Annotated in this window: 50 protein-coding genes and 4 pseudogenes (1 of these 54 cut by a window edge); 31 read left to right on the top strand and 23 right to left on the bottom strand. The window is 73.3% G+C overall.

Annotated elements, in window-relative coordinates; translation table 11 throughout:
- The 3 genes from ACFXGI_RS31275 to fxsT all read left to right on the top strand — a co-directional run.
- Positions 1–634: the final stretch of an FxsB family cyclophane-forming radical SAM/SPASM peptide maturase gene (locus ACFXGI_RS31275; RefSeq protein WP_384713928.1), read on the top strand. It extends 791 nt beyond the left edge of the window; the window shows 634 of its 1,425 coding nt (coding positions 792–1,425); the start codon falls outside the window, past its left edge; the stop codon is at positions 632–634.
- Complete coding sequence (locus ACFXGI_RS31270) at positions 631–1,887, top strand: HEXXH motif domain-containing protein (RefSeq protein ID WP_384713925.1); 1,257 nt, start codon at positions 631–633, stop codon at positions 1,885–1,887. The genes ACFXGI_RS31275 and ACFXGI_RS31270 overlap by 4 nt, the downstream gene beginning before the upstream one ends.
- A 63-nt stretch (positions 1,888–1,950) precedes the next feature.
- The gene (gene fxsT, locus ACFXGI_RS31265) at positions 1,951–4,959 is read left to right on the top strand and encodes an FxSxx-COOH system tetratricopeptide repeat protein (protein ID WP_384713922.1); all 3,009 of its coding nucleotides are present in this window, start codon (positions 1,951–1,953) and stop codon (positions 4,957–4,959) included.
- A 155-nt stretch (positions 4,960–5,114) separates the two neighbouring features.
- Here the strand turns inward: fxsT and ACFXGI_RS31260 are convergent, their stop codons facing one another.
- Both ACFXGI_RS31260 and ACFXGI_RS31255 read right to left on the bottom strand, forming a co-directional pair.
- On the bottom strand, positions 5,115–5,441 hold the full coding sequence (locus ACFXGI_RS31260) for a hypothetical protein (RefSeq protein ID WP_384713918.1): 327 nt from the start codon (positions 5,439–5,441) through the stop codon (positions 5,115–5,117).
- A gap of 373 nt (positions 5,442–5,814) precedes the next feature.
- Positions 5,815–5,895 (bottom strand): annotated as a pseudogene (locus ACFXGI_RS31255) (HAD family hydrolase); the annotation flags it as partial.
- 294 nt (positions 5,896–6,189) lie between these two features.
- Here ACFXGI_RS31255 and ACFXGI_RS31250 point away from each other — a divergent pair.
- Positions 6,190–7,374, top strand: a complete 1,185-nt coding sequence (locus ACFXGI_RS31250) for a helix-turn-helix domain-containing protein (protein WP_384713915.1) — start codon at positions 6,190–6,192, stop codon at positions 7,372–7,374.
- Positions 7,375–7,486: 112 nt separating this feature from the next.
- Positions 7,487–7,708, top strand: a complete 222-nt coding sequence (locus ACFXGI_RS31245) for a hypothetical protein (RefSeq protein ID WP_384713912.1) — start codon at positions 7,487–7,489, stop codon at positions 7,706–7,708.
- 186 nt (positions 7,709–7,894) lie between these two features.
- On the opposite strand, the gene ACFXGI_RS31240 is transcribed toward ACFXGI_RS31245, so the two are convergent.
- The 5 genes from ACFXGI_RS31240 to ACFXGI_RS31220 form a co-directional block, all read right to left on the bottom strand.
- Entirely contained in the window at positions 7,895–8,281 is a 387-nt protein-coding gene (locus ACFXGI_RS31240) for a hypothetical protein (RefSeq protein WP_384713909.1), read from the bottom strand.
- Between the two features lie 130 nt (positions 8,282–8,411).
- Entirely contained in the window at positions 8,412–12,296 is a 3,885-nt protein-coding gene (locus ACFXGI_RS31235) for a multifunctional oxoglutarate decarboxylase/oxoglutarate dehydrogenase thiamine pyrophosphate-binding subunit/dihydrolipoyllysine-residue succinyltransferase subunit (protein ID WP_384713906.1), read from the bottom strand.
- A 259-nt stretch (positions 12,297–12,555) separates the two neighbouring features.
- Positions 12,556–13,608 carry an ATP-binding protein gene (locus ACFXGI_RS31230; RefSeq protein WP_384713967.1) on the bottom strand — a complete coding sequence of 351 codons (1,053 nt, stop codon included), beginning with the start codon at positions 13,606–13,608 and terminating at the stop codon, positions 12,556–12,558.
- A 65-nt stretch (positions 13,609–13,673) separates the two neighbouring features.
- A complete protein-coding gene (locus ACFXGI_RS31225; RefSeq protein ID WP_352211794.1) occupies positions 13,674–14,414 on the bottom strand; it encodes a response regulator transcription factor in 741 nt (246 codons plus the stop codon).
- Positions 14,415–14,640: 226 nt separating this feature from the next.
- Positions 14,641–16,413, bottom strand: a complete 1,773-nt coding sequence (locus ACFXGI_RS31220; RefSeq protein ID WP_384713903.1) for a glycoside hydrolase family 3 N-terminal domain-containing protein — start codon at positions 16,411–16,413, stop codon at positions 14,641–14,643.
- Positions 16,414–16,561: 148 nt separating this feature from the next.
- Between ACFXGI_RS31220 and ACFXGI_RS31215 the strand changes: the two genes are divergently transcribed.
- The gene (locus ACFXGI_RS31215) at positions 16,562–17,221 is read left to right on the top strand and encodes a TetR/AcrR family transcriptional regulator (protein ID WP_384713900.1); all 660 of its coding nucleotides are present in this window, start codon (positions 16,562–16,564) and stop codon (positions 17,219–17,221) included.
- A 38-nt stretch (positions 17,222–17,259) separates the two neighbouring features.
- Here ACFXGI_RS31215 and ACFXGI_RS31210 read toward each other — a convergent pair whose 3' ends face one another.
- Positions 17,260–17,859, bottom strand: coding sequence for a hypothetical protein (locus ACFXGI_RS31210; RefSeq protein ID WP_384713897.1), 600 nt, complete (start codon positions 17,857–17,859; stop codon positions 17,260–17,262).
- 179 nt (positions 17,860–18,038) lie between these two features.
- Between ACFXGI_RS31210 and ACFXGI_RS31205 the strand changes: the two genes are divergently transcribed.
- Entirely contained in the window at positions 18,039–19,337 is a 1,299-nt protein-coding gene (locus ACFXGI_RS31205) for a heparan-alpha-glucosaminide N-acetyltransferase domain-containing protein (RefSeq protein ID WP_384713894.1), read from the top strand.
- Here the strand turns inward: ACFXGI_RS31205 and ACFXGI_RS31200 are convergent.
- Positions 19,310–19,730: pseudogene (locus tag ACFXGI_RS31200) on the bottom strand (hypothetical protein). The gene ACFXGI_RS31205 and the pseudogene ACFXGI_RS31200 overlap by 28 nt on opposite strands.
- Before the next feature lie 86 nt (positions 19,731–19,816).
- Between ACFXGI_RS31200 and ACFXGI_RS31195 the strand changes: the two are divergent.
- Together ACFXGI_RS31195 and ACFXGI_RS31190 are read left to right on the top strand one after the other, a co-directional pair.
- Positions 19,817–20,251 carry a MarR family winged helix-turn-helix transcriptional regulator gene (locus ACFXGI_RS31195; RefSeq protein ID WP_384713891.1) on the top strand — a complete coding sequence of 145 codons (435 nt, stop codon included), beginning with the start codon at positions 19,817–19,819 and terminating at the stop codon, positions 20,249–20,251.
- Positions 20,248–20,673, top strand: coding sequence for a hypothetical protein (locus ACFXGI_RS31190; protein ID WP_384713888.1), 426 nt, complete (start codon positions 20,248–20,250; stop codon positions 20,671–20,673). The genes ACFXGI_RS31195 and ACFXGI_RS31190 overlap by 4 nt, the downstream gene beginning before the upstream one ends.
- 28 nt (positions 20,674–20,701) lie before the next feature.
- On the opposite strand, the gene ACFXGI_RS31185 is transcribed toward ACFXGI_RS31190, so the two are convergent.
- Both ACFXGI_RS31185 and ACFXGI_RS31180 read right to left on the bottom strand, forming a co-directional pair.
- Positions 20,702–21,046, bottom strand: coding sequence for a hypothetical protein (locus ACFXGI_RS31185; RefSeq protein ID WP_384713885.1), 345 nt, complete (start codon positions 21,044–21,046; stop codon positions 20,702–20,704).
- On the bottom strand, positions 21,043–21,543 hold the full coding sequence (locus tag ACFXGI_RS31180; RefSeq protein WP_384713882.1) for a DUF6232 family protein: 501 nt from the start codon (positions 21,541–21,543) through the stop codon (positions 21,043–21,045). The genes ACFXGI_RS31185 and ACFXGI_RS31180 overlap by 4 nt, the downstream gene beginning before the upstream one ends.
- A gap of 150 nt (positions 21,544–21,693) precedes the next feature.
- Here ACFXGI_RS31180 and ACFXGI_RS31175 point away from each other — a divergent pair.
- The 5 genes and pseudogenes from ACFXGI_RS31175 to ACFXGI_RS31155 form a co-directional block, all read left to right on the top strand.
- Positions 21,694–22,566 (top strand): annotated as a pseudogene (locus ACFXGI_RS31175) (sulfurtransferase); the annotation flags it as partial.
- A complete protein-coding gene (locus tag ACFXGI_RS31170; protein WP_384713964.1) occupies positions 22,549–23,103 on the top strand; it encodes a DinB family protein in 555 nt (184 codons plus the stop codon). The pseudogene ACFXGI_RS31175 and the gene ACFXGI_RS31170, both read left to right, overlap by 18 nt.
- A gap of 54 nt (positions 23,104–23,157) precedes the next feature.
- On the top strand, positions 23,158–23,913 hold the full coding sequence (locus ACFXGI_RS31165) for a DUF4097 domain-containing protein (RefSeq protein ID WP_384713879.1): 756 nt from the start codon (positions 23,158–23,160) through the stop codon (positions 23,911–23,913).
- Positions 23,914–24,021: 108 nt separating this feature from the next.
- Positions 24,022–26,421: an endopeptidase La gene (lon, locus tag ACFXGI_RS31160; RefSeq protein WP_384713876.1), complete on the top strand. Its 2,400-nt coding sequence runs from the start codon at positions 24,022–24,024 to the stop codon at positions 26,419–26,421.
- Positions 26,422–26,579: 158 nt separating this feature from the next.
- On the top strand, positions 26,580–27,032 hold the full coding sequence (locus ACFXGI_RS31155) for a MarR family transcriptional regulator (protein ID WP_030859229.1): 453 nt from the start codon (positions 26,580–26,582) through the stop codon (positions 27,030–27,032).
- Between the two features lie 12 nt (positions 27,033–27,044).
- On the opposite strand, the gene ACFXGI_RS31150 is transcribed toward ACFXGI_RS31155, so the two are convergent.
- Positions 27,045–27,818, bottom strand: coding sequence for a protein phosphatase 2C domain-containing protein (locus tag ACFXGI_RS31150; protein ID WP_384713872.1), 774 nt, complete (start codon positions 27,816–27,818; stop codon positions 27,045–27,047).
- A gap of 471 nt (positions 27,819–28,289) precedes the next feature.
- On the opposite strand from ACFXGI_RS31150, the gene ACFXGI_RS31145 reads away from it, so the two are divergent.
- From ACFXGI_RS31145 to ACFXGI_RS31125, 5 genes are read left to right on the top strand one after another with little or no spacing between them, the layout of a single operon-like run.
- A complete protein-coding gene (locus tag ACFXGI_RS31145) occupies positions 28,290–31,448 on the top strand; it encodes a nitrate- and nitrite sensing domain-containing protein (RefSeq protein WP_384713869.1) in 3,159 nt (1,052 codons plus the stop codon).
- On the top strand, positions 31,445–31,945 hold the full coding sequence (locus tag ACFXGI_RS31140) for a roadblock/LC7 domain-containing protein (RefSeq protein ID WP_384713867.1): 501 nt from the start codon (positions 31,445–31,447) through the stop codon (positions 31,943–31,945). The genes ACFXGI_RS31145 and ACFXGI_RS31140 overlap by 4 nt, the downstream gene beginning before the upstream one ends.
- Positions 31,942–32,346 carry a DUF742 domain-containing protein gene (locus tag ACFXGI_RS31135; protein WP_384713864.1) on the top strand — a complete coding sequence of 135 codons (405 nt, stop codon included), beginning with the start codon at positions 31,942–31,944 and terminating at the stop codon, positions 32,344–32,346. Before ACFXGI_RS31140 ends, ACFXGI_RS31135 begins: the two co-directional genes overlap by 4 nt.
- Before the next feature lie 13 nt (positions 32,347–32,359).
- Positions 32,360–32,977: an ATP/GTP-binding protein gene (locus tag ACFXGI_RS31130; RefSeq protein ID WP_384713961.1), complete on the top strand. Its 618-nt coding sequence runs from the start codon at positions 32,360–32,362 to the stop codon at positions 32,975–32,977.
- Positions 32,978–33,034: 57 nt separating this feature from the next.
- Positions 33,035–34,312, top strand: coding sequence for a styrene monooxygenase/indole monooxygenase family protein (locus ACFXGI_RS31125; protein WP_384713861.1), 1,278 nt, complete (start codon positions 33,035–33,037; stop codon positions 34,310–34,312).
- On the opposite strand, the gene ACFXGI_RS31120 is transcribed toward ACFXGI_RS31125, so the two are convergent.
- The 3 genes from ACFXGI_RS31120 to ACFXGI_RS31110 form a co-directional block, all read right to left on the bottom strand.
- Positions 34,246–35,814, bottom strand: a complete 1,569-nt coding sequence (locus tag ACFXGI_RS31120) for an NlpC/P60 family protein (protein WP_384713858.1) — start codon at positions 35,812–35,814, stop codon at positions 34,246–34,248. The genes ACFXGI_RS31125 and ACFXGI_RS31120 overlap by 67 nt on opposite strands.
- Positions 35,815–35,968: 154 nt before the next feature.
- Positions 35,969–36,274 (bottom strand): hypothetical protein, encoded by a 306-nt coding sequence (locus ACFXGI_RS31115; protein ID WP_384713855.1) that lies wholly within the window; start codon positions 36,272–36,274, stop codon positions 35,969–35,971.
- The gene (locus ACFXGI_RS31110; RefSeq protein ID WP_384713853.1) at positions 36,274–36,663 is read right to left on the bottom strand and encodes a DUF6325 family protein; all 390 of its coding nucleotides are present in this window, start codon (positions 36,661–36,663) and stop codon (positions 36,274–36,276) included. Before ACFXGI_RS31110 ends, ACFXGI_RS31115 begins: the two co-directional genes overlap by 1 nt.
- A 95-nt stretch (positions 36,664–36,758) precedes the next feature.
- Here ACFXGI_RS31110 and ACFXGI_RS31105 point away from each other — a divergent pair, with 95 nt between their 5' ends.
- Together ACFXGI_RS31105 and ACFXGI_RS31100 are read left to right on the top strand one after the other, a co-directional pair.
- On the top strand, positions 36,759–38,141 hold the full coding sequence (locus tag ACFXGI_RS31105; protein ID WP_384713850.1) for an FtsW/RodA/SpoVE family cell cycle protein: 1,383 nt from the start codon (positions 36,759–36,761) through the stop codon (positions 38,139–38,141).
- Positions 38,138–39,598, top strand: a complete 1,461-nt coding sequence (locus ACFXGI_RS31100; protein WP_384713848.1) for a penicillin-binding transpeptidase domain-containing protein — start codon at positions 38,138–38,140, stop codon at positions 39,596–39,598. The genes ACFXGI_RS31105 and ACFXGI_RS31100 overlap by 4 nt, the downstream gene beginning before the upstream one ends.
- Before the next feature lie 34 nt (positions 39,599–39,632).
- Here ACFXGI_RS31100 and ACFXGI_RS31095 read toward each other — a convergent pair whose 3' ends face one another.
- Entirely contained in the window at positions 39,633–40,742 is a 1,110-nt protein-coding gene (locus ACFXGI_RS31095) for a ferritin-like domain-containing protein (protein ID WP_384713845.1), read from the bottom strand.
- 169 nt (positions 40,743–40,911) lie between these two features.
- Between ACFXGI_RS31095 and ACFXGI_RS31090 the strand changes: the two genes are divergently transcribed.
- From ACFXGI_RS31090 to ACFXGI_RS31080, 3 genes are read left to right on the top strand one after another with little or no spacing between them, the layout of a single operon-like run.
- Positions 40,912–41,841 carry a diiron oxygenase gene (locus ACFXGI_RS31090; RefSeq protein WP_384713842.1) on the top strand — a complete coding sequence of 310 codons (930 nt, stop codon included), beginning with the start codon at positions 40,912–40,914 and terminating at the stop codon, positions 41,839–41,841.
- 29 nt (positions 41,842–41,870) lie between these two features.
- A complete protein-coding gene (locus ACFXGI_RS31085; RefSeq protein ID WP_384713839.1) occupies positions 41,871–42,587 on the top strand; it encodes a TetR/AcrR family transcriptional regulator in 717 nt (238 codons plus the stop codon).
- 10 nt (positions 42,588–42,597) lie between these two features.
- A complete protein-coding gene (locus ACFXGI_RS31080; RefSeq protein ID WP_384713836.1) occupies positions 42,598–42,873 on the top strand; it encodes a hypothetical protein in 276 nt (91 codons plus the stop codon).
- 36 nt (positions 42,874–42,909) lie between these two features.
- Here ACFXGI_RS31080 and ACFXGI_RS31075 read toward each other — a convergent pair whose 3' ends face one another.
- From ACFXGI_RS31075 to ACFXGI_RS31065, 3 genes are all read right to left on the bottom strand, one after another.
- Complete coding sequence (locus ACFXGI_RS31075; protein ID WP_384713833.1) at positions 42,910–44,187, bottom strand: ATP-binding protein; 1,278 nt, start codon at positions 44,185–44,187, stop codon at positions 42,910–42,912.
- A complete protein-coding gene (locus ACFXGI_RS31070) occupies positions 44,184–44,924 on the bottom strand; it encodes a hypothetical protein (RefSeq protein ID WP_384713830.1) in 741 nt (246 codons plus the stop codon). Before ACFXGI_RS31070 ends, ACFXGI_RS31075 begins: the two co-directional genes overlap by 4 nt.
- A gap of 74 nt (positions 44,925–44,998) precedes the next feature.
- Positions 44,999–45,601: a hypothetical protein gene (locus ACFXGI_RS31065; protein WP_384713827.1), complete on the bottom strand. Its 603-nt coding sequence runs from the start codon at positions 45,599–45,601 to the stop codon at positions 44,999–45,001.
- Between the two features lie 182 nt (positions 45,602–45,783).
- On the opposite strand from ACFXGI_RS31065, the gene ACFXGI_RS31060 reads away from it, so the two are divergent.
- Positions 45,784–46,641 carry a nuclease-related domain-containing protein gene (locus ACFXGI_RS31060; RefSeq protein WP_384713824.1) on the top strand — a complete coding sequence of 286 codons (858 nt, stop codon included), beginning with the start codon at positions 45,784–45,786 and terminating at the stop codon, positions 46,639–46,641.
- A 24-nt stretch (positions 46,642–46,665) separates the two neighbouring features.
- On the opposite strand, the gene ACFXGI_RS31055 is transcribed toward ACFXGI_RS31060, so the two are convergent.
- A complete protein-coding gene (locus ACFXGI_RS31055) occupies positions 46,666–47,637 on the bottom strand; it encodes a GlxA family transcriptional regulator (RefSeq protein ID WP_384713821.1) in 972 nt (323 codons plus the stop codon).
- A 108-nt stretch (positions 47,638–47,745) separates the two neighbouring features.
- On the opposite strand from ACFXGI_RS31055, the gene ACFXGI_RS31050 reads away from it, so the two are divergent.
- Positions 47,746–48,276, top strand: coding sequence for a PaaI family thioesterase (locus ACFXGI_RS31050; protein WP_384713817.1), 531 nt, complete (start codon positions 47,746–47,748; stop codon positions 48,274–48,276).
- A gap of 15 nt (positions 48,277–48,291) precedes the next feature.
- On the opposite strand, the gene ACFXGI_RS31045 is transcribed toward ACFXGI_RS31050, so the two are convergent.
- Positions 48,292–49,365 carry a Ku protein gene (locus ACFXGI_RS31045; protein ID WP_384713814.1) on the bottom strand — a complete coding sequence of 358 codons (1,074 nt, stop codon included), beginning with the start codon at positions 49,363–49,365 and terminating at the stop codon, positions 48,292–48,294.
- A gap of 31 nt (positions 49,366–49,396) precedes the next feature.
- On the opposite strand from ACFXGI_RS31045, the gene ligD reads away from it, so the two are divergent.
- Both ligD and ACFXGI_RS31035 read left to right on the top strand, forming a co-directional pair.
- Positions 49,397–50,302, top strand: coding sequence for a non-homologous end-joining DNA ligase (gene ligD, locus ACFXGI_RS31040; RefSeq protein WP_384713810.1), 906 nt, complete (start codon positions 49,397–49,399; stop codon positions 50,300–50,302).
- Positions 50,302–51,195, top strand: a complete 894-nt coding sequence (locus ACFXGI_RS31035; protein ID WP_384713958.1) for an ATP-dependent DNA ligase — start codon at positions 50,302–50,304, stop codon at positions 51,193–51,195. Before ligD ends, ACFXGI_RS31035 begins: the two co-directional genes overlap by 1 nt.
- A 64-nt stretch (positions 51,196–51,259) precedes the next feature.
- Here ACFXGI_RS31035 and ACFXGI_RS31030 read toward each other — a convergent pair whose 3' ends face one another.
- A complete protein-coding gene (locus ACFXGI_RS31030) occupies positions 51,260–51,661 on the bottom strand; it encodes a DUF6479 family protein (protein ID WP_384713807.1) in 402 nt (133 codons plus the stop codon).
- A gap of 131 nt (positions 51,662–51,792) precedes the next feature.
- On the opposite strand from ACFXGI_RS31030, the pseudogene ACFXGI_RS31025 reads away from it, so the two are divergent.
- Positions 51,793–52,115, top strand: a pseudogene (locus ACFXGI_RS31025) (plasmid stabilization protein).
- 21 nt (positions 52,116–52,136) lie between these two features.
- Here ACFXGI_RS31025 and ACFXGI_RS31020 read toward each other — a convergent pair.
- On the bottom strand, positions 52,137–53,117 hold the full coding sequence (locus ACFXGI_RS31020; protein WP_384713804.1) for an XdhC family protein: 981 nt from the start codon (positions 53,115–53,117) through the stop codon (positions 52,137–52,139).
- 248 nt (positions 53,118–53,365) lie between these two features.
- On the opposite strand from ACFXGI_RS31020, the gene ACFXGI_RS31015 reads away from it, so the two are divergent.
- Entirely contained in the window at positions 53,366–54,661 is a 1,296-nt protein-coding gene (locus ACFXGI_RS31015; RefSeq protein WP_384713801.1) for a phosphoribosyltransferase family protein, read from the top strand.
- Positions 54,662–54,811: 150 nt separating this feature from the next.
- A complete protein-coding gene (locus ACFXGI_RS31010; RefSeq protein WP_384713798.1) occupies positions 54,812–55,510 on the top strand; it encodes a hypothetical protein in 699 nt (232 codons plus the stop codon).
- Positions 55,511–55,660 lie beyond the last annotated feature (150 nt).

Here is a 55,660-nt window from a genome sequence, read left to right as displayed (position 1 = left end):
CTTCGAGCGCTGGTGGCACGACGCGGAGCTGCGGACCCGGATCCGGATCTTCGAGGAGATCATCGCCCTGCTGCTCGGACTGCCCGCCGCCACCGAGACCCTCGGCCTCGCCCCCGCCGCCACCGCCGTGATCGAGACCGACGGCGGCATCGAGCAGGCCGACTCGCTGAAATCCGCCTACGAGGGCGCCGCCGTCACCGGGATGACCGTGGAGAGCCACGCGTTCGACGCGTTCCTCGACCATCCGGGGCTCGCCGCCCGCCAGCTCGGGCGGGAGGCCCTCGCCGACGACTGCCGGGCCTGCGAGCTCGTCGAGGTCTGCGGCGGCGGCCACTACCCGCACCGCTACCGCGCCGGCGAGGGCTTCCGCCGGCCCTCCGTCTACTGCGCCGACCTCCAGGTCCTCATCCGACACATCGCGTCGGCGCTCCACCGGGCCGCCGCCCGGCCCGCGGCCCCGGGGCGGCCCGACCCCCGGCCGGCTCTCCGGCAGGCCGACGCCCCGCCGGCCCCCCGCCGGCCCGAGCCCCCGCCGGGAGGACCGCGGGCCACCGGCCAGGCCACCGGCCAGGGCGCCGGCCCGCACGGCCCGCTGTCCGCCGGCCAGGCGCCCCGGCGGGCGGCCGCCTCGTGAGCGCCCCCCTGACCGGCTTCACCGTCACCTCGGCCACCCTGAGCGCCCTCGCCTCCACCGAGCCCTCCGCCGACGGCACCCGCCTGGTGCGCGACATCCGCCGCTCCAAGCGGCTCGTCCTGCTGCGCGGGGTCCTCGACGCCGCCCCCGGCGGCCGGGCCGGGGAGGCCGCCGACCACTGGGCCCTGCTGGAGGAGGCCGAACGGCACGATCCCGACGCCGTCCGCGACGTACTGCACTACCCGGCCACCGGGGTGTGGGCCGAGGAGACCCTGCGCCGGCTGTACGCCCCGTACGGGCCGCCGGCCGACCTCGGCCACCTCGGGGCCCTCGCCGTCGCCGCGGCCCTGCGCTCCGGAATCGCCTTCAAGGCCACGCTCCGGCCCGTCCACGGCCGGCTCGTGCTGCCCACCCTCGGACTGCTGCGCCCGGCCCGGCCCGGCCCGCTCGCCCTCACCGAGCGCTGCTGGGACCCCGACGACCCGGCCGCCCTCGTCCTGCACTCCCTGCCCGGCGGCCGCACCGCCCTCGACGACCTCGACCCGTACCGGGCCCCGGGGCCCGCCCAGCCGGGCCCCGTCCGCCCCGCCCGCCGGCTCACCCCCAAGGGCCACAAGCGCTGGGACACCCAGTGGTCCGGGGCGCTCACCCTGCTCGACCGGTACGACACCGCCCGCGCCGACGAGATCGGCCTGCTGCTGCGCTCCGTCGTCCCGCTCGGCGGCGGCTCCCGCTCCAGCGGCGCCACCCTGCCCGCGGCCGCCGGGTCCGTCCTCGCCCGTACGCAAGCCCCGCCCGCGCTGGCCGCCACCCTCGTCCACGAGGTCCAGCACGGCAAGCTCACCGCCCTCGCCGACGTCCTGACCCTGCACACCGCCGACCGCACCCCCCGGCACTGGGCCCCCTGGCGCAGCGACCCCCGCCCGCTGGAGGGGCTCCTGCACGGCGCGTACGCCCACCTGGCCCTGGCCGGCTACTGGCAGCGCGCCGCCCTCTACGGCGCCCGCGGCGCCTGGGCCCAGCACGCCCGGATCCGCGCCCAGGTCGCCGCCGTCCTTCCCGTACTCCACCGGCATCCGCAACTGACCACCGCAGGACGGGAGTTCACTGCCGCCATGGCCGTCGCGGAACGGGCCATGGACGACCTGCCGCCCCCCGGCGACCAACACGCCGTGGCCCGCCGCGCCGTCGACCGGGAGCGCCGCGCCTGGTGCGCGCTCCACCCCGAACTCGCCCCGTTCGCAGAGGCCTGACGGACCGTCCGCTGCGGTACCTTTCAAGCCCGTCCACCGCCCGGATGCCAGGGAGACGGCCGCATGACCACGGGACTTCGCCAGGACCGAGACCGCGACGGAGCCGCGCAGCCGCAGCGCTTCGTCATCAGCTTCGCCGGATTCAACCGGCCCTGGGCCGTGTGGATCGCCCACCGCCTGGAGGAGCACGGCCACCGCGTCGCCCTCGCACGCTGGGACCCGAAATCCACCCCCGGCCTCGCCCCGGCCCTCGACGACCTGGCCCGCAGCGGCAGCCGCGTCCTGCTCATCCTCAGCGAGCGCTACTTCTCGGCCGCCGCCCACACCGACGAGGAGTGGAACACCGCCCTGCGCACCGTCACCGACAGCCACCCCGACCGGTTCGCGGCCGTCTGCCTCACCGACGCGCCGCTGCCCAGCGCCGTGGCCGTGCTGGAGAAGACCGACCTGTGGGGCCTGGACGCGTACGAGGCGGAGTACCGGGTGCTGCGCCGGCTGGAGCTGCCCACCGACCGGATCGGCGCCGAGACCGGCCGCCGCGGACCCCGCTTCCCCAACGACCCGCCCGAGATCTGGGGCCGGGTCCCGCGCCGCAACCCGCGCTTCACCGGCCGCAACGACGTCATCGGCCGACTGCGCGCCGCCCTCGCCGACGCCCCGCCCGGCGCCTCGACCGTCACCCTGCTCGGGCTGTCGGGGGTGGGCAAGACGCAGGTCGCCACGGAGTACGCGTACCGCTTCGCCTCCGAGTACGACGTGGTGTGGTGGGTCCCGGCCGAGGACCGGCCCACACTGCGCGAGCGGCTCGCCGACCTTGCCCCGGCGATGGGCCTGCCGCGCGGCGCCGGCAGCTACGGCGAGCAGATCCGGGCCGTCCTGGAGGCGCTGCGGCGCGGATCCCCGTACAGCCGCTGGCTGGTGGTCTTCGACGGCTGCGACAACCCCGACGACCTCACCGACCTGCTGCCCTCGGGCGCGGGCGACGTGATCATCACCTCCCGCAACCGCGAATGGGCCTCCCGCCACACCAGCCTTCTCGAAGTCCCGCTGTACGCGCGGCCCGAGTCGATCACCTTCATCCGCCGCCGGGCCCGCCGGCTCACCGGCGAGGAGGCCGACCAGCTCGCCGACGCCCTGGAGGACTACCCCCTCGCCCTCGACCAGACCGCCGGCTGGCTCGCCGACTCCCCGCTGACCGTGGGCGACTACCTGGCGCTGCTCCAGCGCAGACTGGACTCCCGGGAGGCCGTCACCGTCTCCGACGACTATCCGGTGCCCTTCCCGACGGCGCTGGCGATACTGCTGAACAACGTCCGGGAGAATTTCCCCGACGCGCTCTCCCTGCTGCGGCTGTTCGTGTTCTTCGCGCCCGGGCCGGTGCCGCTGCGGCTGCTGCGCGAGTTCCCGGCCGACGACGTGCCCGAGCAGCTCGCCGGGCTGATCAACGACCAGATCCGGTGGAACGCGGCCCTCAACAAGCTCGTCCAGTTCTCCGTCGTCCGCCTCGAATACTCCGACCTGGCGGTGGAGGAGGGCGGCGGCGGTCTGGAGACCGTACAGCTGCACCGCATGGTGCACGGGATCGTCCGCGAGAACCTCTCCGAGGAGGAGGCCGAACCGCTCTCGCGCGCCGTCCGGCAGGTCCTCGCGGCCGCCGACCCGGGCCGCCCCTCCGACTCCCGGCTGTGGCCGCGGTACGCCGAGCTGATTCCGCACCTGGAGAGCGCCGGCGTCCTGACCAGCAGCAACCCGCGGATCCAGACCTTCCTGCTGCACTGCCTGCGCTACCTGATCCTCGCCGGGGAGTACCGCACCTGCCTGCGGCTCGCCGAGCAGACCGACGCGGTGTGGCGCGCGGCGCTCGGCGACGACCACGACCAGGTCCGCGAGCTGAGCTACCACTACGGCGGCGCCCTGCGGATGCTCGGGCACTTCAAGCGCGCAGAGACCCTCGCCAAATCGGTCGCCGACCGGCTGCTGGCCGAGCGGGGCGACCGGGACCTGGAGACCCTGCGCGCCACGAGCACGTACGCCGGGGTGCTGCTCAGCACGGCCAAGTTCGACCAGGCGCGCGAGCTGCTGGAGCACGCCTTCGCGCGCTACCGCGAGCTGCTCGGCGAGGACGACTCCACGACCCTGAACGCCGAGAACAACGTCGCCGTCGCGCTGCGGCTGCTGGGCCGCTACCAGGAGGCCTACGACGCCGACCTCGACACCCTGCGCCGCCGCGAACGGGTGCTGCGCGTACGGCACATCGCGACCCTGTCCTCCGGCATCGGCTGCGCGATGGGACTGCGCCTGATGGGCCGCTACCGCGAAGCCCTCGCCCGCCAGGAACAGGGACTCAAACTCAACACCCAGGTCCTCGGCCTCAACCACCCCCAGACCCTGCGCGCCGAGCACAACCTCGGCATGTGCCTGCGCCGCTCCGGGGACATCCCGGGCGCCGGGGCCCGTCTGCGCAGCGTCCTGGAGCGCTCGACCCGGGTGTTCGGGGCGGAGTTCCCCTGGACCCTGATGGTGGCCTCGGACTACGCGACGTACCTGCGGGAGTACGGGGACATCGGCGAGGCCCGCCGGATCTCGGAGGAGGTCGTACGGGGCTACCAGACGCAGCTGGGCCTGGCCCACCCGTACAGCATCGGCACGGTGGGCAACCTCGGACTGGTCCTGCGCGCCCAGGGCGAACGGGTCGAGGCCCTCAACCTGGCGGAACAGGCCCTGGTCGGCATGCGCGGCGCGGTCGGGGACCGCCACCCGTGGACCCTGGGCTGCGCCCTGAACGCCACGGGCCACCGCAACATCACGGGGCACCTTGAGGACGCGGTGTCCCTGAGCCGGGAAACCCTGCGGGGCTGCGAGCGGGTCCTGGGCCCGGACCATCCGATGACCCTGAGCGCCGAGATCGCCCTGGCCGCCGACCTCCGCTCGGCCCGCGAGGACGCGGAGGCCCAGAAACACGAGGACGCGGGCCTCAAGGCCCTGACCCGCACCCTGGGCCCGCAACACGTCCACACGGTCTCGGCCCGCCAGCAGAACCGCCCGTACTGGGACTTCGAGCCGCAGCCGTAGGCGGCGGACGCGGTGCGCCCGCGTGGCGCCCGGCGCCCGGTCGCGTGGTGGCGGTGTCCACGAGACCGGGCGGGGGCGGGACCCTCAGCCGTCGTGCGAGGTGACGACGGCGCTGGAGTCCTCCGGATCGCCCAGCCGTAATATGAGGCGGATGGTCACTTGAGCTGAATGCTGGCTCCGAAGATGTTGCCGACCTCCGCGCATTCCTTCACGTTGGCCCTGCTGAAATAGGGAGTGCTGGCGGTGCCGGTCAGCCCCTTCGCGGTCGAAGTGCAGTACCAGTTGTTGGCCCCCTTGTACTCCACCTTGTAAACCTCGCTCTTTCCTGCCGCTATGTTTCCCGAGCACTTCGTCGCGACGTCCGTGTGGACGCAGATGTTCGCGATGGTCGCGGAGAAGTTGCTGAGGCGGAAGGCCGCGACCGGTGCCGCCTGGCTCGCGGGTGCGGTCACGAACATGCCCGCGCTGACCGCTGCCACCATCCCGGTGACCGTTGCCAGCCTGGTGCTCCGCTTGACGGTTCGAGACACGTTTCCTCCAGCTGTAGTAATTCCGTACTTCCCCGGATCCGAACCGGCATCGGGCGCGGCTCGCGCCGACCGGTCGTACCCGGGATGTACGAACACGCTAGAGGCGGCAGGGGACTTGTGGGCGTTTCAGGAGGGTGCGTCAGAAATCGGTAAGATCATCGGCTGCCCGATCGCGGCTCTAACCGCATGAAACGGCGACCACCAGTGCATCAGGAGCCGTTGATCGCCCCAAGGGTGCGTGAGCGGATGGCCATCCACGGTGTCAAGCCTTCTCACCGAGGGCGTTCCGGAGCCAGTCCAGCGGTCCCTGGGCGAGCAGCTCGTCGGTCTCCTGGGTGTCGTGCCACACGGCGAGGAACGCGGCACGCGCGGGGTCGCCACCCTCCAGCTTAGGTGTGGCCGTCGAACGCTGACACCAGGGCGCGAGCCGCCGCCCTTACCGACGGATCGTCGCCAGTGGCCAGTGCACTCGCAGTGTCCCTGCCGCTGAGTACGGCTCGGTGAGCTGCACGTTGCACCTCGTTCTGTGGAGGATTGCCGTGTTCGAGGATCGCCGAACGCGGTTCATGCCCTTGAGGATCGTCCCCATCAAGCCCTCCTGTCCTGTCGGTTGATACCGCAGCCCCCCAGCCTTCGGCCGAGAAGGGGATTTCACCCTGTGCCGGTACCGTTCAGGTGTCGAGTCTGAACGGGAGCCAGCATGCACTCTCTACCGAACGACCACACCGGCGCGCGCATGAAGCGCCTGCGCCTGGAACGCCACCTCACACAGCAGGCCGTATCGGATCTGTCCCAGGTCCCCTACAGCACCTACACCAAGACCGAACAGGGCGTCGTTCCGGCCAGCCCGCACCTGATCGCCGCGGTGGCCCGCGCCCTTCGGGTGTCCGTCGACATGATCACCGGACAGCCGTACGCCACCGAACTCCGTGCCGACGAGCTGGACATCCTGATCCGGCCGATCCGCGAGGCCCTCGATGTGTACGACCTCGGCGCCGACCCGGACATCGCCCCGCGAGCGCACCAACTCCTCACCGACGACGCCGAGGCCCTCCTCGTCGCGGTCAGGGCCGGGGAGATCAAGCAGACCGCCGGCCGGCTCCCCGCGCTCATCCAGGAGGTCACCACGGCCGCCCATGCGGCGCCGGGCCGGGACCGATGGCTGCTGCTGGCCAGCCTGTACCGCACCGCCTACGACGTCGCCACCAAGCTCGGCTACTACGACCTCGCCGCGCTTGCTCTGGCCCGTATGGACTGGGCGGCCGAGCGTGGCTCCGACGCGGTGTTCGGCGGCATGTACCGGTACATGCGCGCGCTCACCTACCTCAGGGACGGCGAGTACCGCACCGGGGAGCGCCTGGTGGACCTCGGACTGCGCACCTTGGCGCAGGCGGACCCGTCCCGGGAACGGGAGGTCGTCACCGGGCAGCTGCACCTCGGCGCAGCGGTGATGGCCGGCCGGTCGAAGGACGGAAGCCGCGCTGAGGGACACCTCGCCGAAGCGGAGCGGATCGCCGCCGGTACGGGCGAGGCGGTCAGCACGCACTGGCTGGCATTCGGGCCGACGAACGTTGCCGTGCACCGGGTCAGCGTGCTTGCCGAGCTCGACGAGTACGGGCGGGCCGCGCAGGCGGGCCGGAGTGTGACGGTGCCGGCCGACTGGCCGCGGTCCCGTCGGTCGCACCACTACGCGGAGGTGGCCCGAGCACAGATGTGGACCGGGGACCTCGACGGGTCGTTCCAGAACTTGCTGAAGGCGAGAAAGTCCGCGCCGCAACAGGCCCGCTATCACCAGACGGTCCGCGAGACCTATGCCGGCCTGGAGGCGGCCCGCCGCCAACTCCCCGACTCCTTCCTGTCGTACGGGTCCTGGCTGGGCGCATAGCGCTCTGTGAATCCTTGGCCCCGACTATCAATATGTCGTGATAGCCGGGGCCTTGTCGTGCTCCCACACTCGTCTCACCCACCCGCAGACGAGGCAGGAGTGAGACCCCGTGATGCATGAAGCAGTACCCCGACCCTTCGAGGACGTTCCTCATGCGCTGCTCCACAAGCGGGTGCGGGACATCGCGTCCGGTGTCGAAGGGGAGCTCATGGCCGTGGTCCGTGAGGACGTCTCCGACGACCCGGTCCGCGAGCGTTGGGTGAGGCTGGCGTACGTCCGGGGCCCGTCCGGGCGGGAGATCTCCACCGCCGTGGCCAACATCGAGGCCGTCTGATGGAGCCAGCCGACCTGTTCCCGCGGCTGCCGGTCCCCCCGGACTCCTGCGCAGAGTGTGCCGCTCACGTCTTGGCCCGATTCCAGGCCCACGTGGACCGTGACCGCTCGCGCGTCAGCGACATGAACGTGCTGATCGTGAGACACCACCCCGAACTGCGGGCCCGCTGAGCCGACGTGCTGTGCGTCAGCGCGACTCGACCGGCTTAGGCGATTGCGGGAGTGGTTGTTGCCTCGGCTCGGAAAGTGCTCCGGTGAGGATGAGCCCGAAGCCGACGAGGTGGAAGGGCAGCGTCATCGCCGTGAGCACATACCCGGCCATGTAGGTCCCGACGGCGCGCATGAGGGGTTCCAAACCCACCGCCATGCCGACGGTGGACACGATCGGCCCGGGCAGCATGACCAGGCAGCCCACCATGGCGAGTCGGGCATTGCGGCCTCGTCGGCGGATCGCCAGGGCTGCCGCCACGGCTCCTGCCAGGGGTGCGAGGATCTCGACGGCAACGAGGAGCAGACCGACGAGGCCGGCGGCCATCTGATCGTCTTGCAAGAGACTCCATTCGGGATCGCGCACGTCAACGATGTGCGGCGCGAAGATACCCGCCCGGGGTGGCATGTACAAAGATCGGCCCCGGACAGCCGGAAGGCCCGGCCCCCGTGTGTGGGGGGGGCCGGGCCTTCCGTCGTTCGGGTCAGCGCAGCGACTACGCCTCGAAGACCTCGTTCAGGAGGAGCTGCTGCTCCGCCTGGTGGCGCTTCGCCGAGCCCACCGCGGGGGAGGAGCCGTGCGGGCGCGAGATGCGCCGCAGGCGCTCGCCCGCCGGGACGTCCGCGCCGACCGCCAGGTCGAGGTGGTCGATCAGGTTCAGCGCGATGAACGGCCACGCACCCTGGTTCGCCGGCTCTTCCTGCGCCCAGATGTACTTCGCCGCGTTCGGGAACTTGGCGATCTCCGCCTGGATCTCGGCACCTGCCAGCGGGTACAGCCGCTCGATGCGGATGATCGCGGTGTCCGTGATGCCGCGCTTCTCCCGCTCGGCCTCCAGGTCGTAGTAGACCTTGCCCGCGCAGAAGACGACCTTGCGGACCGCGTTCGGGTCCACCGTGGTGTCGCCGATGACCGGACGGAAGGAACCGTTCGTGAACTCCTCCGCCTTCGACGCCGCCGCCTTCAGGCGCAGCATCGACTTCGGGGTGAAGACGATGAGCGGCTTGTGGTGCGGGTTGTGGACCTGCCAGCGCAGCAGGTGGAAGTAGTTCGACGGCAGGGTCGGCATGGCGACCGTCATGTTGTCCTGCGCGCACATCTGGAGGAAGCGCTCCGGGCGGGCGGACGAGTGGTCCGGGCCCTGGCCCTCGTAGCCGTGCGGGAGGAGGAGGGTGACGCCGCTGGTCTGGCCCCACTTCTGCTCCGCCGAGGAGATGAACTCGTCGACGACGGTCTGCGCGCCGTTGACGAAGTCACCGAACTGGGCCTCCCAGAGGACCAGCGCGTCCGGGCGGGCCAGCGAGTAGCCGTACTCGAAGCCCATGGCCGCGTACTCGGAGAGCAGCGAGTCGTAGACGTTGTAGCGGGCCTGCTCGTCCGACAGGTACTGCAGCGGGGTGTAGTCCTCGCCGGTCTCCCGGTCGATGAGGACCGCGTGGCGCTGGCCGAACGTACCGCGGCGGGAGTCCTGGCCGGACAGCCGGACCGGGGTGCCCTCCATCAGCAGCGAGCCGAAGGCGAGGGTCTCGCCCATGCCCCAGTCGATGGTGCCGTCGTCGATCATCGCGGCACGGCGCTGCAGCTGCGGCAGCAGACGCGGGTGCACGGTGACGTGGTCCGGGATGTTGACCTGGGACTCGGCGATCCGCTTGACGGCGTCCTGCGAGATGGCGGTGTTCACCGTGACCGGGAACTCCTGCGCGGTCTGCGCGGGCGGCACCGGGGCGCCGACGGGCTGCGTGGCGGCCTCGCGGACCTCCGCGAAGACCTTCTCCAGCTGGCCCTGGAAGTCCTGGAGCGCCTGCTCCGCCTCTTCCAGCGTGATGTCGCCGCGACCGATGAGGGACTCGGTGTACAGCTTGCGCACCGAGCGCTTCTTGTCGATCAGGTCGTACATCAGCGGCTGCGTGAACGCCGGGTTGTCCGACTCGTTGTGACCGCGGCGGCGGTAGCAGATGAGGTCGATCACGACGTCCTTGTTGAACGCCTGACGGAACTCGAAGGCGAGCCGCGCGATGCGGACCACGGCCTCCGGGTCGTCGCCGTTCACGTGGAAGATCGGCGCCTCGATCATGCGGGCCACGTCGGTCGCGTACATCGAGGAACGCGAGGACTCCGGGGCGGCGGTGAAGCCGACCTGGTTGTTGATCACGACGTGGACGGTGCCGCCGGTGCGGTAGCCGCGCAGCTGCGACATGTTCAGGGTCTCGGCGACGACACCCTGGCCGGCGAAGGCCGCGTCACCGTGCAGGGCGACGGGCAGGACGGTGAAGTCCGTGCCGCCCTTGTTGATGACGTCCTGCTTGGCGCGGACGACGCCCTCCAGGACCGGGTCCACCGCCTCCAGGTGCGAGGGGTTGGCGACGAGCGAGACCTTGATCTGCTCCCCGTCCAGGCCCGTGAAGGTGCCCTCGGCGCCCAGGTGGTACTTGACGTCACCGGAGCCGTGCATGGACTTCGGGTCGAGGTTGCCCTCGAACTCGCGGAAGATCTGCGCGTACGACTTGCCGACGATGTTCGCGAGCACGTTCAGGCGGCCGCGGTGGGCCATGCCGATCGCGACCTCGTCGAGGCGGGCCTCGGCGGCCGAGTCGATGACGGCGTCGAGCAGCGGGATGACGGACTCGCCGCCCTCCAGCGAGAAGCGCTTCTGGCCGACGTACTTCGTCTGCAGGAAGGTCTCGAAGGCCTCCGCCGCGTTCAGGCGGCGCAGGATGCGCAGCTGCTCCTCGCGCTCCGGCTTGGAGTGCGGGCGCTCGATGCGGTCCTGGATCCAGCGGCGCTGCTTCGGGTCCTGGATGTGCATGAACTCGACGCCGGTGGTGCGGCAGTACGAGTCGCGCAGGACGCCGAGGATGTCGCGGAGCTTCATCATCGACTTGCCGGAGAAGCCGCCGACCGCGAACTCGCGCTCCAGGTCCCACAGGGTGAGGCCGTGCTCGGTGATGTCGAGGTCGGGGTGCTTGCGCTGCTTGTACTCCAGCGGGTCGGTGTCGGCCATGACGTGGCCGCGGACCCGGTAGGAGTGGATCAGCTCGAAGACGCGGGCGGCCTTCGTGACGTCGTCGTCGTGCGAGGCGTCGATGTCCCGGAGCCAGCGGACGGGCTCGTACGGGATGCGCAGGGCCTCGAACACGTCGTCGTAGAAGCCGCTCTCGCCGAGCAGCATGTTCGCGACGATGCGCAGGAACTCGCCGGAGGCCGCGCCCTGGATGACCCGGTGGTCGTACGTCGAGGTCAGGGTCATGACCTTGGAGATGCCCAGCTTGTTCAGGGTGTCCTGCGAGGTGCCCTGGAACTCGGCGGGGTAGTCCATGGAGCCGACGCCCATGATGACCGACTGTCCGGGCATCAGGCGGGGCACGGAGTGGACGGTGCCCAGGCCGCCGGGGTTGGTCAGCGAGACGGTGACGCCGGTGAAGTCGTCCATCGTCAGCTTGCCGACGCGGGCGCGGCGGACGATGTCCTCGTACGCCTGCCAGAACTCGAAGAAGTTGAGGGTCTCGGCCTTCTTGATGCCGGCGACGACGAGCTGGCGGTCGCCGTTCGGCTTCACCAGGTCGATCGCGAGGCCGAAGTTCACGTGCTCCGGCTTGACCAGGGTGGGCTTGCCGTCCTTCTCCGCGAAGGAGTAGTTCATCGACGGCATGGCCTTGATGGCCTGCACCATCGCGTAGCCGATCAGGTGCGTGAAGGAGATCTTCCCGCCCCGGGCGCGCTTCAGGTGGTTGTTGATGACGATGCGGTTGTCGAACAGCAGCTTCACCGGGACGGCGCGGACGGACGTGGCCGTCGGGACGTCGAGGGAGGCGTTCATGTTCTTGGCCACGGCGGCCGCCGGGCCGCGGAGCGTCACCAGCTCGGGGCCCGCGGGGGCCTCGGCGGCGGGCGCGGCCTTCTGGGCGGCGACGGGGGCGGCGGCGGCCGGAGCCGGGGCCTGAGGGGCTGCGGCGGCCGGTGCGGCGGCCTGGGCCTGGGAGGTGACAGTCACAGCAGGGGCACCAGAGGGGGTGGCAGGAGCAGGGGCAGGAGCTGACACAGGCGTGGGCGCGGCGGCAGGAGTCGGCGCGGCGCTCGCCGCCCCCGTGGCGGCGGCGACGGAGACCTGCGGGGCGACAGCGGCGGCGGCCTGTGCGGAGGCGCCGTCCGTCGTCGGGGACTTCCTGGGCTCGTCCGGCTTCACCGGAGACGCAGCGCCCCCCGGCTTGTAGTCGGCGAAGAAGTCCCACCAGGCCCGGTCGACCGAATTCGGGTCCTGGAGGTACTGCTGATAGATCTCGTCGACGAGCCACTCGTTGGCACCGAAGCCTGAGGCAGGGGTCTTCCCGCCCTCTGCTGCTTCGGTCGTGGTGCTCGGGTTACTGGGGGACTGTGGCGACACGGCGGCAACCGCCCTCTTCCGCTTCACAAGGTATGGACAGCGGGAATAAAGGCTACGCCTCCCTGGCCGGTGGATGCAGACCGGGCGGGAGATACGTCATGTAGGTCACACCGAACGGCGGGTTTCGCCGCTCTGAATGGCGGGAAACCAGCCTGGTTCGGGTAGGGGGCAGCGTGGTTGCGGCCCCCATGGCTTCGCACCCCTGACGGACCCCGGGCACGTGTGGCCGAGATCATGTCCTACGCATTCGAACCCTACGTCAATGTGGCGCCGGGGAGCTGCCCGGAAGCGTGACGAGGATGCGGCAGCCGCGTGACGATTCGGCCACCCCGATATGCCCTCCGTGCAGGCCGACGGCCCAGCGGGCGATCGCCAGCCCCAGTCCGGTGCCCCCGTCGCCGCCGTTCGCGCCGCCCCGGTTGAACCGCTCGAAGACCCGGTGCCGCTCGGCCTCCGGGATGCCCGGGCCCTCGTCCCGTACCTCCAGCGCCAGGCTCCCGGGCGCTTCGCCCTCCCGGGCCCGGACCGTGACCCGGCCGTGCGGCGGGCTGTGCTTGACCGCGTTGTCGATCAGGTTCGCCACCACCTGGTGCAGGCGCTCGGCGTCCGCGTACGCCGTGAGGCCGGGCGGGAACACGTCCAGGTGCAGGTGTACGTCGTTGCGGGTGTGCCCGCCCGAGCCGGAGGACAGGCCCGGCCGGCCGGCCGCCGCGAGGCCCGATTCCTTCAGGACCCCCGACAGGTACGGCCACACCTCGAAGCGGCGCGCCTTCAGCGGCACTACCCCGTTGTCCACCCGGGACAGGTCCAGCAGCGTCTCCACGAGCCGGCCCAGGCGCTCGGTCTGCTTCAGCATCGTGCGCATGGTCTCGGGATCGGCGGCCGAGACCCCGTCCACCACGTTCTCCAGCACCGCCCGCAGCGCCGCGATCGGCGTGCGCAGCTCGTGCGAGACGTTGGCGACCAGCTCCTTGCGGTGCCGGTCCACCGCCTCCAGGTCGTCCGCCATCAGGTTGATCGTGGAGGCCAGGTCGCCCAGCTCGTCGCGGCGCCCGGCCCCGCGCACCCGGCGCGTGTAGTCGCCGTCGGATATCGCCCGGGCCACCGTGGTCATCTCGTCCAGCGGCGCGGTCAGGCTGTGCGCCACGAACTGCGTGATCAGCATCGAGGCGATCACCGAGAACACCGTGATGAACCGGAACTCGGTGCTCGTGCGCACCGCCACCATCAGCAGGCCCGTGGTGATGAAGACCGAGACCACGACGAGCGTGCCCAGCTTGGTCTTGATCGAGAACGGGGAGAACGGCCGCAGCCCCCCGGTGCGAGCACCGGCTCCACCGGAGCGGCCGACGCCGCGCCCTCGATCCCGCCCGGTGCTCACGCCTGCGCCGGGGTCTCCAGGGCGTACCCGACGCCGTGGACCGTACGGATCCGCTCCGCCCCGATCTTGCGGCGCAGGGCCTTGATGTGGCTGTCGACCGTACGGGTCCCGGACGCGTCGGCCCAGTCCCAGACCTCGGCGAGCAGCTGCTCCCGCGAGAGCACCGCCCGAGGGGTCCCGGCCAGGCAGACCAGCAGGTCGAACTCGGTCGGCGTCAGGTGCACGTCCTCGGTCTGGACCCGGACCCGGCGCTGCGCGTGGTCGATCTCGAGGTCGCCCAGGCGCAGGGTGGCCCCGCGCGGGGCGGTGGCGGCCAGGGTGGCCCGCTCCACGCGCCGCAGCAGGACGTGGACCCGCGCCGCGAGCTCGCGCATCGAGAACGGCTTCGTCATGTAGTCGTCCGCGCCGACCCCGAGCCCGACCAGCATGTCGGTCTCGTCGTCCCGCGCGGTGAGCATGAGCACCGGCACCGGCCGCTGGGCCTGGACCCGGCGGCAGACCTCCAGGCCGTCGAAGCCGGGCAGCATCACGTCGAGGACCAGCAGCTCGGGCTGCCAGCTCTCGGCCGCCGCCACGGCGGCCGGTCCGTCGAACGCGGCCTGCACCTGGAAGCCCTCGGCGCGCAGCCGGGCCGCGATGGCGTCGGCGATCGTACGGTCGTCCTCGACCACGAGCACGCGCCGTTGAGCGCCGGGGGTGGCCGCGGCTCCGCTGTGGGTGGTGTGTGTCTGTTCCATGTCCCGCCCCTGAAGATCCGCGTGGTAGGGGTGCAGCGTAGAGGAGGCACCGGACTGCGGCTATGCGGGGTTCAGACAGGGAAAGGGGCGGAACCAGAGGTTCCGATTACGGCGGGAATGCGGATATGGGAGGTGATGCCGGGTGGCCGTCCCCCCACGGCACGGCCACCCGGTGCGCGGTGATCGTCAACCACCGCGCGCATGTGGGGACACTTTTGTCGACCCCCTACAGGGACAGCCCGTGCCCGTACGGGAACACAGGGTCGACGGTGTCGTTCGGCACGTCCGGCCGCGAGGCCTCCACCGCCGCCATCGACCGCGGCAGCTCGAAGGGCAGCCGGCCCTCCGCCGCGGCCCGGCCGAAGGCCACGTCCAGCAGCGCGGAGTCCTCGGCGCCGTAGTCCGCGATCAGCGCCGCCGCCCGCTCGGCGATCTCCGGGATCACGGCGGCCCGCTCCAGATTGATGCAGACCAGGGTGGGTACACGGGCCAGCAGGGCCAGGATCCGGGACAGCTCCGGCTCCGGGTAGGCCAGTGAGCCCGAGTGGAAGAAGGACTCGAACATGTTCTCCCGCGGCTCGTACGGGGTGCGCAGCCGCAGCACCGCCACGTCCGCCGCCCCCGGGTCGGACACCACCTCGCCGTACCCGGCCGCGACGGCCTCGTCCACGCCCTCCACGTACAGCTTCGGCGTCCCGGCGAGCGGCAGGAAGCCGCCGGGGTTGGTCAGCGGCGTCAGCGAGCGGCGCTGGGCCGCCGCCCCCGCCGCCGCGAAATCGGCCCGGCCGACCGTCTCCGCCGCCGCGTCCGGGTCCACGTACGGGTTCTCGAACAGGCCCAGTACGAACTTCTCGCGCAGCAGCCGCGCCACCGACGCGTCGATCCGGGACTGCGGGATCCGCCCCGAGCGGACCAGCTCCACGATCACCTCGGGGCACTGCTCCCCGCCGAACTGGTCGGAGCCGGCGTCCAGCGCGCGCGCCGCCCGCTCGGAGACCGACAGGTGCTCCACGCCCCAGGCCCGGGCCGGGTGGACCTCGCCGAAGATCGACGAGTCGTTGAGCAGCCCCCAGTCGGTGCAGACGATCCCCTCGAAGCCCAGCTCCTCCCGGAGCAGGCCCGTGACCACGCCCTTGTTGAAGCCGAAGCCGACCTCCTCCCAGTCCGTGCCGATCGGCTGGCCGTAGTACGGCATCATCTGCGCGCAGCCGGCGGCGATGGCCGCCTTGAACGGCTCCAGGTGGTGCTCGCGCATCCCGCCCGGGTAGACCTGCTCCTTGCCGTGCGCGAAGTGCGGGTCCTCGCCGTCCTTCTGCGGGCCGCCGCCGGGGAAGTGCTTGACCATCGCCGAGACGGACCCGGGACCGAGCTCCGGGCCCTGCAGGCCTCGTACGTACGCCTGCACCAGCTCGGCGGTGAGTCGCGCGTCCGAGCCGAAGGTGCCCGTCTGGCGGGCCCAGCGGGGCTCGCTCGCCAGGTCTATCTGCGGGTGCAGGGCGACGCGGAAGCCGACGGCCAGGTACTCGCGGCGGACGGTGTCCGCGAAGCGGAAGACCAGCTCCGGGTCGCCGATCGCGGCCAGGCCCAGGGCCTCCGGCCAGGCGGAGAAGGCGCCGGCGTTGAAGGAGGCGCCGACGTTGTCGGTGAAGGCGTGCCGGGGGTCGGTCGAGAGGGTGACCGGGATCCCGAGGCGGGTGGCCGCGGCCATCTCCTGCACCGCGTTCTGCCACTGGGCCATCTCGCGGGCGCCGTACGTGCCGAGCAGGTTGAAGTGGCTGATGAACCGGTTCCCGATCAGTTCGGGCGTGGTGAACGGGAGCATCGAGCCGTCGGTCTCGGTGACCGGGGTGCCGTCCGGATTCATCATCAGCATGGAGTGGAAGAGCTGGCCGGCCTTCTCCTCCGGAGTCATCCGGGAGAGCAGGTCCGCCACGCGCAGGTCCACGGGGAGGGCGGCGTCCTTGTACGGGGGGATGGCGGCGGGGGTCGTGGCGTTCATCGGCGTACGGCTCCTGGGTGCGGTGCGGCGGTTCCGGGGAGGGTGCGCACCACCGTAAGCGCGAAAACCTTGTACCCACTAGGTTTTGGAAAGTGACCTGAATCACCCCCTCCGGAGGCGGGGCCGGGCACCCCCTAGGGTGGTTCGCATGGCACAGCGCAAGGAGGCGGACGCCCCGAAGGCCGCCGGCCGCGGCACTTACGCGGTGGGCGACGCCCGCCGCCGCAAGATCCTCGACACCGCGGTGGAGCACTTCGCGCAGTGGGGCTTCAACGCCTCCTCGCTCGCCCGCATCGCCCAGGACTGCGGCATCACGCAGGGCGGGCTGCTGCACCACTTCCGCGGCAAGGAGGACCTGCTGCTGTCCGTGCTGGCGCAGAGCGAGCAGCACGACGTGGAGCGGCTGTTCGGCGAGCCGGCCGAGTCCGTCGCCACGTACTACGCCACCGTCGTCGCCCTGGCCGCGGACAATGCCCGCCGGCCCGGCCTCGTACGGATGTACAACACGCTGGTCGGCGAATCCGGGAACCCCGGCCACCCGGCGCACGCGTACTTCACGCGGCGCTACGCCCGGGTGCTCGCCCACAACGTCCGGCTCCTGGAGACCGGCGTCGCGCGGGGCGAGCTGCGGCCCGGCACCGACTGCGAGGCCGTCGCCCGCGAGACCCTGGCCGTCATGGACGGGCTCCAGATCCAGTGGGTGCTGGCCCCCGAGGCGGTGGACATGCCGGCGCTGCTGCGCGCGTACCTGGACCGGCAGCTGCGCGGGATCTCGACGGCGGGCACGGGCCTGGCGGCCGGCGCGTAGAGCCTGATCCGAAAGGTCCCCCCGGGGGTGTCCCCGACCTAGCCCTCCTCGAACGGGGGCAGTTCGGCCAGGACGCCGCGCAGGGCCGGGGTCAGGGACTCCTGGGCCGCGGTGACCTCGTGGCCGCCGTGCACGAAGGTGTAGACGAACCCGTCGAACACCGCCGGGCCGCCCGTCGGGAACCTCGGCAGGCGCGCGAGGTCCGCCTGCGCGAGCGCCGTGCGCAGCTTCGCCTCCCGGTCCGCCGGCAGCTTCCCGGTGCCGGCCGGGCGCATCTGCCGGTCCAGCCGGGTCCACGAGCCGTCGCCCTTGACCAGCAGGGTGCTCGACTTCCCGGCGTAGCCGCCGGTCCGGGTGACCGTGACCAGGCGCTCCAGCGCCGAGGAGGGACCGGGGGAGACGGGCGCCGACGAGGCGCTCGGGGCGCCCGTCGGCTTCCCCGGCGGTGCGCCGGTCGTGCTCGGGGACGCGGGGTCGGAAGACGGCCGGGCCGAAGCGGAGGCCGACGTCGCGGGGCTGCCGCCGCCGCCCGGCGGGGGCTTCGCGGACGGCTTGTCCGACCCGCCGCCCCCCGACCCGCACCCCGCCAGGACCACCGCACTCAGCAGCACCGCCGCCACCGCTCGGAACGCGCGCACACCCCACCCCCGGAGGTCTTCGGGCCGACCCCCGAGTATGGAGTCGGCACCACCCGCACGGAAGACACCAGGAGGACGACATCCGCCGCACCGCCGCCTGGCGCCGGCTGCCGCCGCTGCTCGCCGTCCTCCTCGGCCTCTGGGGCCTGGAGCGCGCCGGCGCGGACGGCCGCGGCAGCATGTGGCGCGACGAGTCCGTCACCTGGCAGGTGGCGCACCGGCCGCTCGGCGGGATCTGGGAGCTGGTCGGGCAGGTCGACGCCGTGCACGGTCTGTACTACCTGCTGATGCACGCGGTGTTCGCGGCCTGGGACGGCGGGGGAGCCGGGCCGGGCGGCGGGCCGGGCGCGGGCGGCCTGTGGGCGCTGCGCCTGCCGTCGGTCGCCGCCACCGCCCTCGCGGCCGCCGGGGTGGCCGCCGTCGCGCACCGGCTGGCGGGAGAGCGGGCCGCGCTGTGGTCCGGGGCGGCCTACGCCGTGCTGCCGCCCGTGCAGATGTACGCGCAGGAGGGGCGCTCGTACGCCCTCGTCGCGGCCGCCGTGGTGTGGGCGACGTACCTGATGCTGCGCGAGCGGTGGGTTGCGTACGCCGTGGTCCTGCTGCTGGGCTGCTGGCTGCACGAGTTCGCCGTACTGGCCCTCCTCGCGCACGGGGTCGCCGCCTGGCGCTCGCGCGGCTGGCGGTGGAGCGCCGCCGCGGTGGTCGCCCTGCTGCTGCCGCTGGCCGTGGTGAGCGCCCGGCAGGCGGAGCAGCAGCTGGGCTGGCTCGGCAGGCCGAGCTGGCGGGACTGGGCGGCGTACGGGGTGGTCGCGGCGGCCGCCCTGCTGCTCGCGCGGAGCCCGGCCGTACCGCGGGAGCTGGTCCGGGTCGCCCTGCCGCTGACCCTCGTCCCGCCCGGCCTGCTCATGGCGGTCTCCCTCGTCCACCCCTGGTACGTGGACCGGTACGTGCTCTACGCGCTGGCCGGGCTCGCCCTCCTCGCCGGGGCCCGGCTGGCGGCGGCCCGGGGGTGGTGGCCGTGGCTGCTGGTGGGCGCCCTGCTGGTGCCGTTCGGGTGGTGGTCGGTGTGGCTGCGCACGCCCGAGAGCCGCAAGGACGACGTGCTCGCGGTGGCCGCCGCCGTACGGGAACGGGCGCGGCCGGGAGACGCCGTGCTGTTCATGCCCTCACGGCGGCGCGAGTGGCTGCTGTCCTCGCCCGGGCTGTACGGGAGCCTGCGCGACCTGGCCCTGGACCGCACCCCGGCGGCTTCGCGCAGCCTCCAGGGCACGGAGCTCCCGACGGCGCGGATCTGGACCCGCCTGGTGGACGCCCCCCGGGTGGTGGCCCTCACGGACCCGGCGGACCAGCCGCTGGACCCGTACCCCCGCGAGGCGGTCAAACGCCAGACGCTGGCCTCGCACTTCGACCTGTGCTCGACGGACGAGGTCCGGGGCGCCCGGATCTCCGTCTACGCCCGGCCGGGCCACTGTCCTTGAGGGCGCGGCTCCTTCGGCCGGTCGGCCCGGAGGTCCGGCATACAGAACACCTCGTCGTAGCGGCGGTCCCCTACGGCGACGCAGCCGGGGAGGCGCCCGTACTCGGTGAAGCCGAAGATCGGCGTGCGGCCGGTGCGTCGGACGGGCGCAGCGCTGCCGGTAGCCCAGTCCGACGAGGCGACCGCCCAGGTGGGCGACGCGCAGGGCAGCGTCCCCGGACCGGGCGGCCGCCGGCACCCGGTCGAGCAGCCGCGCGATCTCGTCCGGCGAGGGCGGGTCGACCCGGCCGAGGGCCGCGCCGCCGGCGACCGGCTCGGAGAGCATGCGGTGCACCGGCTCCGGGTCGGGGGTCCACTCGCGGGCGTCCGGGACAGTGATCGTTTCCGGATCCATGACCGCACGCTGGGCCGTGTCCCCAGCGGCCCGGAGGTGCGGGCCTTGCTTGCCACCGATGGTACGAAATCGTATAGTCCGAAATTGTGAACTCCGAAATCGTGTCATCCGAATGGTCGGCCCTGCTCGCGCTCCAACGGGCCACCCACGCCACCCTCCAGGTCCTCGCCGCGGAGCTGGCCGACCTGGACCTGACCGCCTCCGAGATCAACGCGCTGGCCAACCTCGCCGACGGGCGCGGGCGCACCGTGTCCGAGCTGGGGGCGGCCGTCGGCACCCGCCCCACCACGCTGACCAGCGTGCTGGACCGCCTGGAGCGGCGCGGCCACATCACCCGCGGCACCCGCCCCGGTGACCGCCGGGCTGTGCTCATCGAGCTGACGCCTTCCGGGCGCACGGCCGCCGCCACCATCCGCGAGGCCGTCACCGGCCTGGAGCGGCGCGCTCTCGGCGGGCTGCCCGCCGAGGTGATCGCCGGCCTGCGCGACGCCCTGCAAGCGATGACGGAGGTGTCCCGATGACCCCGCCCCCCGCCTTCGAGGAGCTGATGGCCGAAGTGATGGCGACCGCGGAGCGGTTCGGCCACCGGGAGCACGTCCACCTGACGTGGCTGGCCGTACGGCGGTGCGGGGTGCCCGAGGCCGTCGGCCTGGTCAGTGAGGGAATCCGGCGCACCGCGCGCTACGCCGGTGCCCCGCAGAAGTACAACGCCACGGTCAGCCGCGCCTGGGTGGAACTGGTCGGACACCACGCGGCCGCGCCCGGCGGGGGCGATGCCGGCTTCGACGCGTTCCTCGGGCGCAACCCGGCACTGCTCGACAAGCGGCTGCTGACCCGTTTCTACCGTCCGGCGACGCTGGCAGGGGCGCCGGCGAGGTCGGGCTGGGTCGAGCCCGACCTCGCTCCGTTCCCTTCGCAGGAGTCCGCCGAGAAGTCCGGTTAGGAGTCCGCCTCGGTGTCCGCCTCGGCGCCTATGCGCCGAAGAGCGCCATCACCCGGCGGACCGCCTCGGCCACCGGGAGGCCGACCTCGCCGACCAGCTGGGCGACCCCGGAGACGCTCCCCAGGGCCCGGCGGAACGCGCCGTGCTCCACGTCGTCCTCGGTCAGGGTGTCGAGGGATGCGTCCAGGACCGCCCGGTCGTCCTCCCGGACCCGTCCCCGCAGCACCTCGATGAGGCTGATCAGCTCCTGGAGCGCCGCCTGCGGGTCCTGCGGCGCGTTGTTCTGCGTGCCGATCTTGCCGATGTTGTTCGTTCCGTAGACCTGGAAGTTGTCGCCGACCTGCCCGATCCGGAAGTCCTCGTTGCCGGTCAATTGCCTGCCTTCCCGACGTTGCCGGTGCCGAAGACCTTGAAGTTGTCCCCGACCTGGCCGATGTAGTTCGTGACCTGCTGGTGGAAGCTGGCCTGCGGGTTGTCGATCGCCTCCATGATCATGCGCACGAGCTCGTGGACGAGGTCCCGGTCGGTGGTGACGAGCGCCGTGTTCGGCGTACCCGCGGTCTCGATCACCAGCGCGTAGTACGCCTTGCCCAGGACGACGCCGCCCAGTTGCACCACGAGGAGAGCGAGCAGCACGAGCGCGACCACCACCGCCGCGTCCTGGTAGTCCGACGGGAGCACGACGAGGGCGACGACGGTCAGGACGATCACGGTCAGGGCGGACTTCAGGAAGCGCGCGACCGCCTGCCCGCGCGGGGGGTCGACGCTGACGGTCGTCGCCCTCGCGATGTTGTTCAGCGGATACGCCTCCGCGCCGATCCACAGGACTCTTCGGCTGACGACGACATCGGTGACGACACTCTTGGCCATACGGCTCCCCCCACGCCCGGATGTAGGGCACAGGATCCTCGCGAACCCCCTTACCGGCAAGGCGCTTTGCGGGCATCTTCGGGCCCCGTAGGAGGATGTGCGGCGGGCCCCTTCGTCCGCGCGGCCCGCCGACCCACCCGGAGGTGCCGCATGACCGTCTCCCGCTCCGCCGCGTCCGCCCCGACCGCGCCGCCCGCCCCACCCGCCCCGCCCGCGCCGCTGGTCGGGGCGGACTGGCTGGCCGGCCGGCTCGGCGAGCCGGGGCTCGTCGTGTTCGACGCCTCCGTCGGCGCCCACCGCGGCGCCGGCCGGCGGATCCCGGGTGCCCGGCCCTTCGACCTCGACGGCGCCCTGTCCGACCACGACGCCCCCGCCCCGCACGCCATGCCCGCGGCCGCGGCCTTCGAGGAGGCGCTGCGCGGGCTCGGAGTGGACGACACCAGTACGGTCGTCGTCTACGACGGCGCCGGCATCCACTCCAGCGCGCGGGCCTGGTGGATGCTGCGCGCCATGGGCTTCGACCGGGCGGCCGTCCTGGACGGCGGGCTGCCCGCATGGGCCGCGGCCGGGCTGCCCGTCGAGGAGTGCGGACCGGCGTACGACGGTCCGCCCGGCTCCTTCACGGCCCGGCCGCGACCGGGACTGCTGGTGGACTTCGCCGCCGTCGGGGCGGCCCTCGCCGATCCCGGAGCGCTCGTACTGGACGCCCGTACGCGCGAACGCTTCACCGGCGCGGCCCCGGAACCCCGGCCGGGGCTGCGCGGGGGCCACATGCCGGGCGCGGTGAACCTGCCGTTCGGCGACCTCCAGCGCGGCGGCCTGATGCGGCCCGCCGGGGAACTCCGCCAGGTCTTCCGGGCGTTGGCGGGTGACCGGGAGCGGCTGTACTTCAGCTGCGGTTCGGGAGTGACGGCCTGCGTCCTGGCCCTGGGTGCCACCCTCGCCGGCCACTCCGGCCTGGCGGTCTACGACGGCTCCTGGACGGACTGGGCCATGCGCCCGGAGCTGCCCGCGGTGACGGGCCGGCGGGGGCGGTTCTTCGACGGTGCGCGCTCCGAAGACCGCTTCGCCGGGCCCGCGACGGGAGACGAGCGGTTCCTGCTCACCGACGTCCTCGCGGCGCAGCGCGCGACGCTGGAGCTGAAGTGCGCCGGGCTGGACGCGGAGCTGGCCCTGCGGTCGGCGGAGCCGTCCACGCTCTCGCTGCTCGGCCTGGTCCGCCACCTCGCGGACGTGGAGCGCCGCTGGTTCCGCCGGGTCCTGGCCGGGCAGGAGGCGCCGGCCCTGTTCTCCTCGGAGGCGGACCCGGACGGCGACTTCGACGGGGCGGCCTCCGGCCCGGGGGCCGTCGCCGCGGCGTGGGGGGCCTGGCGGGACGAGGTCGCGTTCGCGCGGTCGTTCACGGCAGCGGCGCCCGATCTGGACGTGGAGGCCGAGGACGAATGGCGCGGGAAGGTGTCACTGCGCTGGGTGCTGATCCACATGATCGAGGAGTACGCCCGCCACAACGGCCACGCCGACCTGCTGCGCGAGCGGATCGACGGCGCGATCGGCGTCTGAACCCGGGTACGGCCCCCATCGAGGTCGGTGCCCGGTCTCACCACACTGGTGTGCATGCCTTCTCACATCACGTCATTGCGCTTCAGTCGGACGGTGGTCGTCCTCATGGCCGCCGGACTGCTGCTCTACGGCTGCTCCTTCGGGGAGGCCGAGCAGCAGAGGACGGCGACGGCCGACGTGACGGTCGGGGAGGCCGTCACGGCGGTCGAGGTGAAGGACGCCCGGCGCGGCTCCATCGAGGTCAGCCCCGGCGCGGGCCCGGGGGTCACGGTCCACCGGACCGTCCACTACCGCGGCGACGCGGCGCCGAAGCCGGGCCAGCGGGTGTCGGGAGGGGTCCTCACCTTCACGGAGGGCTGCTCCGCCCCCTGCTTCGTCGACTACCGCCTGGAGGTCCCGGCCTCGGCGAAGGTCACGCTCGCGAGCAGCAGCGGCCGCATCTCGGTGACCGGGGTGGCGGGGGCGGACCTCTCGTCCTCCTCGGGCGACGTGACGGCCGACCGCACCACCGGCCCCCTGAAGGTCCGTACGTCCTCGGGGTCGATCACGGCCACCGCCCTGACCGCCCCGACGGCCGACCTCCGCGCCTCCTCGGGCGACATGCGCCTGACGTTCGCGAGCCCGCCGGGATCGGTCATGGCGCAGTCCAGCTCGGGCGACGTGACCCTCAGGGTCCCTCCGGCCCCGTACGAGATCACGACGGCCACCGGCTCCGGCACCCGGAACACCCTCCCCTCCACCCCCACGGCCCCCTCCCACCTCAAGGTCCAGACCTCCTCGGGCGACATCCGCATCCAGCCCGCCCCCTGAGTCCGCCGGCGAGGGGTGTTCGCCGGGGGCGAACGGGTGTTGGGGAACATTGGGCGGCGCACATGCATTGAGTCGGCATAGCTCAACTTCACTGCCGGAGGGAAGATCATGGCTTCGACGTCCGTAACGCTCACTCTGCCCGTGCTGCCGCTTGACGACGAGGTCGTGCTGCCGGGGATGGTCGTTCCGCTGGACCTGTCCGATGCCGAGGTGCGGGGGGCCGTCGAGGCCGCCCAGGCGGCGGTCGGGAGCGGGAAGCCCCGGGTGCTGCTCGTGCCGCGCGTCGACGGGAAGTACGCCGGCACCGGTGTGCTCGGGACCGTCGAGCAGGTGGGCCGGCTCTCCGACGGGGACCCCGGGGCGCTCATCCGCGGTGTCGGCCGCGTCAGGATCGGGGCCGGGACCACCGGGCCCGGGGCAGCGCTCTGGGTCGAGGGCGAGAGCGTCGACGAGAAGCTGCCCGACCCGCTGCCCGGGTCGGTCACCGAGCTCGTCAAGGAGTACAAGGCACTCGCCACCAGCTGGCTCAAGAAGCGCGGGGCCTGGCAGGTCGTGGACCGCGTCCAGCAGATCGAGGGGGTGTCCGCGCTCGCGGACAACTCCGGGTACTCGCCCTTCCTGAGCGTCGCCCAGAAGGTCGAGCTGCTCGAGACCGCCGACCCCGTCGCCCGCCTCAAGCTCGCCATCACCTGGCTGCGCGACCACCTCGCCGAGCAGGACGTGGCCGAGTCCATCGCCAAGGACGTCCAGGACGGTGTCGAGAAGCAGCAGCGCGAGTTCCTGCTGCGCCGCCAGCTGGAGGCCGTGCGCAAGGAACTGCGCGAGCTGAACGGCGAGAAGGACGGCGAGGAGTCCGACGACTACCGCGCCCGCGTCGAGGGCGCCGACCTGCCCGAGAAGGTACGGGAGGCCGCGCTCAAGGAGGTCGACAAGCTGGAGCGGTCCAGCGACCAGTCCCCCGAGGGCTCCTGGATCCGCACCTGGCTCGACACCATCCTGGAACTGCCCTGGAACGAGCGGACCGAGGACGAGTACGATATCCGCGGCGCCCGGGCGGTCCTGGACGCCGAGCACGCCGGCCTGAGCGACGTGAAGGACCGCATCACCGAGTACCTCGCCGTGCGCAAGCGGCGCAGCGAGCGCGGCATGGGCATCGTCGGCGGCCGCCGCGGCGGCGCCGTACTGGCGCTCGTCGGGCCCCCCGGCGTCGGCAAGACGTCCCTCGGGGAGTCCGTCGCCCACGCCATGGGCCGCAAGTTCGTCCGCGTCGCCCTCGGCGGCGTCCGCGACGAGGCCGAGATCCGCGGCCACCGGCGTACGTACGTCGGCGCCCTGCCCGGCCGGATCGTACGGGCCGTCAAGGAAGCCGGGTCCATGAACCCCGTCGTCCTGCTCGACGAGATCGACAAGGTCGGGTCGGACTTCCGCGGAGACCCGGCGGCCGCACTGCTGGAGGTCCTGGACCCCGCCCAGAACCACACCTTCCGGGACCACTACCTGGAGGTGGAGCTGGACCTGAGCGACGTCGTCTTCCTGGCCACCGCCAACGTCCTGGAGGCCATCCCCGAGGCGCTCGCCGACCGCATGGAGCTCGTCCGCCTCGACGGCTACACCGAGGACGAGAAGGTCGTCATCGCCCGCGACCACCTCCTGCCCCGTCAGCTGGAGCGCGCCGGACTCGGCGCCGACGAGGTGGTGCTGGAGGAGGACGCCCTGCGCAAGCTGGCCGGGGAGTACACCCGGGAGGCGGGCGTGCGCACGCTGGAGCGGTCCGTCGCGCGGCTCCTGCGCAAGGTGGCCTCCCAGCACGAGCTGGGGGAGCGGGAGCTGCCGCTGCGCATCGGCGCCGACGACCTGCGCGGTCTCATCGGGCGCCCGCACCACGTCCCGGAGTCCGCGCAGGACCCCGCCGAGCGGCGCACCGCCGTCCCCGGCGTGGCCACCGGGCTCGCCGTGACCGGCGCGGGCGGGGACGTCCTGTTCGTCGAGGCCTCGCTGGCCGACCCCGAGACGGGCGCCGCCGGACTCACCCTCACCGGGCAGCTCGGCGACGTCATGAAGGAGTCGGCGCAGATCGCGCTCAGCTTCCTGCGCTCGCACGGCGCGGAGCTGGAGCTCCCGGTCGCCGACCTGAAGGACCGCGGTGTGCACATCCACTTCCCGGCGGGCGCGGTGCCGAAGGACGGCCCGAGCGCGGGCATCACGATGACCACGGCGCTCGCCTCGCTGCTCTCCGGGCGGCAGGTGCGCACCGACGTGGCCATGACCGGCGAGGTCTCGCTGACCGGGCGCGTCCTGCCGATCGGCGGGGTCAAGCAGAAGCTGCTGGCCGCGCACCGGGCCGGGCTGACCACGGTGATCATCCCGAAGCGGAACGAGGCCGACCTGGACGACGTCCCGTCCGAGGTGCTGGCGGGCCTGGAGGTCCACCCGGTGACGGACGTGCGCCAGGTCCTGGAACTGGCCCTCCGCCAGTCGGACGCCGTCCCGGTCACCGTCGCCGCCTGACCGGCCCACCGGCCGGCCGCGCACGGCCCGGGCCCACTCCCCGCGGACCCCACCGGCCCGGGACCGTCCCCCCGGACTCCGTCCGGGGGGACGCCCGGGCGGGGTCCCGGGCCGGTGGCGGGCGCGCTGCGAAATACTGGTGCCTCAGGACATCAGCGATGGGAGCGGACGTGCACGGAAGCGAAGACCAGGAGTTCCTTGCCCTGGAGCGGGAACTGTCCGTCTTCCTCCGGCGCGCCAGGGCCTCCTCCGGGGAGATGGCCCGCGCGCTCCACCCCGAGCTGGAACCGGCCGCGTACGGGCTGCTCGTGCGGCTGGAGGCGGCGGGGCGGCAGCGGGCCACCGAGCTCGCCGCGTACTTCGGCGTCGGCAAGGCCACCATGAGCCGGCAGCTGCGGGCCCTGGAAGTGCTGGGGCTGGTGGCGCGCGAGCCGGACCCCGCCGACGGCCGGGCCTCCCTGGTCGGCCTCACGGACGAGGGCCGGGAGCGGTTCCTGCGCGTACGGGGGGCCCGGCGCGAGCAGTACATGCGCAAGCTCGCCGACTGGGACCGGGGAGAGGTCGCGGAGCTCGCCCGGCTCCTTCGACAGCTGAACCAGGGCGCGGAGTAGGGCCCGGAGGGACTACAGCTCCGCGTACGCCGCCGAGGCGTCGTCGTGGCGTTTGCCGCGCCCGCGGGGGCGGGCCGGGTCCGATTCCAGGATGCGGACCCGGGCGATCAGCGACTGCGCGCCCTCCTTGCGGAGCACCGCCAGGCACTGCGCCCAGTCGCCCTCCCCGAAGGTGTCCGTCCACCGGCTCGCCCCGTCCGTGAGCGCCGCCAGCGCCCGGACCCGCCCGCGCGGGGTCCGGCCCGTCACCGCCCGCGCCGCGACCTCCGGGTCCGCCGCCGCCGTGAAGAAGCCGCCCTCCGCGTTGCGCAGCGCGTCCGCCGAGGCGGATGTCCGCAGCAGCTCGCGCGGGATCCGGTCCAGCCGGTCGTCGAGCACCGCCGTCACCTCGCCGCCCGGCGCTTCGAGGAGCAGCACGGAATCCGAGAGCACGAGGTGCTCCACGTACGCCTCGTCCCACCGCACCATCACCACCGTCGCCTGCGGGGTCCGCACGTGAGAAAGGTCACAGGTTTCGCGGTGGGCGTCGGCGGCGCCGCGGATGGACTCCGCCAGGATCCGGTCCAGCGCCATGTCCGGTCGCGATCCGGACAGTTCGGTCAATCGGCCCCCGAGCCGGGCCGCGAACCAGGGCACGCCGTGCGAACAGCCCACCTCGCCGCCCGGTGGGGTGACCCCGTCCAGGGCGACCAGGACTCCACCGCCCGCGGCGGGCATCGCCGCCGATAGCCAGTCCTCGTTGGGGCGTTCCGGGTCGCCGGGGTCCGAGGCGAGGTCGATGCGCATACGGACATTCTGCCCGTCCCGCGCGGGCCGGCCGGCCGGGACGGAGTGAAAGGTCCGTACCAATAGGGCGTCCGTCGGGTACGCGGCGCCCGCGCGGCCGACAGGGCGTTCGGGGCCCCCGTGGCGGCTGTGGGCGCGCATATTGCCAAAGCCCTCACCGATCTTTCAACCACCCGTCCATGGCGGCCCCCTGAAGGCGCACCGCCGAGTTGGTTGCCAACTCATCCGTGATGTTCACTCGTTCGAGTGGCCGGGTGGGTGATGTCAGACTCTCCGCCCAGCACACTGCAAAGGTCTGAGGCGGTACGAGGAGGCAGGGGGCGTTTACTTGTTGACCGGCCGTTACCTCGGCCACACGAGTAGACGAGCACGAGCACACGTACAGGATTGCGAGCACCGGTGCAGAAGAAGCGGTCTCGGAAGAACGGCACCGCCACCGACGGACCAGCCCCCGCAGGACGCCCCGTCCGCGTGCGCAGCAGGCTCGTCATCGGCGTCGCCGTCGCCGGCCTCACCGTCCTCGCGGCCGGCGCCCCAGCCGTGGTCTCCGCGACGCGGGAGCTGAACGACTCCCAGCAGCTGGTCACGCTCGCCGAGCAGAGCCAGCACACCCTCACCCTGGCGCACCTCCTCGGCGACGAGCGCGACGCCGTCGTCGAGTACGTGGCCAAGGGCCGCCCCGGCGCCCAGGCGAAGGGCCCCGTCCAGGAGCGCACCGCGCTCACCGACCGCCAGCTCGCCGAGGTCCAGAACGAGGCCGACGAGGCGCTCGCCCGCGCCCTCGGCCGCGTCCAGGCCGTCCGCACCGAAGCCGTCGACGGCAAGGGCAGCGCCCTCGCCGCCCAGCAGGCGTACACGGGCGTCATCGCGGAACTGCTCGCGCCGGGCGACCGGCTCGCCGAGCTGACCCCGCCGCGCGCCGTCGCCGCCCTCGCCACCACCCGCCCGCTGGCCCCGCTCGGCCAGGCCGTGGAACAGGCCTCGGCCACGCGTGGACTGCTGCTCGGCGCGCTGGCCGTCCCCCGCGGCGAGCAGCCCTCCAACACGGCCGCCGCGGACGAACTCAGCACCGCCGCCCAGCGGGCCCGCGTACGGGAGCAGGCCGCGCTCGACGACTTCAACCGGGTCGCGCGGCCCGACGTACGCCAGACCCTCGCCGCCACCGTCACCGGCCCCGACGTCAAGACGGCCGACGACCACCTCAAGCGGCTCACCGAACGACCCACGCTCTCCGCGGCCGACCGCCGGCTCGACAGTTCCGCCGTGGCCCCCTCCCTTTCCGCCCGCATCGACCGGATGCGCTCCGTCGAGGCCACCCTCGCCGGGCAGCGGGCCACCGCGCTCGCCACCCTGCGCGACGACGACGTGACCCGGCTGGAGACGCTGGTCGCCGCCCTCGGCCTGCTGTTCCTGGTCGCCGTCGGCTTCTCGACGGCCGTCGCGCGCTCGCTGACCCGGCCGCTGTCCGTGCTGCGCCGCGGCGCAGCACGGCTGGCGACCCCGGAGGGCTCGGTGGAGCCGGTCCGCTTCACCGGCCGCAACGACGAGTTCGCCGAGGTCGTACGCCACCTCAACGCGGTCCGCGACCAGACCGTCTCCCTGCACACCCGGATCGCGGGCCTGGACGCCGACGGGCGCCGGCTCATCGGCCGCAACGAGGCGCTCTCCGCGTCCCGCGATGCGCTGGAGCAGGAACTGACGACGAGCCGCGAGGCGCTGGAGGAGGAGCTGACGCAGCTGCGGGCCGGTCTCGAAGAGCACCGCCGCATCATGTCGACGACGTCGGTCTCGCTCTCGCTGCGCACGCTGGGGCTGGTCGAGCGCCAGCTCGCGGTCATCGAGGAGCTGGAGTCCAAGGAGCAGGACCCGGACCGGCTGGCGACCCTGTTCAAGCTGGACCACCTGGCGACGGTCATGCGCCGCCACAACGAGAACCTGCTGGTCCTGGCCGGCCAGGAGCACGGCCACGGCCACGGCGCCGGCCCCGCGCCGGTCCCGCTGGTCGACGTCATGCGGGCCGCGGTCAGCGAGATCGAGCGCTACGAGCGCGTCGACCTGGCGGCGCTCCCGCCGTTCACCCAGGTCGCGGGGCACGCGGCCGACGACATCTCGCACGTGCTCGCCGAACTGCTGGAGAACGCCACGACGTTCTCGCCGCCGGAGGCGAAGGTACGGGTCTCCGGGTGGCTGCTGGACTCGGGTGACGCGGTGCTCTCCGTCATGGACGAGGGCATCGGGGTCACCGGCGACCGGCTGGAGGCCCTGAACGCCCGCCTGGCCACGCCGGAGGCGTACGACGAGGAGCCGGAGGCCGAACACGGCCTGGGTCTCGGCCTGTACGTGGCGGGCCGCCTCGCGGCCCGGCACGGGGTCACCGCCGAGCTGCGCCCCGGGCGGCACGCGGGTACGGAGGCCCTGGTGGTCGTCCCCGCCGCGCTGCTGCCGACCACGCCGCCGAGCTCGCCGGTGCACACCTTCGCCACGCCGGCACCGGGCGTGCCGGAGCTGCGGCTGCCGGGTGTGATCGCGGAGGCGAACGAGAACACGATCCCGGCGCGCCGCATGCCGGAGCCTCCGGCGGTGGAGCGGGAGGCGGAGGCGTCGGCCGACGCGGCCCCGACTCCGGCCGCGGCCCCGGCTCCCGAGCCCTTCCAGGACCCGGGCCCGGAGGCGGACGCGGAGCTCCTGCGGGGCATGGAGTGGGACCCGGACGCCCCGGACGAGTCCCTCACCGCGGAGCCGACGCCCGGCCAGGACGCGGACTTCGCCCCGGACGGTGCCGTTGCGGGTGCTGGTGCGGCTGTGGCCCCGGGCGCAGACCCGGCCTCCGGTCCCGATGCGACCGCGGACGCCATCCCCGACCTGGCCCCGGAATTCGGGCCGGACCTGGCCGGGGGTCTGGAGCCCGGCGCGGGTGCGCACGCCCCGGCCGCGGACGCTCAGCTGCCGCCCGCCGACCAGGTGTTCACGGCCGGACACGGCTTCGGGGACGCCGCGGACGTACCGCCCCCGGCCGACGTACCGCCCCCGGCCCCCGGCGAGGAGCTGCTGGCCCGGGTGGTGCCGACGGAGCCGGAGCCGCCCGGCGCCGACCAGGTGTTCACCGCGGCCGACGGCCCCGAGCAGGCCCCGGGCGAGCCCGATCCCGGCGAAGAACTCCTCGCGCGCGTCGTCCCCGACGCGGTACCGGAGGCCTTCGCGGAGCCCGACCCCGACCCGGCGTCCCCCGACCGGCTGCCCGATGCCGGCCCGCGGGCCGGCGTACCGGAAGCAGGACCGACGCTGCCCGGGGAGTCCGCCACCGCCGTCGCCCCCGACGGTCCGGCGGAGCCCCACCGGCACGCGCCCGACGAGGCCGACTGGGTCCCCCGCCAGGGGAGCCACCCCGACTCCGGGCCGGAGGCGGCCGTCACCGACAAAGGGCTGCCCAAGCGCACCCCGCGCACGGTGACCCCGCCCCGCCCCGGGACCGCACGGGCGCCCGAGCCGCCCCGCCGCGTCGACGCCGACGAACTGCGACGCCGGCTCGGCGGCTTCTACCAGGGGACGCGGGACGGACGGCGCGTCGTGGCCGCCGAGCTCGCACAGGACACCGACCAGGGGGACACCGCACAGGAGGCACGCACATGACCGCGCCCAGTACGTACGGACTGAGCACCCAGGCCCGCAACCTGCAGTGGCTGCTGACCGACCTGGTCGAGGAGGTGCCCGGCGTCAACTCCGTCGCGGTCGTGTCCTCGGACGGGCTCCTGCTGCTGTCCTCCGACCCCGGGGGAGCGGCCGCCGGCGCGGCCGCCGCCCCCGGCGAGGGCCCCGCGCGCACCAAGGGCCCGCGCGGCGCCTCCGCCGACCTGGCCACCATCGTCTCCGGTCTCGGCAGCCTCACCACGGGCGCCGCCGAGCTCATGGAGGGCGGGGCGGTCAAGCAGACGATGGTGGCGATGGCGTACGGCTCCGTCTTCGTCATGTCCATCAGCGACGGTTCGCTCCTCGGCGTGCACGCCACCCCCGACTGCGACATGAGCGTGGTGGCCTACCACATGGCGCTGTTCGTCGGCCGGGCCGGCCACGTCCTGACCCCGGAAGTCCGCAGCGAGCTGCGCCAGTCGATGGAGAAGACCCCGTGAGGAGTACGGCCTCGGCGACCGACCGGTTGCCGATACGCGGAGCCGACCGCCGGCCCGCACGCGTCCGCCCGTACTCCCTCACGGGCGGCCGCACCCGCTTCACGCAGGTCCTGCACGTGGAGACGTTCGTCGCCGCCTGCGACACCCGGGCCTCGGAGCCGCAGCGGCCCGAGCCCGACGACCGCATGCCCGAGATGCCGGCGATCGTCGAGGTCTGCCGCCGCATGCGCACCATCGCGGAGATATCCGCGCTGCTGAAGCTGCCGCTCGGGGTGGTCCGCGTCCTGGTCAGCGATCTCGCCGACCAGGGGCGGATACGCGTCTACGGGACGGGGCACGGCCCCGGGCGACCCGAACGCGCGCTGCTGGAAAGGGTGCTCAGTGGTCTTCGCAGTCTCTGATCCGCCCGTCGGCATCCCCGGCCACGCCAAGGCCGCTTTGGACGACGAGTCCGTCCAGCCCTGGCAGTACGACCGCTCCCGCGCCCCCGTCGCCGTCAAGGTGCTGGTCGCGGGCGGCTTCGGCGTCGGCAAGACCACCTTCGTGTCCTCCGTCTCCGAGATCACCCCGCTGCGCACCGAGGCGGTGATGACCCAGGCCGGCGCCCCGACGGACGACCTGTCCGGCACCCCGGACAAGAGCACCACCACCGTCGCGATGGACTTCGGCCGCATCACCCTCGCCGACGACCTCGTGCTGTACGTGTACGGGACGCCGGGCCAGAAGCGGTTCTGGTTCATGTGGGACGACCTGGTGCGCGGCGCCATCGGCGGCATCGTGCTGGCCGACACGCGCCGGCTGCGCGACTGCTTCCCGGCGCTCGACTACTTCGAGAGCTGCGGGCTCCCGTACGCGGTCGCCGTGAACCACTTCGAGGGCTCGGACCCGTACGAGCCCGAGGACGTGCGGGAGGCGCTGACCATCCCGCCGCACGTGCCGGTGCTGATCATGGACGCGCGGAGCCGGGACACGGTCGTCGAGTCCCTGGTGACGCTGGTGGGCCACGCGCTGGACGCGACGCCGGAACCGTAGAACAGCCGAAAGCCGAAAGCCGAAAGCCGAACCGCACCCCCGAATCGAGAACGTGACATGCGCAAGATACTCGTCGTGGGGGCCGGCCAGTCCGGTCTCCAGCTCGCCCTCGGCCTCCAGGCGAAGGGGTTCGAGATCACCCTCATGTCCAACCGGACGGCGGACGAGATCCGCACCGGGCGGATCATGTCCACGCAGGTCATGTTCGACACGGCGCTGCGGCACGAGCGCGACCTCGCGCTCAACTTCTGGGAACGGCAGGCCCCGCGGATCGAGGGCGTCGGCGTCTCGGTCGCCGCCCCGGACGGTTCGCGCCCGGTCGACTGGCTCGGCCGTCTCAAGGGGTACGCCCAGTCCGTCGACCAGCGCGTGAAGATGGCCGGCTGGCTCGACGTCTTCGTGCAGCGCGGCGGACAGCTGGTGATCCACGGCGCGTCCGTCGCCGACCTGGACTACTTCTCCCGCACGTACGACCTCGTGCTCGTCGCCGCCGGCAAGGGCGAGCTGGTGTCGATGTTCGGCCGGGACGCGGCGCGCTCCCCGTACGACGCGCCGCAGCGCGCGCTGGCCGTCTCGTACGTGCACGGGCTCGCACCGCGCCCCGAGCACCCCGAGACGGAAGCGGTGCGCTGCAGCCTCGTCCCGGGCGTGGGCGAACTGTTCGTGATGCCGACGCTGACGACGTCGGGGCGTGCGGACATCCTGTTCTGGGAGGGGCTCCCGGGCGGCCCGCTCGACGTGTTCCGCGGGGTCGCCGGCCCGGCCGAACACCTCGCGCTCACGCTGGAACTGATGGAGAAGTTCACGCCCTGGGAGTACGCGCGGGCGACGAAGGCGGAACTGACGGACGCGGGCGGCACGCTGGCCGGCCGGTACGCGCCGGTCGTCCGCAACCCGATCGGGCGGCTGCCGGGCGGCGGGCTGGTGCTGGGCGTCGCCGACGTGGTCGTCGCGAACGACCCGATCACCGGCCAGGGCTCGAACTCGGCGTCCAAGTGCGCGGCCTCCTACCTGTCGTCGATCCTGATGCACGGGGACAAGCCGTTCGACGAGGCGTGGATGAAGGCCACCTTCGACAAGTTCTGGTTCACGACGGGCAAGCCGGTGACCCAGTGGACGAACGCGATGCTCGGCGTCCCGCCGGAGCACGTGCTGAACCTGATCGGGGCGGCCGGGCAGCTCCAGCCGGTGGCGGATCGTTTCGCCAACGGCTTCGACAACCCGGCCGACTTCGACGCGTACTTCTACGACCCCGAAGACGCGCAGGACTACTTGGACGAGGTCGCGTCCTCGGCCGGGTCCTCGGCCGGGTCCGGAGACTCCGAGGCGGAGTAGCCGGCGTCGCCGCCCTCCGGGGTCTGCGGCAGGGGCGGCGGGGTGAACGCGGCCAGCGGGGCCGCGTCGGAGTCGGGCCGCACGGCACCGAGCAGCGGATTGGCGGCGATCGGGGACACCTTGACCTTCGCCCCGGGCCGCGGCGCCTGGATCACCTTCCCGTCGCCTACGTAGAGGGCCACATGGGTGGCGGTGGGGAAGTACACCACCAGATCGCCGGGCCGCAGCTCGTCCAGCGGCACCTTGGGCAGCTGCGCCCACTGCTCCTGGCTGGTGCGGGGGATGGAGCGGCCGGCGTGCGCCCAGGCCTGTGAGGTGAGCCCGGAGCAGTCGAAGGACCCCGGCCCCTCGGCGCCCCAGACGTAGGGTTTGCCGATCTGCTCGGTGGCGTAGGTCAGTGCGGCGCCGCCGGCGGCCGTGGGCGTACGGGGGGTGGCGGCGAGCCGGCCGGAGTCCAGCAGCTCCCGCTGCGCGGTGGCGGTGTTCGCGGCCTCGCGGGAGCCGAGCCGGGCGATCTGCTCGGGGGTGAGGGAGGCGAGGACCCGCTCGACCTGTTTGAGCTTGAGGTCCACCTGCAGCTTGTTCCGCCTGCGCTGCGCGGTGAGGGTCTGCTGTGCGTCGAGGGACGTGCGGGCTGCGGTGGCGAGGAGGTCGGCCCGGTGCTCGCCGCGGGTGAGGCGGGCCAGCACCCCGGCCCGGCGGGCGCCCTCGCGGGCGGCGAGCCGCCGCTGGTCCTGGGCGGCCTGGGGGTCGCCGGTGAGCAGCATCCGGGCGTACGGGGAGAGGCCGACGGCGCCCTGGTACTGCTCCCGGGCCACCCGCCCGGCGGCGGCCTTCTCGGCGCCGAGGGCGGTACGGGCCTTCGCGAGCTCGGCACCGAGCCGGCGCTCCTCGTCCTGCCCGGCCTTGAGCGCGACCTCGGTGGCCTTGTACCCCTCGGCGGCGGCCTCGGCCTCCCGGTAGAGCCTCTGCAACACCCCCAGCAACTCCCCGACGCCGAGACCCTGCAACGCGGTTGCCTGGGCGGTGGCACCCTGCGGGTCGGCGGCGGCCGCCGTGCCGATGCCCTCGCGGACGGCGGCGGCCCTGCCGGGTCCTGTCGAGTCGAGCCCTGTTGAGTCGAGCCCTGTCGAGCCGAGCCCTGTCGAGCCGAGTCCCGCCGTGCCCTCGGAGCCGGGCGAGCCGGTCCCATGCGCCGCGGCAGTGCCTCCGGCGCCGGGGGTCCGAGGGGCGGAGGCGCCCGGGGCGCTGTCGCCCTGCCGGTCGGTGGTGTCCGTCGGGGCGGTGGCCCGCGGGGTGGCGGCTTGCGGGGTGTCGGCGGCCGCCGAGCCGTGGGCCCGGTGGGCGGGGGCGCCTGCGGATTCCGCGGTGGCGCTGGGCTGCCGGGTCGTGGCGGCGGCCGGGTCCGCCAGGGGCAGGGACCCGGCGTGGGTGACGGGGAGCGGCCCGGCCGATACGAACAGGGCGGCGATGCAGGCGGTACGGAGCACGCGGCGTGACATGTGGTCACCTCCAGGCGGCCGATGCTGCCACGCCCGATATGACAAATCGCCCACCCGGGACGGCCGGTTCCCCACGCCCACTCGTCCGGCCCAGCCCCGGCCCGTGGACGAGCCCACCGGGCAGGGCGGCTTCGTGAGGGCCGGGGTCGGGGTGTCAGGAGTGGAGGAGGCGGGTCTTGGCCTCCTTGAACTCCTGCGGGGTGAGTAGGCCTTCCCGGGCCAGGTTCGCCAGCTGTGCCAGTTCCGTCGCCAGACCCGTCGGCTGGCTGCCCGGGTGACCGGTGGTCGTCCGGCCCTCCGGCGCGGCCGATTGCGCACGGTGTTCGGCCGCCTCGGTGACGGCGGGCTCGGTGGCCGGCGCCGGCGTGCCCGCCGCGCGTGCCAGGAGGCCTTGGAGGAGGGGGCGGCCCGAGGGGCGGCGGGCCGCTTCCACTCTCCTGCCGACCGGGCGGATGAACATCAGGCCGCCTCCGTCCGCTCCGGCGGGATCCGGACCGAGCCCACGATGCGCCCGCCCGCCGCCCGTACGGCGATCGCCGCGTCCTCGGCCCACACGTGCTCCACCAGCAGCAGCAGCGCGCAGCTGCCCCGCTCCAGCAGCTGCGCCGACTCCTGCACGTCCTCGGCCCCGATCAGCTGCGCGGCCTCCCGGTGCCGCAGCAGCCCCTGCAGCTCCATGAACTCGTCGAACTCCGCCGCCAGCACCTCGCCCCCGGCCGTCTTCGTGACCACGAGACCGTCGATCAGCCGTACGACCCCCGCCTTGCGCAGCCCCATCACGGCCTCGACCGCCGGCACGCGCAGCTGCTCCTCCGGGAAGGCCAGGACGATGAATTCCACTGGTCCCATGTCTCGCGGCTCCCACTCGTGACCGATTCCGACTACTCCTCGGCACTCTATGACATAAGCGGACATACCATCCGTCCGCTTGCTACGTTTCCGATATGACCGCTCTGACGGCAGAGGTGGCGGAGCCCGCGCCGCCCCCGCCCCCCGACGGCTCCGCGTCCACGCGCAGAGGCGTCGAGCTGACGCTCCTCGCCGGAGCCGTCCTCATCTGCGTCCTCGGGTACCTCTACGTCGGCCTCGCCACCACCGGCCACATCCCCGAGCCCGCCGGCCGGTACGCCGCCGGGCTCGCCGGGGCCGCCCTGCTCGCGCACCTCGCCGTCCGCTTCCGGGCCCCGTACGCCGATCCGCTCGTGCTCCCCATCGCCGTCCTGCTCAACGGACTCGGCCTCGTCCTCATCCAGCGCCTCGACGTGACCACCCCCGCCCACCTCACCGCAGGCGACCAACTGCGCTGGTCCGCGCTCGGCGTGGCCCTCTTCGTCCTCGCCGTCGTCCTCCTGCGCGACCACCGCGTGCTCCAGAGGTACGCGTACCTCTCCGTGGCCGCCGCGCTCGTGCTGATGCTGGTCCCCGTGTTCTTCCCGGCCGTCAACGGCGCCCACATCTGGATCCGGTTCGCCGGGCTCTCCTTCCAGCCCGGCGAGTTCGCCAAGATCCTGCTCGCCGTCTTCTTCGCCGCCTATCTGGCCGCCAATCGCACCGCCCTCGCGCTCACCGGGCGGCGCCTGTTCTGGAAGCTGCGCCTGCTGCCCGGCCGGGTCCTCGGTCCGATCCTCGCGATCTGGCTGCTCAGCGTCGGTCTGCTGGTCCTGGAAAGGGACCTGGGGACCTCGCTGCTGTTCTTCGGACTCTTCGTGATCATGCTGTTCACCGCCACCGGCCGGATCGGGTGGATCGCGATCGGGCTGCTGCTCGCCGCCGTCGGCGCGTACGCCGTCGGGACCTTCGAGACGCACGTGCACGGCCGCGTCGAGGACTGGCTGAATCCTTTCGCCTCCATCGAGCGGGGGGAGGGGCCCGGCCAGCTCGCCCAGTCCCTCTTCGCCTTCGCCGCCGGCGGACTCCTCGGCGCGGGGCTGGGCCACGGCCAGTCCTTCCTCATCGGCTTCGCCGCCAAGTCGGACTTCATCCTCGCCACCGCCGGCGAGGAGCTCGGCCTCGTCGGCATCACCGCGATCCTGCTGCTCTACGGACTCCTCGTCCACCGCGGATTCCGTGCCGGGCTCGCGCTGCGCGACCCCTTCGGCCGCCTCCTCGCCACCGGGCTGGCCTCGATCGTCGCCCTCCAGGTGTTCGTCATCGCCGGGGGAGTCACCGGGCTGATCCCGCTCACGGGCATGGCCATGCCCTTCCTCGCCCAGGGCGGCTCCTCCGTCGTCACCAACTGGGTCAACGTCGCGCTGCTCGTCCGGCTCGGCGACAGCGCCCGCCGCCCCCGCCCGGCCGGAGCCGAGGGCCGAGGGGGCGGCGAGTGATCCGCTACATCCGCTGGTGCGCCTGGTTCTGCGCGCTGCTGCTCGCCGCCCTGCTCGTCAACGTGGCCCGGGTGCAGGTCTGGGAGGCCGCCGCGTACGGGGCGAACCCGGCCAACAAACGCCCCGCCGTCCAGCGCTACGCCGAGCCCCGCGGGGACATCCTGGTCGACGGGCGGCCCGTCACCGGATCCCGGGACAGCGGCCAGCTGCTGCGCTACGAGCGGACGTACGCGAACGGTCCGCTGTACGCGCCGGTCACCGGGTTCTCCTCGCAGACGTACGGGACCAGCCTCCTCGAGCGCGCCGAGGACGCGGTCCTCGCCGGCACCGACCCGGGGCTCTCGGCCTTCCCGCTCTGGTATGAGCTGGCCCGCGGCCGCCCCTCCGGCGGCAACGCCGAGACCACCGTGCGGTCCGGCCCCCAACGGGCCGCGTACACCGGACTGGCGGGCCGGCGCGGTGCGGCGGTCGCCCTGGATCCCGCCACCGGCAGGATCCTCGCGCTGGTCAGCAGCCCCTCGTACGACCCGGCGGCGCTCTCCGGCACCGGCGGGTCCGTCAAGGGGGCCTGGGCCCGGCTGAACGCCGACCCCGCCCGGCCGATGCTGAACCGGGCGCTGCGCGAGACGTACCCGCCCGGCTCCACCTTCAAGATCGTGACGGCGGCCGCGGCCCTCGACGCGGGGGTGGTCACCGATGTGGACGCGCCCACGCAGACCCCCGACCCCTACCCGCTGCCCGGCACCAGCACCCTGCTGCCGAACGCGGCCACCGGCTGCCAGGACGCCTCGATGGCGGAGGCGGTGCAGTGGTCCTGCAACACGGTGATGGCGAAGATCGGCGTACGGGTCGGGCTGCGCGCGATGGTGGACGCGGCGCGCCGGTTCGGGTTCAACGAAGGCGGGCTGCGGGTGCCCGCCTGGGTGTCGCGGTCGAACTTCGACACCGACATGAGCCCGGACCAGCTGGCGCTCTCCTCGATCGGGCAGTTCAATACGACGGCCACGCCGCTCCAGATGGCCATGGTGGCGGCGGCGGTCGCCAACGGCGGCGAACTCGCCTCCCCGTACCTCGTCGACCGGACCACCCAGGACGACGGGGACCAGGTCCGGCGCGGGCAGCAGCACAGCCTGGGCCGGGCGATGAACCCGGCGACGGCGCTGCGCCTGCAGGAGATGATGGTGCAGGTGGTGGAGAACGGCACCGGGCGCAACGCCGCGATCCCGGGCGCGGTGGTCGGCGGCAAGACCGGCACCGCCCAGCACGGGGTCGGCAACGCGGGAACCCCGTACGCGTGGTTCATCGGCTGGGCGAAGGCCGAGGACGCCCCGCGACCGGAGGTCGCCGTGGCCGTGGTGGTCGAGGACGCCGAGGCGCACCGCGGGGACATCAGCGGCAACGGCGCGGCGGCCCCGATCGCCCGTGCGGTGATGGAGGCCGCGCTGGCGGCGCGTTGAGCCGTGCCCCACCGGCCCGATCGACAAGACACCCCTAGGGGGTGTCCAGCCCCTCTTCGATCGCCGCCTCCACCTCCGCCACCCGGTCCGCCTCCTCCGCCGCGAAGCGTTCGCGGTCCAGCGCCTCCGCGATCTCCTCGTCCTGGGTCATGAGCAGGTCCAGGTTGGAGTTGCCCATCTCGAAGACGCCCATGTCCAGGTATGCCTTCTGCAGCCGCTCGCCCCACAGCCCGATGTCCTTCACGCACGGCACGATCCGGCTGAACAGCAGCTTCCGGAACAGGTGCAGGAACTCCGACTGCTCGGTGAACTCCTCGGCCTCCTTCCGCGAGATGCCGAAGTTCTCCAGCACCTCCACCCCGCGCAGCCGGTCGCGCATCAGGTAGCAGCCCTCGATCACGAACTCCTCGCGCTCGCGCAGCTCGGCGTCCGTCAACTGCTTGTAGTAGTCCCGCAGGGCCATCCGCCCGAACGCCACGTGCCGGGCCTCGTCCTGCATCACGTACGCCAGGATCTGCTTCGGCAGCGGCTTGTCGGTCGTGTCGCGGATCATCCCGAAGGCCGCCAGCGCCAGCCCCTCGATGAGCACCTGCATGCCCAGGTACGGCATGTCCCAGCGCGAGTCGCGCAGGGTGTCGCCCAGCAGCGCCTGGAGGTTGTCGTTGATCGGGTAGAGCATCCCGACCTTCTCGTGCAGGAAGCGCCCGAAGACCTCGGCGTGGCGGGCCTCGTCCATCGTCTGGGTCGCGGAGTAGAACTTCGCGTCCAGGTCCGGCACCGACTCCACGATCCGCGCCGCGCACACCATCGCGCCCTGCTCACCGTGGAGGAACTGGCTGAAGTTCCAGGCGGTGTAGTGCCGGCGCAGCTCGCCCTTGTCCTTCTCGGTGAGCCGGGACCAGTGCCGGGTGCCGTAGAGGGTCAGCGCCTCGTCCGGGGTGCCGAGCGGGTTGTACGGGTCCACCTCCAGCTCCCAGTCGATGCGCTTGGCGCCGTCCCACTGCTTGTCCTTGCCCTTCTGGTACAGGGCGAGGAGCCGCTCGCGGCCCCCGGCGTACTCCCAGCTGAAGCGGGCCGCGCCGGAGGCCGGAACCTGCCAGACGTCCGCGCCCGGGTCCTTGGTGTAGAGCTCGTGCGTCGACACTGACGCCCCCTCGGCTCGTGTACTTCCGTACAGGACTGGATGGTTGGCAGCGTCACACGTTGGTAGACGCGGGGTCAACAAGTCGTGCGCAGGGGATTGACGGTCTTGCTGACAAGCAGTCTCATAACTACTGACCGCCGGTAACCCGATGAGCGAGGTATCCGAAGCCATGACGACCGTGACCGATCGAGGCGCCCTGCAGGACGCGCTCGGCCTCCTCAAGGACCGCGCAGAGATCGCCGCGCGACTGCTCGAATCCTCGGCCAAGCACTCCTTCGACCCGGACAAGGAACTCGACTGGGACGCCCCGCCCATCGACGGCAAGTACTACTGGCCGCCCGAGCTGCTCTCCCTCTACGACACCCCGCTGTGGAAGAGGATGGGCGAGGAACAGCGCATCGACCTCTCCCGCCACGAGGCGGCGGCGCTCGGCTCGCTCGGCATCTGGTTCGAGATCATCCTGATGCAGCTGATGGTCCGGCACATCTACGACAAGTCCCTGACCAGCAACCACGTCCGGTACGCGCTCACCGAGATAGCCGACGAGTGCCGCCACTCCATGATGTTCGCCCGCATGATCCAGAAGGCCGGCGCCCCCGCCTACCCCGTCTCCCGCACCAACCACAACCTCGCCCGCATCCTCAAGACCGTCTCCACCACCCCCGGTTCCTTCGCCTGCACCCTCCTCGGCGAGGAGATCCTCGACTGGATGCAGCGCCTCACCTTCCCGGACGAGCGCATCCAGCCCCTCGTGCGCGGTGTGACCCGCATCCACGTCATCGAGGAGGCCCGGCACGTCCGCTACGCCCGCGAGGAGCTGCGCCGCCAGATGCTGACCGCCCCGCGCTGGGAGCAGGAGCTGACCCGCGTCAGCTGCGGCCAGGCCGCCCGCGTCTTCTCGATGGCCTTCGTCAACCCGAAGGTCTACGAGAACATCGGCCTCGACCGGCGCGAAGCCCTCGCCCAGGCCCAGGCGAGCGGCCACCGGCGCGAGGTCATGCAGACGGGCGCCAAGCGGCTCACGGACTTCCTCGACGACATCGGCGTCCTGCGCGGAGTCGGCCGCAGGCTCTGGAAGAGCTCGGGACTCCTCGCCTGAACCGCTTGTTTCGGGGCTACCCTGCGGGCATGACGACCGTACGCGCGTACCGCAGGCTGAGCGTCGAGGAGCGGCGGGCCCAGCTCCTCGACGCCGCCCTGTCGCTGTTCGCGCACCGGGCCCCGGAAGAGGTCTCGCTCGACGACGTCGCCGAGGCGGCGGGCGTCTCGCGGCCCCTGGTCTACCGCTACTTCCCGGGCGGCAAACAGCAGCTGTACGAGGCCGCCCTGCGCTCGGCGGCCGACCTGCTGCAGCAGTGCTTCGACGAACCGCAGGCCGGTCCGCTCACCCAGCGGCTCTCCCGGGCCCTGGACCGCTACCTGGCCTTCGTCGACGAGCACGACACCGGCTTCTCCGCCCTCCTCCAGGGCGGCAGCGTCGTCGAGACCTCCCGTACGACGGCCACGGTCGACGGCATCCGCCGGGCCGCGGCCCGGCAGATCCTCTACCACCTGGCCGTCCCGGCCCCCGGCCCGCGGCTGCGGATGATGGTCCGCACGTGGATCACCGCGGTCGAGGCCGCCTCCCTGATCTGGATCGACGAGGGCAAGCAGCCGGAGGTCTCGGTCCTGCGCGACTGGCTGGTCGACCAGTTCATAGCCCTCCTGACGGCGACGGCCGCCACTGACCCGGAGACCGCGGCCGCGGCGCGGGCCGCACTGGCCATGGAATCGGCGGACGGCCCGGTCGGGGTCCTGGCCCGCCGCGTGATCCCGGTGGTCTCCGAGGCCGCCCACCTGCTGTGACACTGGTGGGGTGAAAAGCGAACCCACGCCCTTCGAGGGCGGCCCGATGGACGGCCGTGTCCTCCCGATCCTCCTCGGGCCGACCGGACACCCGCCGAAGTGGTACGAGATCCCCGTCCCGTCGGCCGACGGCGGCCCCGCGACGGTCCTGGTGTACGAGCGGGTCCCGGCGGGTCATTCCAAGCGGCTGCACCTCCAGAAGGGCTGGAAGTACGCGTACTCCCCGTCCGGCCGGGGGCCCGGGCCCCGCTGGCCCTGGACGAAGCCGGCCCCGCCGACCGCGTGATCTTGGCCGTCAGGGCCGTCAGGGCCGTCAGGGCCGTCAGGGCCGCGGCGCAGGCTCCGGCGGCGGCTGCGGCAGCGTCAGCACGGCCAGTGCCCCGCCGCCCTCCGCGTCCCGGAACTCCAGCCGCGCGCCGATGACCTCCGCCTGTCCCACCGCGATGGTCAGCCCCAGCCCGTGCCCCTTGCCCGTTCCCGCGCCACCGGTCCGGAACCGCTGAGGGCCGTGCGCCATCAGGTACTCCGGGAACCCGTCGCCGTGGTCCCGTACGGTCACCACCGGGCCGTCCACCGTCAGGACCACCGGCGCCCGCCCGTGCTTGTGCGCGTTGGCCACCAGGTTCCCCAGCACCCGCTCCAGCCGGCGCCGGTCCGTCTCCACGTGCGCGTCCCGGACGATCGCGAGCTCCGTCTCCGTCCCGGAGGCCCGGACCACCCGCCGCGCCAGGCGCCCCAGCTGGTGCAGATCCGTCTCCACCACCTCGCGCCCCGAGTCCAGCCGCGAGATCTCCAGCAGGTCCTCGGTCAGCCCGCGCATCGTCCGCACCCGCTCCTGCACCAGCTGCGTGGCCCGCCCCTCCGGCAGCAGCTCCGACGCCGCCTGCAGACCCGTCAGCGGCGTCCGCAGTTCGTGCGCGACGTCCGCCGTGAACCGCTGCTCGCTCAGCAGCTTCGCCTGCAGGGTTCCGGCCATCGTGTCGAGGGCGGCCGCCACCGTCGCCACCTCGTCCTGGTGCCGGGAGGGGTCCTTCGTGCGCGGATCGTCCACGCGCGCGTCCAGATCGCCCTGGGTGATCCGCCGGGCCACGGTCGCGGTCAGGTGCAGCCGCCGCGTCACCCGGGTCACCGCGAAGGCGCCCACCAGCAGCGTTCCGCCGATGGCCAGGACGGAGGAGCCGATGATCGCGTTGTCCAGGCCGTTGATCGTCCGGGCGCTCTGCGAGTAGTCCACGGCCGTCGCCAGGGCCTTGCCGTCCGCCGGCGCCGCCGCCCACATCGTCGGCCGGCCCTCGTACTCGGCCACCATCGTCGCGCGCTGCCCGGACACCGCCAGGGCGCGCAGCGCCGGGGGCAGCCCCGCCGGGTCGATCCCCGCGTCGGGCGGGAGGGCCTCGCCGGCCTCGTACTCGCGGGAGACGTCGTGGAGCTTCTCCAATGCCTTGTCCCGCGCCGCCGCGACGGTCTGCCGGGTCACCTCCACGTGCACCAGCGCGCCGAGCACGGCCGCCAGGGAGCAGCACATCACGATGATGAACAGCCCGGACTTCCAGGTCAGCGTGGCCGTCCAGGCGGGCAGCCGCCCCGGCACCCGCCTCACGGGGTGCCCTCGGCGGACGGCTTCAGCGGCGGGGACGCGGAGGGGCTCTGCGCCGTCCCCGGCAGCCGTACGATCTGCTCGCGCGTCGGCAGCATCGTCCGCTGCTTCTCGTCCCAGGACCACGCGGTGATCAGCTCGTAGCCCGGATTGCCGCTCGGCATCCGCAGGATCACGTCCCGCCCGGCCAGCTCCACGGTGACGAGGGTCTGCGTCGTCGCCATGATCCGGTTGAGGCGTCCGTCCGGGTCCGCCGTGTACGCCCGTACGGACATCATCCGGTCCGGCATCTCGATGCCGACGACGAGCTCGTCGCGGCCGTTGCCCGTCAGGTCCCGGTAGTACGGGGCCCGTACCGGGCACCGCTCGCGCGGCTGCCCCGCCCGCCCGCACGCCTTGACGGCCGCGACGGTCTCCGCGGGCATCCCGTCCGGGCCGACGCCGGTGTCCGGGTGGGCGGCCAGCTCCGCCTGGACGAGGGCCACCGGATCGACCTCGTGCACGTTCTGCCCCGACACCGGCGCCAGCCCCTGCACGTACTCCGGCGGCGCACCTCCCGGATCGGCGGGCGGTACGGAGGCCCCTTTGCGCTCCGGCCACAGATGTACGGGCCCGCTCGCTGTCGGGGTCGGACCGGCGCCCACCGGACCGCCGGTGTCGCCGCAGCCCGCCAGCAGGGGCAGCAGCGGGAGCAGGGGCAGGGCGAGCAGGGCGGCGCGGGCACGGGGGCGGGCACTCATCGGCGCATCTTAACCTTATGCGGACATATGACCGCTTCGGCGGCCTTCGGGAGCTCCCTGGTGATCCGCGCGGATCAGCCCTCGGTCCGCCCGCGGCGCAGCATCGCGAAGCCCAGCCCGGCCGCGCCCACCGCCGCGATGCCGCCACCCGCGGCGAGCAGCAGTACGCCGTCGCCCGGCCCGTCGGCCAGCGTGTCCAGGGTCCCGCCGGCGACCGTGCGGGCGTGCCCGGCGGAGGCCTGGACGACCTTGCCGTCCCGGATCCCGGTCTTGTACCCGTCGGAGACGGGCGTGGCGGTGCGGCCGGTCGCGTCACCCGTCTCGCCGACCCAGGAGGAGAGCCGGCCGTCGGGCTGCAGGGCCGCGTGGAGCGGGCCCGAGCGGGCGAAGCCGGCGGCGCCGTCGCGGCTGGTCAGGGTGGCCGCCTTGGCGCCGTCGGCGGCCAGGATGTCGGCCTGGAAGCCGCCGCCGGCGACCCGGTAGACCTTCGCCTCGGACACGCCGTCCGCGAGGGCGAGGCTCTTGACCAGGGTCCGCGGCGCACCCGCGGAGTGCGCCGCGGAGGCGGCGGGCACCCCCTCGGCGAGAGCGGCCGCGGCGGGCAGCGCGAGGAGGGCTCCGGCGCAGACGGTCACTGCGGCGGCTCGTACGAGAGTGCGGCGGTCGACGGTGCTCACGGGAAGTCCTTCGGTCCGGTCCAGGTGCGACAAACCTAGGAGCCCGCTGTGTCAGTACCGCGATGAGCATGTAACAGACACCCGGCGGAGTTCCGTAGAAGCTGTTACACGGCCGAGAACTCCACCGGGGGATTGCCGCGGGGCGTCCGGGCTGCTCCCATGTACGGCGGGGGGTGAGGTCCATGCGTGGACTCAAGGTGCTGCCGAGCGGCCGCCCCGGCCGCGGCCGGCTCTACGTCAACCTGCCCGACGGCCAGGCGGTGGCCTGGTACGACCGGCAGACCAACCGGATCAGCGTGCTCGCCGACCAGCACCGCGACGCGGTCGTGGCGGCGTTACGCCCGTACATCGCGGGCCCGTTCACGATCGGTCCACCGCCGGTGCCCACGCCGGCGGACCTGCGCAGACTCGCCCTTCCGCCGGACGAGGACCTGGCCCCGAACCGCCCCGGCGAACTCCTGCTGGGCGAACTGGAACACGGCTCGGCGGGTACCCGGGCCCGGCACCGGCTCCGCCAGGACCTGGCCGCCCAGCAGCGCATGGGCGACCTCCTCGACTCCCTCGAACCGGACGGCTGGCGGGTCCTGCACGGCGTCCCGCTGCCGGGCCTGGGCGGCGTCGACCACCTGCTCATAGGCCCGGCGGGGATCTTCTGCGTCCGTACGCTCCCGGGGCGCCGCCAGCGCGCGGCCGTCGGGGACCTGCTGCTCACGGTGGGCCGCGCCGAGCCGCGCCCCGACCCGCGCTGGATCCGCCTGGCCGCCGCCGCGGCCACCCGGGCGCTCGCGGCCCCGGTCCTGCCGGCCCTGGCCCTGGTCGACGCCTCCCGCGTCGACGTGGCCCCGACGGTCCGGGACATCCGCATCCTGGAGCCGGCGACGGCCCAGGCACACCTCGCCTCGGCCCCGGCCACCCTCAAACCCCCGGACATGGAGGCCCTGTTCACCCAGGCCCGCGACACCCGCACCTGGCTCCCGCCCCTCCCGCGCCGCCCCCGCCCGCGGTCCTTCATGGCCCGCAAGCCGAGGAGCGGCCGCTAGGGGGTGTCCGGCCCGGCCTCCGGATCAGGCCGGGCCCGCGGGGCGCAGCGCGCGCGGGCCCTTGCCCAGGCGGCGGTGCAGCAGGGCCCGCAGGGCGCCCGGGCTCTCGTAGCCGACCCTGCGGGCGACCGCCGCCAGCGGCAGGCCGGTGGTGCGCAGCAGGTGCTCGGCCTGCTCCACCCGCAGGTCCTGCACCAGCCGGATCGGCGGGCAGCCGAGCGTGCGGGCGACCGTGCGCTGCAGGGTGCGTTCGCTGACCCCGAGATCGCGGGCCGCCCCGGCGATGGACAGCGGCTCCGCGATGCGCGCCCGGACCCACTGCTCGAACGCGGCCACCAGCGGATCGTGGCGGGCCAGGGCGCTCGGGATGGCGTACGCGGCCTGCGAGGCCCGGTCGTCGACCACGAGGTAGTGCCGCACCAGGTCGGCGAGGGCGGGACTGCGCATGCCCACGATCGCCAGCGCGAGGTCGAGGTGGCTGAACGCGGCGCCGGCGGTGGTGATCCCGTCCGAGGTGGTGACCATCCGCGTCTCGTCCACCGTGACCTTGCGGTAGCGGTCCCGGAAGACCGGGGCGAGCCACCAGCTGGTGGTGGCCCGGCGGCCGTCGAGCACCCCGGACTCGGCGAGCAGGAACGTTCCGGTGCAGGACGTGGCGAGGGGGGTGCGGCGTTCACGGGCTTCGGCGAGCAGCCGGCGCGCGGTGCGGTGCCCGGCGGAGGCCACCGCCTCCACCAGCGCCTCGGGGCGCCGCTCCATGAGGGCCGGCACGACGAGGAGATCGGCGTCCTCGGCGGTGCGGGCGGGCTCGGTGTCGATCCGGTGGCCCAGGCCGGTGCGCACCGTGCGCCGGACACCGACCGTGCGGATGTCGAAGGCGGGCGGCGGGGCTCCCGGCAGCCGGTCGCGCAGGGCGTTGGCCGTGTGCAGGACGTCGAGGACGGCCGAGACGCCGGAGTCGAACACCCCGTCGAGGACCAGGACGGCGGTTTTCACCGGCTCACCCTAGCGGGCGCCAGAGCAGAGGGGCGAGTGTCGGAATCGGTGTGCAAGGTGCCGGATCCGTCACTCCCGCGGCTGTCGGGGCGCGCCTAGGGTCGGGTCATGACCACGCCCCGCACCACCCCGTACGCCGCCTCGGCCGGCGCCGACCGCTCCCGTACCCACACCTGGCACTCGCGGCCCGAACTCACCCCGGAGATCCTGGGCATGAGCGGGCTGGAGGTCCTGCAGGCGTGCCTCGAGGGCGCCCTGCCCGAGGCCTCGATCATGAGCACCCTCGGCTTCCGGCTGGCGGAGGCCGAGGAGGGCTTCGTGGTCTTCGAGGGGGATCCGGGCGACCACCTCCTCAACCCGATGGGCACGGTGCACGGCGGGTTCCTGGCCACGCTCCTCGACTCGGCACTCGGCTCGGCCGTGATGACCCGCCTCCCGGCGGGCACCACGTACACGACCGTGCAGCTGGGGGTGCACATGATCCGGCCGGTACTGGCGCAGACACCCACGCTGCGGTGCGAGGGCACGGCCCTGCACGTCGGGCGGACCACCGCCACGGCCGAGGCGCGGGTGGTCGGCGCCGAGGACGGAAAGCTGTACGCGCACGCCACGACCACCTGCGTGATCCTGCGGCCTTAGGGGGTTTCTTGCCGATCAGGCCGAGGCCCGCTTGCCGGGGGTCGTCTTCTTCGTCGCGGCGGCGGTCTTCTTCGCCGAGGCCGCCTTCGACGTGGACTTGGCGGTGGACTTCGTGGCCGTCGACTTGGCCGCCGTCGACTTGTCCGCGGTGGACCTGGCCGAAGTCGACTTGGCCGACGCGGTCTTCTTCGTACCGGAGGCCGCCGTCTTCTTCGTCGCGGCCGTGGACTTCTTCCCGCCCACCGACTTCGGTGCGGCCGCCGTCTTCCGCCGGATGGGGGTGACCTCCGCCTGCGGGCCGGCCTCGCCCCGCGAGGCCTTCGCCGCGCTCACGCTCTTCTCCAGCGCCGCCATCAGGTCGATGACCTTGCCGCCGGCCGGTTCCCCGTCGGACTCCGCCGGGGGTTCGAACGCACCCTCCGACTTCGCCGAGATCATGGCCTCGACGGCCTCCCGGTACTCGTCCGTCAACGAGTCCATCTCGACCTCGCCCAACGTCGCCATCAGCGCGTCCGCCAGGTCCAGCTCGGCCTCCCGCACCGACACCTTCCCCTCCGGAGCCACCCCCTCCGGCACCCGGATCTCGTCAGGCCAGAGCAGCCCGTGCATCGCGATCACGTCGTCGACCACTCGCAGCATGCCGAGCCGCTCCCGCCCCCGCAGCGCGTACTTGGCGATCGCGACCCTCCGGCTCCGCTTCAGCGCCTCCCGCAGCAGCGTGTACGGCTTGGCCGCCGTCGGCCCGTTCGCCGCGAGGTAGTACGCCGCGTCCATCTGCAGCGGGTCGATCTCGTCCGCCGGTACGAACGACACGATCTCGATCGTCTTCGCCGTGGCGATCGGCAGCTGCGCCAAGTCCTCGTCCGTGATCGGGATGATCGACCCGTCCGCCTCCTCGTACCCCTTGCCGATCTCGGCGGTCGCCACCTCCTCGCCGTCCAGCTCGCACACCTTGCGGTAGCGGATCCGTCCGCCGTCGCTCAGGTGGATCTGGCGAAAGGAGATCGAGTGGCTCTCGGTGGCGTTCACCAGCTTGATCGGAATGCTGACCAAGCCGAAGGAGATCGCCCCGTTCCAGATGGATCGCACGGTTCCTCCCGATTCATGGCAATCTCATCGTATGACGCCGATCACCATGGTGGAGGGGCGTCGCATCCCGCTCTCCAACCTCGACAAGGTGCTGTACCCCGAGACCGGCTACACCAAGGGCGAGGTGCTGCACTACTACGCCACCGTCGCCGGTCCGCTGCTGGCCCACATCCACGACCGGCCGGTGTCGTTCCTGCGTTACCCCGACGGCCCGGACGGCCAGCTCTTCTTCACGAAGAACCCGCCGCCCGGCACGCCCGCCTGGGTGAAAACCACCCCGGTGCCCCGCTCCGAGGACCTCTCCGCCGAACAGGTGGTCGTCGCGGACCTGCCCTCCCTCATGTGGGCCGCCAACCTCGTCGTCGAGTTCCACACCCCCCAGTGGCCGGCCGGCAGCCCGGCCCTCGCCGACCGGCTGATCATCGACCTCGACCCCGGCGCGCCCGCCACCGCCGTCGAATGCTGCGCCGTCGCGCTCTGGCTGCGCGAGCGCCTCGCCGTCGACGGCCTGCAGGCCTACGCCAAGACATCCGGCTCCAAGGGCGTGCACCTCGCCGTGCCCCTGGAGCCGACCCCGTCCGACCGCGTCTCCGCGTACGCGAAAACCCTCGCCCAGGAAGCCGAGCGCGCGCTCCCCGACCTCGCCCTGCACCGGATGGCCAGGGCCCTGCGCCCCGGCAAGGTCTTCGTCGACCACAGCCAGAACGCCGCCGCCAAGACCACCGCCGCCCCCTACACCCTGCGCGCGCGGGCCCGGCCCACCGTCTCCGCCCCCGTCTCCTGGGAGGAGGTCGCGGCCTGCCGCACCCCCGCCGACCTCGTCTTCCTCGCCGACGACATCCCGCCGAGGCTGGAGCGCGACGGGGACCTCCTCGCCCCGCTGACCGATCCCGGCCGCGCCCACCGGCTGCCCGCACTCCCCGGAGCCCGGCCGTGATCCGGGTCGCGCTCGCCGCCTCCGTGCGCACCCTCCCGCGCGGGGACGGACTCGCGTACGAGCCGAAGTTCGACGGCCACCGCCTCGTGGTCGTGCGCACCGCCGAGGACGTGGTGCTGCAGGCGCGCTCCGGCCGCATCGTGACCGCCGCCTTCCCCGATCTGGCGGCCGCGGCCCGGCAGTTGCCCGCCGAGACCGTCCTCGACGGGGAGGTGGTGGTCTGGCACGCCGGCCGTACGGACTTCGCCCTCGTCCAGCGCCGGGCGGCGGCCACGGCCGCGCGGGCCGCCGTGCTCGCCCAGAGCCTGCCGGCCTCGTACGCGGCGTTCGACGTGCTGGAACTGGCCGGGCTGGACCTGCGGGGGCGCACGTACGAGCGGCGCCGGGCCCTCCTGGTCGACCTGCTGCTCCCGCTCGGGCCGCCACTGCAGCCGGTCCCGATGACGACCGACCCGGAGCTGGCGGCCACCTGGTACGAGACCCTGCCCGCCAGCGGTATCGAGGGGCTGGTCGTCAAGCGACTGGACCAGACGTACCCGGCGGGCCGGCGCGGCTGGCAGAAGCTGCGGCACACGGAGGTGCGGGACGCGGCGGTGGTCGGCTACACCGGCACCCCGCGCCGCCCCCTCGCGCTGGTCCTGGTGCTGCCGGCCGGGGACGAGACCCCGCTGGTGTCGAGCCCGCTGACGGCGGCGCTGCGGGCGGACGTGGTGGCGGCGGTGGCGGCCCGCGAAGGGCCGGCCGGGGCCCCCGCCGGTGCCACGGTCACCGCGATCGGGATCGGCGAGGTGCCGTACCGCCCGCTCGACCCGCCGCTGACGGCCGAGGTCCGCCACCCCTCCACGGCCCGGCACCCGCCGCCGGAAGTGCTCAGGCTGCGGACGGAGCTCTGACGCCCGTGACCCGCGCCGTGACCCGCGCCGTGGCGTGGTGTGGCGCGGGTCGGAGCCGGTCGCGTCAGGCGTTCCCGGTCGGCTTGTAGGCCGGCGGCTCACCGTGCGGGGGCTGCTGCGGGCCCGGGTACTGCGGCGGGTTCCGGTAGCCGGCCTCGCGCTCGGCCCGGTCCTCCTCCTGATGGCTGCTCGTGGTGGAGCCGAAGTTCCCGTAGCCCTGCATCTCGTGCGGGCGCAGGCCGCCTTCGGGGATCTCCACGCTCTCGCGCTCCTCGCGGACCTCGTAGACCGCGCCCCCGTTCGGCAGGTGGGGCTGGCTCTCGGCGGTCGGCGGCGGGGGCTCCTTGGCCCGGACCCGCTGGCCGAGCTTGAAGCCGCCGAGCAGAACGCCGACGACGATGATCCCGACGATCAGGAACCAGGCGATGCTGCTCAGAGTCTGGTCCAGACTCAAGGTCATGTCCATACGCACTATTTTTCCGCATCAGTGACTGTTTCACCCTGAGTGCGGGGAGACCCCCGATCCGAGGACCGGACGACTGCCGCGCCGGATCGGGGGCAGGCGCAACGGCGACCCGCCCGGAAAGGAGCCCGAAAATGCCCCGCGGATCTTCACCCGAACGAGAACGCCAGTACGAGCACATCAAGGAGGGCGCCGAGCGGCGCGGCGAGTCCGAGGAGCGGGCCAAGGAGATCGCCGCCCGGACCGTCAACAAGGAACGGGCCCGGGCCGGCGAGTCCAAGACCGCGATAGGCAGTCGCTGGAGGACATCTCCTCCGCCCGCCGCGGCGGCCTGCGCTCCCACTCGGGCGCGCAGGGGCCGACGTACGAACAGCTCTACGCGGAGGCCAGGCGCCGCAACATCCACGGCCGCTCCGACATGAACAAGACGCAGCTCAAGCGTGCCCTCGGCGGCTGACACCCCGCGTCCGGACACTCCCTAGCGCAGCGGCCCGTCCGAATCGCGCAGCGCCCGCACTTCGTACCCGCCGAGCACGGCCAGGATCTCCGCGCAGATCGCCAGCGCCGTCTCCGGGGGAGTCCTGGCCCCCAGGTCCAGCCCGATCGGCCCGTGCACCCGCGCCAGGCCGGCGGTGGACACCCCGGCGGCGATCAGCTCCTCGCGCCGCCGGGCGGTGGTCTTGCGGGAGCCGAGCGCGCCCACGTACGGAATCCCCAGCGCGAGCGCGTTCCGTACGGTCGGCACGTCGAACTCCGGGTCGTGGCTCAGCATCACCAGGCAGGCGGCGTCGCGGCGCGCCTCCAGCAGCTTCCCGGCCTCGGCGACGGAGCCCACGAGTCCGGCCTCCCACCCCAGCAGCAGGGCCTGCGCCTCGATGATCTCGGCGAGCTCGCCGCCCCCGCCGATGACCACGTACGGGGCGGACGGGTACGCCTCCACGAACACCAGCCCGCGCTCCCCGTAGAGCGCGTCCCGCCCGGGCCGGCGCGTGGCCAGCAGCTCGCCGGCCCGCCGCCCGGCGTCGTCGGCCGGCGCGTCGACGGCCCGCACCACCTCGCTCACCGCGTGCTCGGCCCGCTCGTCGAGCCGGGTCACGAGCGCGACGCCGACACCCTCGCCGAGCAGGTCCCACCAGGCGGCGGGCACCGCCGACAGCGGCTGGAGCAGGATCTCGGCCCGCCCGCCGCAGGTCAGCTTCGCCAGGGCCGCCTCGTCGGCCCCCACCGACACGTCGCAGACCCGCGCGGTCGCCCCGGCGGCCACGGCTCCGGCCTCCGCCACCAGCTCGGCGTCGAAGACGCCCCGGTACAGGGCTCCTACGCACTCCCCGCGCGCGTCCACGAGCAGGGCCCCGGCGGGGTCCCGCGGCCCGAACCCCTGCTCGGCCACCGGCCGGGCCAGGAACGCGGCCCGCCCCTCGGCCGCCCACCGCCGCGCCGTCTCCACCAGCTCACGCATCGCGCCGCCCCATCCTCGTCGTCAGAGCCCGCACCGAAGCGCCAGGTCAGCGGCGCAACGCGGCCTCACGGCCAACCTATGCACGCCCCCCACCCCTTCCCATCCCGCAAAACCCACAGACCCGGACCCGTCCGACTCGTACGGACCACCGGACGGGACGCCCGACCCGAGTTGCACGCGGGCGCCGGGAGGCGTTGTTTCGAAGTACGGCAGGGAACGCCGGGGACGACCCTTGGGGATGACCCGCAATGCTCTTCACGGACCGCGACGACGCAGGCCGAAGGCTCGGCACGGAGCTCGCGAGGTACGCGGCGGACCGTCCCGTGGTGCTGGGGCTGCCGCGCGGCGGGGTCCCGGTCGCCTTCCACGTGGCCCACGCCCTCGGCGCCCCGCTCGACGTGATCGTCGTCCGCAAGCTGGGGGTCCCGTACCAGCCCGAGCTGGCGTTCGGCGCCATCGGCGAGGGCGGTGTACGCGTGATCAGCGAGGACATCGTCCGGCGCGGGCGGCTCGGCCCGCGGGACATCGCCTCCGTCGAGCAGGCGGAACAGGCGGAGCTGGCCCGCCGGGCCGCCCGCTACCGCGCGGGCCGGCCGCAGGAGGACCTCCGCGGCCGGACGGTGATCGTGGTGGACGACGGCATCGCGACCGGAGCCACGGCGGCCGCCGCCTGCCAGGTCGTACGGGCGCAGGGCGCGGCCCGGGTCGTGATGGCGGCCCCGGTGGCGCCGCCGGACGCGCTGGGGCGGGTGGGCGCGGTGGCCGACGAGGTGGTCTGCCTGTCCGCACCGCCGGGGTTCTCCTCGGTCGGACAGTGGTACCGGGACTTCTCCCAGACCCCGGACGAGGAGGTCGTCTCCCTCCTCGCCCAGTCGCCGCGCCGGCCGGACCCGCCGGAACGGGCGGAGGTGGAGGTCGCGGTGGAGGTGGAGGCCGCGGGCCTGCACCTTCCCGGCGACCTCACCCTCCCGGAGGGCGCGGGCGCGGTGGTCGTGTTCGCGCACGGCTCGGGCAGCAGCCGGCGCAGCCCCCGCAACCGCGCCGTGGCCGCGGCCCTGAACCGGGCCGGCCTGGGCACCCTGCTGTTCGACCTGCTCACCCCGGCCGAGGAGGCGGACCGCTCGAACGTCTTCGACATCGACACCCTGGCCGCACGCCTCGCCGCCGCCACGGCCTGGCTCGGCACCCGGACCACGGCCCCGCCGGCCTACTTCGGCGCCAGTACGGGTGCGGCGGCCGCCCTCGCGGCCGCGGCCTCCCCGGACTCGCCGGTCCACGCGGTGGTCTCCCGCGGCGGCCGCCCGGACCTGGCCGGATCCCGCCTCGCCGGGGTCCGGGCCCCCACGCTCCTGATCGTCGGCTCGGAGGACCACCGGGTCCTCGCCCTCAACCGCGAGGCCCAGGCACGCCTGCGCTGCGAGAACCGTCTGGAGCTCGTCCAGGGCGCCACCCACCTCTTCGAGGAGCCCGGAGCGCTCCACCGGGTCTCCGCCCTCGCCGAGCGCTGGTTCACCACCCACCGTCCGCCGTCCGCGACCCGCTGAGGAGCGGGGCGGGGCCGCCCGGGTGATCGTCGCCGCGACATGGGACGGAATGTGATCTTTTGATCACAAAGGGTCAACAATGGCTTCGTTCGTAGCCAGAGGCGCGCGCTTGCGGGCGTGACCCCTCCCAGTCCCGTGAGGACGGTTCTCTTGAGTCATCGAACGATCCGAACCAGACGCCTGAAGTCCGCCACCATGGTCGGGGCCGGTGTGCTCGCCGTGGCGCTCAACGTCGTCCCGACCACGACGGCCATCGCCGACGCGATCCACCGCTCCGGAGCCGACAGCGCCGTGGCCGTGCCCGGCCCCGCCGGCGTCGTCACGGGCGGTGACCACGGCGGCAAGCGCGGCCCGCAGGGCCCCCAGGGCAAGCCCGGACGCCCGGGCCACCCGGGCCGACCGGGAGCCCAGGGCCCGCAGGGTTACCAGGGCGCCCAGGGCGAACAGGGCTTCCAGGGCAACCAGGGATTCCAGGGGAACCAGGGCAACCAAGGGTTCCAGGGGAACCAGGGCTTCCAGGGCGAACAGGGCTTCCAGGGGAACCAGGGCAACCAAGGGTTCCAGGGCAACCAGGGGTTCCAGGGCAACCAGGGCTTCCAGGGCGACGCGGGTGCCATCGGCAGTTCGTACGTGAAGAGCGTCACGGGTACGTCGACCGCGTCCGTCACATGCGATGCCGGTGACGTCGCCACCGGTGGCGGAGTCACGCTCACGGACGGCAACCTCAGGGCGAGCTACCCGACCGGCGGCACCACCACCACGCCTCCCACCGGGTGGCAGGCCGTCACCACCGCCAGCAATCTGAACAACATCACCGTCTACGTGGTCTGCGCCGACGGGACGCCGTAACCCTCCCCGAAGAACGCCGGCGCCCCCGGGGGTGCGCCCCCGGGGGCCCGCGGTTTGCTGGGGCCCCCCCCCAAACGCCCGTGTGGTATTAAAATCTGTAGCGGCCGGCGGCCGCCCGATTGGTGGTAACGGGGGTGGGCGGGTGCTTTA

Source organism: Streptomyces sp. NPDC059355 (assembly GCF_042752335.1).
In the GTDB taxonomy this organism is placed as follows: domain Bacteria; phylum Actinomycetota; class Actinomycetes; order Streptomycetales; family Streptomycetaceae; genus Streptomyces.
The sequence above is the reverse complement of the archived record's forward strand: the minus strand, read 5'-3'. Positions and strand labels throughout refer to the sequence as shown.

Excerpts from the sequence above, each read along its gene's own strand:
- fxsT (WP_384713922.1), top strand. The coding sequence starts at position 1,951 with ATGACCACGGGACTTCGCCAGGACCGAGACCGCGACGGAGCCGCGCAG.
- ACFXGI_RS31260 (WP_384713918.1), bottom strand. The coding sequence starts at position 5,441 with ATGGTGGCAGCGGTCAGCGCGGGCATGTTCGTGACCGCACCCGCGAGC.
- ACFXGI_RS31250 (WP_384713915.1), top strand. The coding sequence starts at position 6,190 with ATGCACTCTCTACCGAACGACCACACCGGCGCGCGCATGAAGCGCCTG.
- ACFXGI_RS31245 (WP_384713912.1), top strand. The coding sequence starts at position 7,487 with ATGCATGAAGCAGTACCCCGACCCTTCGAGGACGTTCCTCATGCGCTG.
- ACFXGI_RS31225 (WP_352211794.1), bottom strand. The coding sequence starts at position 14,414 with ATGGAACAGACACACACCACCCACAGCGGAGCCGCGGCCACCCCCGGC.
- ACFXGI_RS31220 (WP_384713903.1), bottom strand. The coding sequence starts at position 16,413 with ATGAACGCCACGACCCCCGCCGCCATCCCCCCGTACAAGGACGCCGCC.
- ACFXGI_RS31215 (WP_384713900.1), top strand. The coding sequence starts at position 16,562 with ATGGCACAGCGCAAGGAGGCGGACGCCCCGAAGGCCGCCGGCCGCGGC.
- ACFXGI_RS31205 (WP_384713894.1), top strand. The coding sequence starts at position 18,039 with ATGTGGCGCGACGAGTCCGTCACCTGGCAGGTGGCGCACCGGCCGCTC.
- ACFXGI_RS31190 (WP_384713888.1), top strand. The coding sequence starts at position 20,248 with ATGACCCCGCCCCCCGCCTTCGAGGAGCTGATGGCCGAAGTGATGGCG.
- ACFXGI_RS31180 (WP_384713882.1), bottom strand. The coding sequence starts at position 21,543 with ATGGCCAAGAGTGTCGTCACCGATGTCGTCGTCAGCCGAAGAGTCCTG.
- ACFXGI_RS31165 (WP_384713879.1), top strand. The coding sequence starts at position 23,158 with ATGCCTTCTCACATCACGTCATTGCGCTTCAGTCGGACGGTGGTCGTC.
- lon (WP_384713876.1), top strand. The coding sequence starts at position 24,022 with ATGGCTTCGACGTCCGTAACGCTCACTCTGCCCGTGCTGCCGCTTGAC.
- ACFXGI_RS31155 (WP_030859229.1), top strand. The coding sequence starts at position 26,580 with ATGGGAGCGGACGTGCACGGAAGCGAAGACCAGGAGTTCCTTGCCCTG.
- ACFXGI_RS31150 (WP_384713872.1), bottom strand. The coding sequence starts at position 27,818 with ATGCGCATCGACCTCGCCTCGGACCCCGGCGACCCGGAACGCCCCAAC.
- ACFXGI_RS31140 (WP_384713867.1), top strand. The coding sequence starts at position 31,445 with ATGACCGCGCCCAGTACGTACGGACTGAGCACCCAGGCCCGCAACCTG.
- ACFXGI_RS31125 (WP_384713861.1), top strand. The coding sequence starts at position 33,035 with ATGCGCAAGATACTCGTCGTGGGGGCCGGCCAGTCCGGTCTCCAGCTC.
- ACFXGI_RS31120 (WP_384713858.1), bottom strand. The coding sequence starts at position 35,814 with ATGTCACGCCGCGTGCTCCGTACCGCCTGCATCGCCGCCCTGTTCGTA.
- ACFXGI_RS31115 (WP_384713855.1), bottom strand. The coding sequence starts at position 36,274 with ATGTTCATCCGCCCGGTCGGCAGGAGAGTGGAAGCGGCCCGCCGCCCC.
- ACFXGI_RS31110 (WP_384713853.1), bottom strand. The coding sequence starts at position 36,663 with ATGGGACCAGTGGAATTCATCGTCCTGGCCTTCCCGGAGGAGCAGCTG.
- ACFXGI_RS31105 (WP_384713850.1), top strand. The coding sequence starts at position 36,759 with ATGACCGCTCTGACGGCAGAGGTGGCGGAGCCCGCGCCGCCCCCGCCC.
- ACFXGI_RS31090 (WP_384713842.1), top strand. The coding sequence starts at position 40,912 with ATGACGACCGTGACCGATCGAGGCGCCCTGCAGGACGCGCTCGGCCTC.
- ACFXGI_RS31085 (WP_384713839.1), top strand. The coding sequence starts at position 41,871 with ATGACGACCGTACGCGCGTACCGCAGGCTGAGCGTCGAGGAGCGGCGG.
- ACFXGI_RS31070 (WP_384713830.1), bottom strand. The coding sequence starts at position 44,924 with ATGAGTGCCCGCCCCCGTGCCCGCGCCGCCCTGCTCGCCCTGCCCCTG.
- ACFXGI_RS31060 (WP_384713824.1), top strand. The coding sequence starts at position 45,784 with ATGCGTGGACTCAAGGTGCTGCCGAGCGGCCGCCCCGGCCGCGGCCGG.
- ACFXGI_RS31050 (WP_384713817.1), top strand. The coding sequence starts at position 47,746 with ATGACCACGCCCCGCACCACCCCGTACGCCGCCTCGGCCGGCGCCGAC.
- ligD (WP_384713810.1), top strand. The coding sequence starts at position 49,397 with ATGACGCCGATCACCATGGTGGAGGGGCGTCGCATCCCGCTCTCCAAC.
- ACFXGI_RS31030 (WP_384713807.1), bottom strand. The coding sequence starts at position 51,661 with ATGGACATGACCTTGAGTCTGGACCAGACTCTGAGCAGCATCGCCTGG.
- ACFXGI_RS31020 (WP_384713804.1), bottom strand. The coding sequence starts at position 53,117 with ATGCGTGAGCTGGTGGAGACGGCGCGGCGGTGGGCGGCCGAGGGGCGG.
- ACFXGI_RS31015 (WP_384713801.1), top strand. The coding sequence starts at position 53,366 with ATGCTCTTCACGGACCGCGACGACGCAGGCCGAAGGCTCGGCACGGAG.